60 protein-coding genes and 1 pseudogene (1 of these 61 only partly in view) are annotated in these 53563 nt (G+C 69.7%); 30 read left to right on the plus strand and 31 right to left on the minus strand.

The window, feature by feature from the left end; genetic code table 11:
• The coding region (locus tag STARVERO_RS19910; protein ID WP_159601036.1) for a lipid II flippase MurJ at positions 1-1373 on the minus strand (1373 nt) is incomplete at its 3' end.
• Positions 1374-1511: 138 nt separating this feature from the next.
• Here STARVERO_RS19910 and STARVERO_RS19915 point away from each other — a divergent pair.
• The gene (locus STARVERO_RS19915; protein WP_144341509.1) at positions 1512-2510 is read left to right on the plus strand and encodes an adenosine kinase; all 999 of its coding nucleotides are present in this window, start codon (positions 1512-1514) and stop codon (positions 2508-2510) included.
• Between the two features lie 102 nt (positions 2511-2612).
• Here the strand turns inward: STARVERO_RS19915 and STARVERO_RS19920 are convergent, their stop codons facing one another.
• The 5 genes from STARVERO_RS19920 to STARVERO_RS19940 all read right to left on the minus strand — a co-directional run bounded on the left by STARVERO_RS19920 (position 2613) and on the right by STARVERO_RS19940 (position 6489).
• Positions 2613-3344: a DUF2076 domain-containing protein gene (locus STARVERO_RS19920; RefSeq protein WP_159601038.1), complete on the minus strand. Its 732-nt coding sequence runs from the start codon at positions 3342-3344 to the stop codon at positions 2613-2615.
• A gap of 32 nt (positions 3345-3376) precedes the next feature.
• Positions 3377-4096, minus strand: a complete 720-nt coding sequence (locus STARVERO_RS19925) for a Bax inhibitor-1/YccA family protein (RefSeq protein ID WP_144341511.1) — start codon at positions 4094-4096, stop codon at positions 3377-3379.
• Positions 4097-4123: 27 nt separating this feature from the next.
• A complete protein-coding gene (locus tag STARVERO_RS19930) occupies positions 4124-4924 on the minus strand; it encodes an anti-sigma factor family protein (protein WP_144341512.1) in 801 nt (266 codons plus the stop codon).
• Positions 4908-5492, minus strand: coding sequence for a sigma-70 family RNA polymerase sigma factor (locus STARVERO_RS19935; RefSeq protein WP_159601040.1), 585 nt, complete (start codon positions 5490-5492; stop codon positions 4908-4910). The genes STARVERO_RS19930 and STARVERO_RS19935 overlap by 17 nt, the downstream gene beginning before the upstream one ends.
• A 544-nt stretch (positions 5493-6036) precedes the next feature.
• Positions 6037-6489: a hypothetical protein gene (locus tag STARVERO_RS19940; RefSeq protein WP_159601042.1), complete on the minus strand. Its 453-nt coding sequence runs from the start codon at positions 6487-6489 to the stop codon at positions 6037-6039.
• A gap of 146 nt (positions 6490-6635) precedes the next feature.
• On the opposite strand from STARVERO_RS19940, the gene STARVERO_RS19945 reads away from it, so the two are divergent.
• Together STARVERO_RS19945 and STARVERO_RS19950 are read left to right on the plus strand one after the other, a co-directional pair.
• On the plus strand, positions 6636-7838 hold the full coding sequence (locus tag STARVERO_RS19945) for a M20 aminoacylase family protein (protein ID WP_159601044.1): 1203 nt from the start codon (positions 6636-6638) through the stop codon (positions 7836-7838).
• A gap of 18 nt (positions 7839-7856) precedes the next feature.
• Positions 7857-9104, plus strand: coding sequence for an MFS transporter (locus STARVERO_RS19950; RefSeq protein WP_144341516.1), 1248 nt, complete (start codon positions 7857-7859; stop codon positions 9102-9104).
• 3 nt (positions 9105-9107) lie between these two features.
• Here the strand turns inward: STARVERO_RS19950 and STARVERO_RS19955 are convergent, their stop codons facing one another.
• Together STARVERO_RS19955 and tal are read right to left on the minus strand one after the other, a co-directional pair.
• The gene (locus tag STARVERO_RS19955; protein ID WP_159601046.1) at positions 9108-9866 is read right to left on the minus strand and encodes a sulfite exporter TauE/SafE family protein; all 759 of its coding nucleotides are present in this window, start codon (positions 9864-9866) and stop codon (positions 9108-9110) included.
• A 63-nt stretch (positions 9867-9929) separates the two neighbouring features.
• Positions 9930-10901: a transaldolase gene (gene tal / locus STARVERO_RS19960; protein WP_144341518.1), complete on the minus strand. Its 972-nt coding sequence runs from the start codon at positions 10899-10901 to the stop codon at positions 9930-9932.
• 219 nt (positions 10902-11120) lie between these two features.
• On the opposite strand from tal, the gene STARVERO_RS19965 reads away from it, so the two are divergent.
• The 5 genes from STARVERO_RS19965 to STARVERO_RS19985 all read left to right on the plus strand — a co-directional run bounded on the left by STARVERO_RS19965 (position 11121) and on the right by STARVERO_RS19985 (position 14416).
• Positions 11121-11963: a hypothetical protein gene (locus STARVERO_RS19965; protein ID WP_144341519.1), complete on the plus strand. Its 843-nt coding sequence runs from the start codon at positions 11121-11123 to the stop codon at positions 11961-11963.
• A 48-nt stretch (positions 11964-12011) separates the two neighbouring features.
• Positions 12012-12647: a chromate transporter gene (locus tag STARVERO_RS19970; RefSeq protein ID WP_159601048.1), complete on the plus strand. Its 636-nt coding sequence runs from the start codon at positions 12012-12014 to the stop codon at positions 12645-12647.
• Positions 12644-13168, plus strand: coding sequence for a chromate transporter (locus tag STARVERO_RS19975; protein WP_144341521.1), 525 nt, complete (start codon positions 12644-12646; stop codon positions 13166-13168). Before STARVERO_RS19970 ends, STARVERO_RS19975 begins: the two co-directional genes overlap by 4 nt.
• A 78-nt stretch (positions 13169-13246) precedes the next feature.
• Positions 13247-13588 (plus strand): hypothetical protein, encoded by a 342-nt coding sequence (locus STARVERO_RS19980; protein WP_159601050.1) that lies wholly within the window; start codon positions 13247-13249, stop codon positions 13586-13588.
• Positions 13589-13723: 135 nt separating this feature from the next.
• Positions 13724-14416, plus strand: coding sequence for a YoaK family protein (locus STARVERO_RS19985; RefSeq protein ID WP_159601052.1), 693 nt, complete (start codon positions 13724-13726; stop codon positions 14414-14416).
• A 37-nt stretch (positions 14417-14453) separates the two neighbouring features.
• On the opposite strand, the gene STARVERO_RS19990 is transcribed toward STARVERO_RS19985, so the two are convergent.
• Positions 14454-14792, minus strand: a complete 339-nt coding sequence (locus STARVERO_RS19990; RefSeq protein ID WP_159601054.1) for a hypothetical protein — start codon at positions 14790-14792, stop codon at positions 14454-14456.
• 144 nt (positions 14793-14936) lie between these two features.
• Positions 14937-15533 carry a DUF6101 family protein gene (locus tag STARVERO_RS19995; RefSeq protein ID WP_186291817.1) on the minus strand — a complete coding sequence of 199 codons (597 nt, stop codon included), beginning with the start codon at positions 15531-15533 and terminating at the stop codon, positions 14937-14939.
• Positions 15534-15750: 217 nt separating this feature from the next.
• On the opposite strand from STARVERO_RS19995, the gene STARVERO_RS20000 reads away from it, so the two are divergent.
• The 5 genes from STARVERO_RS20000 to lpxK are packed head-to-tail and all read left to right on the plus strand — an operon-like array spanning position 15751 to position 19946.
• Positions 15751-16572 (plus strand): 3'(2'),5'-bisphosphate nucleotidase CysQ, encoded by an 822-nt coding sequence (locus STARVERO_RS20000; RefSeq protein ID WP_159601056.1) that lies wholly within the window; start codon positions 15751-15753, stop codon positions 16570-16572.
• Between the two features lie 30 nt (positions 16573-16602).
• Positions 16603-16851, plus strand: coding sequence for a DUF4170 domain-containing protein (locus STARVERO_RS20005; protein WP_144341526.1), 249 nt, complete (start codon positions 16603-16605; stop codon positions 16849-16851).
• Positions 16852-16867: 16 nt separating this feature from the next.
• Positions 16868-17632, plus strand: a complete 765-nt coding sequence (locus tag STARVERO_RS20010) for a lysophospholipid acyltransferase family protein (RefSeq protein ID WP_422802159.1) — start codon at positions 16868-16870, stop codon at positions 17630-17632.
• An 8-nt stretch (positions 17633-17640) separates the two neighbouring features.
• Positions 17641-18936 carry a 3-deoxy-D-manno-octulosonic acid transferase gene (locus STARVERO_RS20015; protein WP_159601058.1) on the plus strand — a complete coding sequence of 432 codons (1296 nt, stop codon included), beginning with the start codon at positions 17641-17643 and terminating at the stop codon, positions 18934-18936.
• Between the two features lie 5 nt (positions 18937-18941).
• The gene (gene lpxK / locus STARVERO_RS20020) at positions 18942-19946 is read left to right on the plus strand and encodes a tetraacyldisaccharide 4'-kinase (protein ID WP_200837871.1); all 1005 of its coding nucleotides are present in this window, start codon (positions 18942-18944) and stop codon (positions 19944-19946) included.
• Positions 19947-19949: 3 nt separating this feature from the next.
• Here the strand turns inward: lpxK and STARVERO_RS20025 are convergent, their stop codons facing one another.
• Both STARVERO_RS20025 and xseA read right to left on the minus strand, forming a co-directional pair.
• Positions 19950-20174, minus strand: coding sequence for a DUF2093 domain-containing protein (locus STARVERO_RS20025; RefSeq protein WP_144341528.1), 225 nt, complete (start codon positions 20172-20174; stop codon positions 19950-19952).
• Positions 20175-20270: 96 nt separating this feature from the next.
• The gene (xseA, locus tag STARVERO_RS20030; protein WP_159601060.1) at positions 20271-21845 is read right to left on the minus strand and encodes an exodeoxyribonuclease VII large subunit; all 1575 of its coding nucleotides are present in this window, start codon (positions 21843-21845) and stop codon (positions 20271-20273) included.
• A 129-nt stretch (positions 21846-21974) separates the two neighbouring features.
• Here xseA and STARVERO_RS20035 point away from each other — a divergent pair, with 129 nt between their 5' ends.
• The 3 genes from STARVERO_RS20035 to STARVERO_RS20045 all read left to right on the plus strand — a co-directional run bounded on the left by STARVERO_RS20035 (position 21975) and on the right by STARVERO_RS20045 (position 25332).
• Positions 21975-22916 carry a glycine--tRNA ligase subunit alpha gene (locus STARVERO_RS20035; protein ID WP_159601062.1) on the plus strand — a complete coding sequence of 314 codons (942 nt, stop codon included), beginning with the start codon at positions 21975-21977 and terminating at the stop codon, positions 22914-22916.
• Between the two features lie 95 nt (positions 22917-23011).
• Positions 23012-25060 (plus strand): glycine--tRNA ligase subunit beta, encoded by a 2049-nt coding sequence (gene glyS / locus STARVERO_RS20040; RefSeq protein WP_159601064.1) that lies wholly within the window; start codon positions 23012-23014, stop codon positions 25058-25060.
• 119 nt (positions 25061-25179) lie between these two features.
• Entirely contained in the window at positions 25180-25332 is a 153-nt protein-coding gene (locus STARVERO_RS20045; RefSeq protein ID WP_422802178.1) for a DUF3096 domain-containing protein, read from the plus strand.
• A 68-nt stretch (positions 25333-25400) separates the two neighbouring features.
• On the opposite strand, the gene STARVERO_RS20050 is transcribed toward STARVERO_RS20045, so the two are convergent.
• Positions 25401-25799: a DoxX family protein gene (locus tag STARVERO_RS20050; protein WP_144341533.1), complete on the minus strand. Its 399-nt coding sequence runs from the start codon at positions 25797-25799 to the stop codon at positions 25401-25403.
• A 295-nt stretch (positions 25800-26094) separates the two neighbouring features.
• Here STARVERO_RS20050 and ppdK point away from each other — a divergent pair, with 295 nt between their 5' ends.
• A complete protein-coding gene (ppdK, locus tag STARVERO_RS20055; protein WP_159601068.1) occupies positions 26095-28773 on the plus strand; it encodes a pyruvate, phosphate dikinase in 2679 nt (892 codons plus the stop codon).
• Between the two features lie 116 nt (positions 28774-28889).
• Positions 28890-29180: a GIY-YIG nuclease family protein gene (locus STARVERO_RS20060; RefSeq protein ID WP_244616841.1), complete on the plus strand. Its 291-nt coding sequence runs from the start codon at positions 28890-28892 to the stop codon at positions 29178-29180.
• Positions 29181-29339: 159 nt separating this feature from the next.
• Here the strand turns inward: STARVERO_RS20060 and mutS are convergent, their stop codons facing one another.
• From mutS to STARVERO_RS20075, 3 genes are all read right to left on the minus strand, one after another.
• Entirely contained in the window at positions 29340-32099 is a 2760-nt protein-coding gene (mutS, locus tag STARVERO_RS20065) for a DNA mismatch repair protein MutS (RefSeq protein ID WP_422802179.1), read from the minus strand.
• Positions 32100-32214: 115 nt separating this feature from the next.
• Positions 32215-32694: an MmcB family DNA repair protein gene (locus STARVERO_RS20070; RefSeq protein WP_159601072.1), complete on the minus strand. Its 480-nt coding sequence runs from the start codon at positions 32692-32694 to the stop codon at positions 32215-32217.
• 68 nt (positions 32695-32762) lie between these two features.
• On the minus strand, positions 32763-34226 hold the full coding sequence (locus STARVERO_RS20075; RefSeq protein WP_159601074.1) for an MATE family efflux transporter: 1464 nt from the start codon (positions 34224-34226) through the stop codon (positions 32763-32765).
• A gap of 210 nt (positions 34227-34436) precedes the next feature.
• On the opposite strand from STARVERO_RS20075, the gene argB reads away from it, so the two are divergent.
• From argB to dapE, 4 genes are all read left to right on the plus strand, one after another.
• The gene (argB, locus tag STARVERO_RS20080; RefSeq protein WP_144341538.1) at positions 34437-35330 is read left to right on the plus strand and encodes an acetylglutamate kinase; all 894 of its coding nucleotides are present in this window, start codon (positions 34437-34439) and stop codon (positions 35328-35330) included.
• 8 nt (positions 35331-35338) lie between these two features.
• On the plus strand, positions 35339-36064 hold the full coding sequence (locus STARVERO_RS20085) for a pyrimidine 5'-nucleotidase (RefSeq protein ID WP_159601076.1): 726 nt from the start codon (positions 35339-35341) through the stop codon (positions 36062-36064).
• Positions 36065-36240: 176 nt separating this feature from the next.
• Entirely contained in the window at positions 36241-37083 is an 843-nt protein-coding gene (gene dapD, locus STARVERO_RS20090; protein WP_144341540.1) for a 2,3,4,5-tetrahydropyridine-2,6-dicarboxylate N-succinyltransferase, read from the plus strand.
• Positions 37084-37090: 7 nt separating this feature from the next.
• A complete protein-coding gene (dapE, locus tag STARVERO_RS20095; protein WP_200837937.1) occupies positions 37091-38278 on the plus strand; it encodes a succinyl-diaminopimelate desuccinylase in 1188 nt (395 codons plus the stop codon).
• A 1-nt stretch (position 38279) separates the two neighbouring features.
• On the opposite strand, the gene STARVERO_RS20100 is transcribed toward dapE, so the two are convergent.
• Positions 38280-38591, minus strand: coding sequence for a hypothetical protein (locus STARVERO_RS20100; RefSeq protein WP_159601080.1), 312 nt, complete (start codon positions 38589-38591; stop codon positions 38280-38282).
• 148 nt (positions 38592-38739) lie between these two features.
• Between STARVERO_RS20100 and STARVERO_RS20105 the strand changes: the two genes are divergently transcribed.
• The 3 genes from STARVERO_RS20105 to STARVERO_RS20115 all read left to right on the plus strand — a co-directional run bounded on the left by STARVERO_RS20105 (position 38740) and on the right by STARVERO_RS20115 (position 40123).
• The gene (locus tag STARVERO_RS20105; RefSeq protein WP_159601083.1) at positions 38740-39195 is read left to right on the plus strand and encodes an NUDIX hydrolase; all 456 of its coding nucleotides are present in this window, start codon (positions 38740-38742) and stop codon (positions 39193-39195) included.
• Positions 39196-39269: 74 nt separating this feature from the next.
• Positions 39270-39695: a TIGR02301 family protein gene (locus STARVERO_RS20110; RefSeq protein ID WP_422802160.1), complete on the plus strand. Its 426-nt coding sequence runs from the start codon at positions 39270-39272 to the stop codon at positions 39693-39695.
• Positions 39696-39850: 155 nt separating this feature from the next.
• Complete coding sequence (locus tag STARVERO_RS20115) at positions 39851-40123, plus strand: hypothetical protein (RefSeq protein ID WP_144341543.1); 273 nt, start codon at positions 39851-39853, stop codon at positions 40121-40123.
• An 18-nt stretch (positions 40124-40141) separates the two neighbouring features.
• On the opposite strand, the gene STARVERO_RS23750 is transcribed toward STARVERO_RS20115, so the two are convergent.
• The 11 genes and pseudogenes from STARVERO_RS23750 to STARVERO_RS20160 form a co-directional block, all read right to left on the minus strand.
• Positions 40142-40273 (minus strand): hypothetical protein, encoded by a 132-nt coding sequence (locus STARVERO_RS23750; protein WP_280178144.1) that lies wholly within the window; start codon positions 40271-40273, stop codon positions 40142-40144.
• Positions 40274-40361: 88 nt separating this feature from the next.
• A complete protein-coding gene (gene rpsU / locus STARVERO_RS20120; RefSeq protein WP_144341544.1) occupies positions 40362-40595 on the minus strand; it encodes a 30S ribosomal protein S21 in 234 nt (77 codons plus the stop codon).
• A 228-nt stretch (positions 40596-40823) separates the two neighbouring features.
• Positions 40824-41093, minus strand: coding sequence for a DUF1330 domain-containing protein (locus STARVERO_RS23585; protein WP_422802180.1), 270 nt, complete (start codon positions 41091-41093; stop codon positions 40824-40826).
• 48 nt (positions 41094-41141) lie between these two features.
• A pseudogene (locus STARVERO_RS23590) lies at positions 41142-41444 on the minus strand (DUF1330 domain-containing protein); the annotation flags it as partial.
• A gap of 38 nt (positions 41445-41482) precedes the next feature.
• The gene (gene pyrF, locus STARVERO_RS20130; RefSeq protein ID WP_144341546.1) at positions 41483-42193 is read right to left on the minus strand and encodes an orotidine-5'-phosphate decarboxylase; all 711 of its coding nucleotides are present in this window, start codon (positions 42191-42193) and stop codon (positions 41483-41485) included.
• 18 nt (positions 42194-42211) lie between these two features.
• Entirely contained in the window at positions 42212-42796 is a 585-nt protein-coding gene (locus STARVERO_RS20135) for an NADPH-dependent FMN reductase (RefSeq protein WP_144341547.1), read from the minus strand.
• A gap of 48 nt (positions 42797-42844) precedes the next feature.
• Entirely contained in the window at positions 42845-43480 is a 636-nt protein-coding gene (locus STARVERO_RS20140) for a class I SAM-dependent methyltransferase (protein WP_144341548.1), read from the minus strand.
• A gap of 142 nt (positions 43481-43622) precedes the next feature.
• Positions 43623-44777, minus strand: a complete 1155-nt coding sequence (gene dnaJ / locus STARVERO_RS20145) for a molecular chaperone DnaJ (protein ID WP_159601088.1) — start codon at positions 44775-44777, stop codon at positions 43623-43625.
• A 230-nt stretch (positions 44778-45007) separates the two neighbouring features.
• Positions 45008-46906: a molecular chaperone DnaK gene (gene dnaK / locus STARVERO_RS20150; RefSeq protein WP_144341550.1), complete on the minus strand. Its 1899-nt coding sequence runs from the start codon at positions 46904-46906 to the stop codon at positions 45008-45010.
• 239 nt (positions 46907-47145) lie between these two features.
• Positions 47146-48087: a sugar phosphate isomerase/epimerase family protein gene (locus STARVERO_RS20155; RefSeq protein WP_159601090.1), complete on the minus strand. Its 942-nt coding sequence runs from the start codon at positions 48085-48087 to the stop codon at positions 47146-47148.
• A 158-nt stretch (positions 48088-48245) separates the two neighbouring features.
• Entirely contained in the window at positions 48246-48632 is a 387-nt protein-coding gene (locus STARVERO_RS20160) for a VOC family protein (protein WP_159601092.1), read from the minus strand.
• Positions 48633-48809: 177 nt separating this feature from the next.
• Between STARVERO_RS20160 and STARVERO_RS20165 the strand changes: the two genes are divergently transcribed.
• The 3 genes from STARVERO_RS20165 to STARVERO_RS20175 are packed head-to-tail and all read left to right on the plus strand — an operon-like array spanning position 48810 to position 51533.
• Entirely contained in the window at positions 48810-49499 is a 690-nt protein-coding gene (locus STARVERO_RS20165; RefSeq protein WP_144341553.1) for a glutathione S-transferase family protein, read from the plus strand.
• Complete coding sequence (gene queG, locus STARVERO_RS20170) at positions 49475-50650, plus strand: tRNA epoxyqueuosine(34) reductase QueG (RefSeq protein WP_159601094.1); 1176 nt, start codon at positions 49475-49477, stop codon at positions 50648-50650. The genes STARVERO_RS20165 and queG overlap by 25 nt, the downstream gene beginning before the upstream one ends.
• A 10-nt stretch (positions 50651-50660) precedes the next feature.
• A complete protein-coding gene (locus STARVERO_RS20175) occupies positions 50661-51533 on the plus strand; it encodes an NAD-dependent epimerase/dehydratase family protein (protein WP_159601096.1) in 873 nt (290 codons plus the stop codon).
• Here the strand turns inward: STARVERO_RS20175 and STARVERO_RS20180 are convergent.
• The 3 genes from STARVERO_RS20180 to STARVERO_RS20190 all read right to left on the minus strand — a co-directional run bounded on the left by STARVERO_RS20180 (position 51473) and on the right by STARVERO_RS20190 (position 53083).
• Positions 51473-51874: a TetR/AcrR family transcriptional regulator C-terminal domain-containing protein gene (locus STARVERO_RS20180; protein WP_159601098.1), complete on the minus strand. Its 402-nt coding sequence runs from the start codon at positions 51872-51874 to the stop codon at positions 51473-51475. The two genes, STARVERO_RS20175 and STARVERO_RS20180, sit on opposite strands and share 61 nt — an antisense overlap.
• Positions 51875-52072: 198 nt before the next feature.
• Positions 52073-52474 carry a hypothetical protein gene (locus STARVERO_RS20185; RefSeq protein WP_159601100.1) on the minus strand — a complete coding sequence of 134 codons (402 nt, stop codon included), beginning with the start codon at positions 52472-52474 and terminating at the stop codon, positions 52073-52075.
• Between the two features lie 99 nt (positions 52475-52573).
• The gene (locus tag STARVERO_RS20190; protein ID WP_159601102.1) at positions 52574-53083 is read right to left on the minus strand and encodes a helix-turn-helix domain-containing protein; all 510 of its coding nucleotides are present in this window, start codon (positions 53081-53083) and stop codon (positions 52574-52576) included.
• Positions 53084-53285: 202 nt separating this feature from the next.
• On the opposite strand from STARVERO_RS20190, the gene STARVERO_RS23860 reads away from it, so the two are divergent.
• Both STARVERO_RS23860 and STARVERO_RS23755 read left to right on the plus strand, forming a co-directional pair.
• Entirely contained in the window at positions 53286-53558 is a 273-nt protein-coding gene (locus tag STARVERO_RS23860) for a helix-turn-helix domain-containing protein (RefSeq protein ID WP_159597810.1), read from the plus strand.
• Position 53559: 1 nt separating this feature from the next.
• Positions 53560-53563, plus strand: the 5' portion of a protein-coding gene (locus STARVERO_RS23755; RefSeq protein ID WP_280178145.1) for a hypothetical protein. It continues 128 nt past the right edge of the window; 4 of the gene's 132 nt are visible here — the first part of the coding sequence; it begins with the start codon at positions 53560-53562; the stop codon falls past the right edge of the window.

Consider the following 53563-nt stretch of genomic DNA (forward strand, 5'->3'; position numbering starts at 1 on the left):
CGGCCCGCCAGCGCGACGGCGAGGGCCATGGCGAGCGCGGCGAGCACGAGCCCGCGCAGGCGTCGGCGGCTGGACGGCGGGACGGGGATCAGCCCGCGCCGGCCGAGCCCGACGCCGAGTCCGGCGAGCGCGACGAGGCTGGAGGCGAGCACGCCGAGCGCCGGCCCCGCCATGCCCAGCGGGCCGACCGCGAGGAAGCCGACGACGGCGCCGACCGGCAGCGCCGCCAGGCTGGCGAGGGCAACGAGGCGGGAGAGCCCGCTGGCGAAGGCGACGGTGACGAGGATCTTCTCCAGCGCCTGTACCGGCAAGGTGAGGGCGAGCAGCGCCAGCGCGGCGGCGGTGAGCTCGCTCGCCTGCGGATCGAAGGCACCGCGCTGGAACAGCACGACGACGATGGGGTGGGCCAGCGCGGCGAGGCCCAGCGCCGCCGGCAGCGAGAGCGCCAGCGCCGCCTCCATGCCGTTCGCGCCGATCGTCCCCCGCTCGCGGGAGGCCAGTGCCGGCAGGAGCACCGCGCCGGCGCTGGCGCCGACGAGGCCGAGGGGCAGCTCGACGAGGCGGGTGGCGTAGAACAGCGCCGCCACGCCGCCGGCGATGCCCGAGGCGGCGGCGGCGGCGATGAGGAAGCGCAGCTGCGGCAGCGCGGCGGCGAGCAGCGGCGCGGCGGCGCCCGCGAGCATCGGCAGCGCCGCCTTCAGCTCGGCGCGCGTCACCGCGAGCCGGAAGAAGCCGCGCGGCACGGCGAGGAGGTTCAGCAGGAACTGCGTCAGCGCCCCCGCCACCGCGCCCGCCGCCAGCCAGGCGAGCGCCACCTCCACGCTCATGCCGTGCGCGCCGGAGAGATAGAGCAGCGCCAGCAGCACGAGCACCGCGACATTGGCGGCGGCCGGGGCGAAGGCCGGGCGGGCGAAGCGCCCCGCCGCGTTGGCGAAGGCGGCGAGCACGCCGGCGAGCAGGGCGAGCGGGATCGCGGCGATGGCGAGCCGGCCGGTAAGCACCGCGCCCCGCGCCCGCTCGCCGTCATCGGCAAAGCCGGGCGCCAGCAGCGCGACCACCTGCGGCATCAGCAGATAGAGCAGTGCGGCGAGCCCCAGCGCGGCCAGCGCGAAGACGAGCAGCGCCGCGCCGGCGAGCCGGGCACGGGCGGCGGGGTCGGGCTCGCCCGCCAGCCGCGGCAGCAGGGCGGCGTTGAGCGCGCCCTCGCCGAGCAGCCGCCGGGCGATCTGCGGCAGAGCGAGGCCGGCGACCGAAGCGTCCGCCACCACCCCGGTGCCGAACAGCGCCGCGACGCCGGCATCGCGCGCGAAGCCGAGCACCCGCGAGGCGAGGGTGAGGAGCGCGACGGTGGAGGCGTGGCGGATGAGGGCCATCGGCTAGCAATAGTCAGCCGGCGGGAGAAGGGAAAGCCGCCACGGGGCGGCGCGCGCAAGCGTTGCGGGGGAGCCCCCCGTCTGCTACCGCGAAACCGCCCGCCTCTTGTGAACGAACCATCCAGGGAAAGTCCGTCCATGACCGACCAGCAGCTCGACGTGATCGGCTTCGGCAACGCCATCGTCGACGTCCTCGCCCGTGCCGAGCCCGCCTTCCTCGACCGGCACGGCATGCGCAAGGGCGGCATGACCCTGATCGACGAGGAGCGCGCCGAGACGGTCTACGGCGCGATGGGGCCGGGCGTTGAAATCTCCGGCGGCTCGGCCGCCAACACCGTGGTCGGCGTCGCCGCGCTCGGCGGCCGCGCCGGCTTCGTCGGCAAGGTGCGCGACGACGAGCTCGGCGGCATCTTCGCCCATGACATCCGCGCCGCCGGCGTCGCCTATGCGACCCCCGCCGCCACCACCGGCCCGACCACGGCGCGCTGCCTCATCCTGGTGACGCCGGACGGCGAGCGCACCATGAACACCTATCTCGGTGCGGCGCAGGACCTCTCCCCCGCCGATGTGGACGAGAACCTCGTCGCCTCCGCCGCCGTCACCTATCTCGAAGGCTATCTGTGGGATCCTCCGGCGGCGAAGGACGCCTTCCTCAAGGCGGCCGGCATCGCCCACCGGGCGGGGCGCACCGTGTCGCTGACCCTTTCGGACGCCTTCTGCGTCGGGCGCTACCGCAGCGAGTTCCTCACCCTGATGCGCGAGGGCACGGTCGATCTCGTCTTCGCCAACGAGGCGGAGCTGATGTCGCTCTACGAGACCGATTTCGACGCCGCGCTCGCGCGGCTGCGCGGCGACGTGAAGCGCGCGGTCGTCACCCGCAGCGAGAAGGGCGCGCTGGCGGTGACGGCGGACGAGACCGCCGCGGTCCCGGCCTTCCCGGTGGCGAAGGTGGTGGACACGACCGGCGCGGGCGACCTGTTCGCCGCCGGCTACCTGCACGGCTTCGCCAAAGGCTTTCCGGCCGAGGATTGCCTGAAGCTCGGCGCGCTGTGCGCCTCCGAGATCATCGGCCATATCGGCGCCCGGCCCGAGCGCAAGCTGAAGGAGTTCGCGCAGGAGAACGGGCTCCGGGTCTGAGCCGCGCCGCGCGGATAAAAGAACAGGCCGGCGAGGGGGCGCCGGCCTGCGGAAGTTGAGCGGCGGACCTTTGGAACCTGCCGCTCCGGTTGGGCGGCGAGATCAGATGTCCTCGCCGCTGTCGAACCAGCCGCCACCGCCGAAGAAGCCGCCATCATCGGCGGCGGAGATGTCTTCCGCGCCGGTGTCCTGCGCGCCGTCATCCTGCGCGCCGGTGTCGGGCTCGGCTGCGGCGGGCTCGGCCGGCGCTTCCGCCGCCTTGGCCTCGCTGCCGCCGAACATGCCGGCGATGGCATTGCCGAGCAGCACGCCGCCCGCCACGCCCATCGCGGTCTGCGCCGCGCCGGCCAAGAAACCGCCGCCGCCGAAGCCGCCCGGGCGCCCGAAGGCGCCGGGCTGCGCGCCGGGAGCTGCCTGACCGGGGCCGCCGGCCGGCGCTCCCGACCGCCACGCCGGCGGCGCGTCGGCGGGAATGCCGGGATTGCCGCCATAAGGCGCGGCGGGGCGGCCCACCGACGGCACCGGGCTGCGCCGGGCCGGCGGCTGCTGGCCGGAGCCGAACAGGCTGCCGAACAGGCCGCCGCCGGAGGCGGGGCGGGCCTCCTGCGCCTGTTGCGCCTGCGCTTCCAGCTCCTGGATGCGGGCCTGCGCCTGCTGCAGCGCGTAGTCCTGCATCACGATGGTCTGCGCCATCAGATAGGGCGCGCCGGGCTGCTGGGCGATGCGCTGGGCGATGAAGCCCTCGGCTTCCGCGTCGCGCGGGCCGGTCTGGCGCTCGACCTCGCCGAGCTTGGCGAACAGGCCATCAATGGCCTGACGGTCCTGATCGTTCATGTCGGTCTCCTCCGCTCAACCGTTCCGGCCGCCTACTCCCGCTCGCCGGTGAAGTTGAGCAGCAGCTGGAAGATGTTGACGAAATTCAGATAGAGCGAGAACGCGCCGAAGACGGCGAGCTTCTGCTGCGACTCGGCGTCGAAATTGTCGGCGTACTGCTCCTTGATCGACTGGGTGTCCCACGCGGTCAGGCCGACGAAGACCAGGATGCCGACCACGGACACGATGAACTGCAGCATGGTCGAGCCGAGGAAGATGTTGACCAGGCTGGCGATCACCACGCCGATCAGGCCCATGATGAGGAAGGAGCCGAACTGCGAGAGGTCGCGCTTCGTCGTGTAGCCATAGAGGCTGGTGGCGCCGAACATCGCCGCCGCGATGAAGAAGGTGCGGGCGATCGAGGTGCCGGTGAAGACGAGGAAGATGGAGGCCATGGAAAGCCCCATCACGCCGCAGAAGGCCCAGAACATGGTCTGCGCGGTGCTGCCCGACATCGACTGGATGCGGAACGAGAAGAACAGCACGAAGGCGAGCGGCGCCAGCATCACCACCCACTTCAGCGGGGTGGAGAAGATCGGCACGTAGAGCGCCGGCGTGGTGCCGACGACGAAGGCGACGACGCCCGTCAGGACGAGGCCGAGCGCCATGTAGTTGTAGACGCGCAGCATGTGCCGGCGCAGGCCCTCGTCGAAGACGGCCTGGTCGACGGGCGCGGTGCGCGACCACTGGAAGCCGGGATTCGGCATGCTCATGTCAGTCTCCTGTGAGAAGCAAGTGGGTCAGTAGAGCGAGCGGACAAGCCGTGCGGCCGCCCGGTCGAGATCACGCGTGCCGGCCTGCGGGCCGCTGCGGGCGACGAGGGCGTAGGCCACCTCGCCCACCTGCCAGTAGGCGGCGGTAAGATCGTCCTTCGGCACGGTGGTGGCGGGCACGACATCGAAGCCGCCCGGCCGCACCGCGAAGAGCGACACCGTGCCGAGGTCCCCGGTGCGCACCGCCATCTCGACGCTGGGGCCGAAGGCGGAGGGGAAGACCTGCACGTCCTCCACCTTCCAGTCGTCCGGCAGCGCCGGCATGACGATGGCGGTGGCGGCGCGGATCTCGGCGGGGTCGTAATGGCTGGCGCCGGGCTGCGAGGGCATGGCGGCGCGCACCAGGGCCGTCTGGTGGGCGCGCAGCGCGTCCTCGACATAGGCCGGCGGCAGGCCGGAGGCGACGACGCGGCTGACGCCGAGATGGCCGAACTGGGCGTTGGCGAACCAGCCGGCGCCGACGAGCAGCGCCACCATGGCGGCGGCGCGCAGCCCGCGGAACCAGCGCTCGCGCGACAGCGCGCCCTCCAGCCGCCGGGCGGCTTCCGCCGTGGCCAGCCGGGCGCTTCCCGCCGAGGCGCGGCGGGGCGGCTCGGCGAGGGCGAGGCGCAGCTCGTCGCGGATGCGCAGATCCGCCATCACCCGCGACGCGGCCGCCGGATGGGCGCTGAGATGGGCCTCGACGTCGATGCGCCGCGCGACCGCGAGCTGGTCGTCGACATAGGCCTGCAGGTCGTCGTCGGAGACGGGGTCAACGGGTCGGGTCATCCGCACCTCCAACAATGCGCAAACGGGTGGGAGCCGCCGCTTCCGCGCCATCCTCGATGGCACGCAGCGTGGCGCGGGCGCGCGACAGGCGCGACATCAGCGTGCCCTGCGGGATGCCCAGCGTGGCCGCGGCCTCGGCATAGCCTAGCCCCTCTATGGCCACGAGGTGCAGCGCCGCGCGCTGTTCCTCCGGCAGGGCCATGAAGGCGTCGCGCACCTGGGCGAGGCGCAGGTGATGCTCCTGCGCGGGCGCGCTGACGGTTTCGGCGAGCGCTTGGCTTTCCGCCTCGCGCCGCGCCTCGGCGGTGCGCGAGCGGCGGCGGTCGACGAAGACGTTGTGCAGCACCGAGAGCAGCCAGCCGCGCAGGCCCTTGCCGCCGGCGCCGCGTTCCGTCTCGAAGCTGCCCCGCCGCTCATAGGCGCGCACCAGCGCGTCGTGGACGAGGTCCTCGGCGTCGGTGTCGTCCCGCGTCAGCGCGCGCGCGTAGCGGCGCATGACGGGGAGCTGCCCCATCACGTCGAACCTCGACGCCCTGCCGGACTGGCCGCTGGCCTGATCGCGCCCCATGACCCGTATACGGAGCCGCCCGGCTTCCTATTCCCGCCGCCGCGAAAAAATCCGCGAGGCACGGTCGGCGGAACAGGAGGCGGGCCCGTCCGTTCTCCCTTTCATCATCAGCTTACCGATGGTGCAGGAGCTTTTCGGCCGGGCCATGACGATATTTCGCGATCCCACGACCGGCCGCCATCACCCGCCGGGCCTCTGTCCGACGATGCCTGCAACAGCCGGCCGTGCGGGGAGACGGCTTCGTCGGCGAGTGCGCCCGTCGCGCCGCCTTTGACGTGGCAGGTACGGCGTCCTCCATCGTCCGGAACGGCCGGTGCCGGCCGGAGAAGGGGGAGATCCCGTCCGGCACCGGCCGACGCGCGCCTTACTCGGCGGCGTGCGGGTTCACCCGCGCCTCCGCCAGCCTGGTCAGCTTGGCGTCGGCGCTCATCTCTTCGTCGAGGTTCTTCAGCGGCCGAACGGATGGAAAACCGGCGGAGGCGGCGAACGTTCCCGAAACAGATTCATGCCTTTCGCTGCGGGTACGGCTTCACGTGCCTGCCGCTCACATTGACGGCTGTATGGGCGCGCTCGGCGGCAGGTCGATCGGCGTCGGAGCCGGCTCGTCCTGAGGCTCGTCGACGTCCGGCGTGATGCTCGGGTCGGGATCCGGCGGCGTGACCGGATCGTCGATCTCCGGGATGCGGCGATCGGGCGGCGGCTCGCGGGGCGGCGACTGGGGCTCGCGGCCGATGCCGGCCGCCAAGGCGCCGCCCGTCACGCTGCCGCCCGGCCGGGGCGGCGGCGGTGGCGCGGGCGGCGGATCGCTCACGTCCGGCGGCACCGGATCGCGCACGCCCGGCACGTCGGGGTCGCGGATCGGCGGCTGCACGGGATCGCGGATCGGCGCGGGGTCGGGCACCGGATTGACGTCGGGCGTGGGATTGACGTCGGGTATGGGAGGCACGCCGGGCGCGGGGGCGTCGGGCCTCTCGGGGGTCGACGGGTGCGGGGTCATGGAAAGCTCCTCCCGTTCGGGCGGCATCGGACTCAACGTGCCCCTGGGCGGCGGGTTCCGGTCCCGCTTTCCGCCGGGACCCTTGCCCGGCGCGGCCGGGCGCTATAAGCGGCTGCAGGGCACGGGCGAATGGAACGGTTTCCCGCATGCAGGACGGTTCGCACAGCATCGTTTCAAACGGCGTTCTGGCATTCCTCGCGGCGCAGGCGGCGGAGCTGACGCAATGGCGCCGCGCGCTGCACGCCATGCCCGAGACCGCCTTCGAGGAGCGCCGCACCTCGGCCTTCGTGGCGGAAAAGCTGGAGAGCTTCGGTCTTGCCGTGCACCGTGGCCTCGCCGGCACCGGCTTGGTGGCGACGCTGAAGGGGCGCGGGGGCGAGGGGCCCGCCATCGGGCTGCGCGCCGACATGGACGCGCTCGACATCCACGAGGCGACCAACCTTCCCTGGCGCTCGGATACGCCCGGCAAGATGCACGCCTGCGGGCATGACGGGCACATGACCATGCTGCTCGGCGCCGCGGGGCACCTCAGCCGGAACCCCGATTTCGCCGGCACCGTGCATTTCATCTTCCAGCCCGCCGAGGAGAACGAGGGCGGGGGCAAGGTGATGGTGGAGCAGGGGCTGTTCGACCTGTTCCCGATGCAGGCGGTCTATGGCCTGCACAATTGGCCCAACGCGCCCTTCGGCACCTTCCTCGGCCGGCCGGGGCCGATGTTCGCGGCCTTCGACATCTTCGAGGTGAAGGTGATCGGGCGCGGCGCGCATGCCGCCATGCCCCAGCGCGGCATCGACCCGGTGCTCGCGGCCTCGCTGATCGTCGCCCAGCTCCAGTCCGTCGTCGCCCGCTCGGTGAGCCCGCAGGAGGCGGCGGTGGTCACCGTCACCCAGATCCATGGCGGCGATACCTGGAACGTGATCCCGGACGAGGTGGTGCTGCGCGGCACGGCGCGCACCTTCACCGCGCAAGTGCGCGACCTCGTGGAGGAGCGCTTCCGCGCCATCGTCGAGGGCGTCTGCGCGGCGCAGGGCGCGAGGGCCGAGATCCGCTACGAGCGCCGCTACCCGGCGCTGGTCAACCACGGCGCGGAATTCGACGCGGCGCTGGCGGCGGCGCGCGCCACGGCCGGCGACCGGGTGATCGCCGATTTCGAGCCGATCATGGCGGCGGAGGACTTCGCCTACATGCTGGAGGCGGTGCCGGGCGCCTATCTCTGCCTCGCCAGCGGTCCCGGTCCGAACCTGCATAACGCCCAGTACGACTTCAACGACGAGCTGCTGCCCGTCGGCGCCAGCTACTGGGTCAATCTGGTCCATTCCCTGCTGCCGGTGGCCGATCCGGCGCCCTGAACCCAAGAGTCCCATAAAGTGACTGCCGCCGCTCCCGCTGCTCCGCTGCCGCCGCCGGGCGGACGCAGCCTGTTCATCACCGGGCTCGGCGTCGGGCAGGTGTGCTCCTGGGGCACGCTCTATTACAGCTTCCCGCAGATCGCGCAGGCGATGAGCGTCGATCTCGGCTGGTCGAAGGCCGAGCTCTACGGCGCCGCCACGCTGGGACTCGCGCTGGCGGGGCTCGTCGCCTATCCGGTCGGCGCGGCCATCGACCGCGGGCACGGCCGGGCGATCATGGCCGGCGGCTCGCTGCTGGCGGGGCTGCTCTTCCTGCTGTGGGCGCAGGTCGATGGCAAGGCGCTGTTCTATCTCGCGGTGGCCGGCATCGGCGCCATGCAGGCGGCGACGCTCTACGATCCCGCCTTCGCCGTCATCGCCCGCCGCGCCGGCCCCCTGCACGCCCGCGCCGGCATCACCGCGCTGACGCTGTGGGGCGGCTTCGCCTCGACCGTGTTCATCCCGCTGATCCAGCTCCTGCTCGACACGGTCGGCTGGCGCCACACGCTCATCGTGCTCGGCGCGATCAACATCCTGGTCTGCGCGAGCGTGAACGTCCTCACCATCGATGCCTCCCGCGATGCCGTCGCGCCGCGTAGCGCAGGCCGTGCCATGACGCCCGGCCGCTCGGTCATCGCGGGCGTGATCCGCCAGCCGGTGTTCTGGGCCCTCGCGATCGCCTTCACCGCCTATGCGGCGATGTTCTCCGGCTTCACCTTCCACGCCTATCCGCTGCTGGTGGAGCGCGGCTTCGACACCGCGACCGTGGTGAGCGCGCTGGCGCTGATCGGGCCGGCGCAGGTGGCCGGGCGGATCGCCGTCTCGGTGCTGGCGCCGCGCGCGCCGGTGCGGGTGGTCGGCTCGGTCATCGTCGCGGTGTTCCCGCTCGCCTTCCTGGCGCTGGAGCTGATGCCGCCGGCCTTCGTCTTCGTGGCGCTGTTCGGGCTCGCCTTCGGCTCGGTCAACGGCATCATGACCATCGTGCGCGGGCTGGTCGTGCCGGAGCTGCTGACCCGCCGGGCCTATGGCGCGGTGAACGGCGCGCTGGCGATGCCGGCGACGGTCTCGCGCGCCCTGGCGCCGGCCGGCATGGCGGCGCTGTGGACGGCGGCCGGCTCCTACGACGCCGTGCTCATGGCGGTGATCGCCGTCGCCCTCGTGATGGCCGTCGGCTTCTGGGCGGCCGCCCTGATGGCGAAGCCCTTCGAGGAAGCGGTCGAGGAATAGGGCTCAGAAGCCCGCCAGCTCGGCGGCGCCGTCATAGATCAGCTTGAGCGAGAGCAGGAACAGGGCCGCCACGATCAGCCGGTAGAACAGCGTTTCCGGCAGGCGCCGCGTCAGCCACACGCCGGCGAAGGTCGCGGCGATCGCCACCGGCAGCAGCAGGGCGGTGATCTTCAGATTGGCGGGGTTGAGCTGGCCGAGCGCCCAGTAGGGCACCAGCTTGATCGCGTTGATGGCGGCGAAGGCGATGGTGGTGGTGCCGGCATAGACCATCTTCGGCAGCTTCTGCGGCACCACATACATCTGGTAGGGCGGCGCGCCGGCATGGCTGACGAAGCTGGTGAAGCCCGACACCGCGCCCCAGAAGACGCCGCGCGGCACGTCCGCCGGACGCGCGGCCCGGCGCGCGCCGCCGAGCCAGTGCAGGGCGCAGAACAGCAGGCCGATGCCGCCGACGATCAGCATCACCATCGCGTCGGTGACGATGGAGGCGGTGGCCCAGCCGATGCCGATGCCGAGCGCGGCGGCGGGGATGAGGATGGCTAGGTTGCGCCCGGAGAATTCGCGCCGGTAGGCCCAGACCCCGAACATGTCGCTGACCACATAGACCGGCAGCAGGAGGCCGGCGGCCATCACCGGCGACATGAACAGCGCCATGGTCGGCACGGCGAGGCTGCCGATCATCGGCACGCCGCCCTTGCTCATGCCGACGAAGAACGCCGCCATGCCGGCGGCGAGCGCGAAGGCGAGGTCGGGAGCGATCATGGGAACGGCACGCGGAAGGTCGGGCGAGGAGGGCGGGCGCCCTCCTCTGTCGGGCCGCTTCTATCAGGCCGCCTGCGCGCCTTCCAGCCGCTTGGCGACGAGCCCGCGCAGGGTGCGCAGATCCTTGACGAAGAGGCGGATGCCTTCGGAGAGCTTCTCCGTCGCCATCTGGTCCTCGTTGAGGGCGAAGCGGAACGCCTTCTCGTCGAGGTCGAGCTTCGCCGGGGCGCCGGCGGTGTTCGCCGGGTCGAGCTTGCGCTCCAGCGCGCCCTCGTCGGCGGCGAGCTGGTCGAGCAGCGCCGGGCCGATGGTGAGCCGGTCGCAGCCCGCCAGCGCCTCGATCTCGCCGGTGTTGCGGAAGGAGGCGCCCATGACGACGGTGCTGATGCCGTGCTTCTTGTAGTAGGCGTAGATCTGCCGCACCGAGAGCACGCCGGGGTCGGTCTCGGCGGTGAACGGGCCTTCGCCCGCCTTCACGTGCCAGTCGAGGATGCGGCCGACGAAGGGCGAGATCAGGAAGGCGCCGGCATCCGCCGCCGCCGCCGCCTGCGCCAGCGAGAACAGCAGGGTGAGGTTGCAGTCGATGCCTTCCTTCTGCAGCACCTCGGCGGCGCGGATGCCCTCCCAGGTCGAGGCGACCTTGATGAGGATGCGCTCGCGTCCGACGCCGCGCGCCTCATAGGCCTCGATGAAGGAGCGGGCCTTGTGCAGCGTCGCCGCCGTGTCGAAGGACAGGTCGGCGTCGACCTCGGTGGAGACCCGGCCCGGCACGATGTGCGAGAGCTCGGCACCGAAGTTCAGCGCCAGCCGGTCGCAGGTGGCGGCGACCACCGCCTCGCGCGCGCCGCCCTGCCGGCGGCCCCAGTCGATCGCCTCGTCGACGAGCGCCGCATAGGCGGGCATCTCGGCCGCCTTGAGCAGCAGCGTCGGGTTGGTGGTGCAGTCCTGCGGCTTGAGACGACGCACCGTCTCGATGTCGCCGGTGTCGGCGACGACGACGGTCATGGCACGCAGTTGGTCGAGCTTGGAGGGCATGGTGCTGTCTCTCTTCTCGCGGCGGCGGACCTTCGGGAGGTCCCCGCCGCGGTGCGGATCGATGGTCGGCCCCGTTGGATCACATTTGGACCGCGTTCTTCAAGGGTGCCACGCCTCATGACGGGCATGTGACGCCAGCGGGCAATGACGCTTGTCGGCTTCCGCGGCCGGGCGTACATCTTGCGTTCGGCATGCGGTACGCAAGCGTCGAGACCTCCGATGGACGATATTCACTACCGCGAATACAAGATCCTGCTGCGTCCGGAGCGGTTCTTCGATCCGCACCAGTTCGAGGTCTACTGGCACAAGCTGTGCCTGATCGCGCCCGAGTTCAAGGTCGCCGCCACCACCAACAAGGACGGCTTCAAGCGGCAGGTCCGCGAGGTGCTGTTCTACGACACGCCGGATTACGCGCTCTACCGCAACGCCTTCATCCTGCGGAAGCGCACCTTCTACACCGATGGCTGGCCGGACCACGAGCACGAGCTGACGCTGAAGTTCCGCCACCCGGAGCTCAACGCCGCCGCCGAGGTCGACGTCACCCCGCGTCTGAGCGGGCGGGCCGACATCAAGTTCAAGGAAGAACTGCTGCCGCTGAAGGACAGCCTCGGCGGCATGCGCTCGCTCTACTCGCATAATTGCGTGCTGATGACGCCCGGCCTCGTGCTCGACGAGGGGCTGGGGCGCATCACCCAGGTGTTTCCCGAACTCGCCGACCACTGCCCGGCCGACAAGGCCTCGACGATCTCGCTGGTCAACAACCTGCCCGTCGAAGAGGTGCAGGTGAATGTCGGCTCGTTCGATTTCGGCCACGGCCTCATCGCCAAGGCGACCATCTCGGTCTGGCGCGACCGCACGACCGAGACCTCGATCATCGGCGAATTCGCCTTCCAGGCGAAGTTCGACCGCTACGACGATCTCCACATCAAGGCCCGTGCCCGTTCGGAAGAGTTCTTCAAGGCGGCGCAGACCCGCGCGCCGGAATGGGTGAAGCTCGGCGCCACCAAGACGGCGCTGGTCTATAATTTCGGCAAGCAGCTCGTGGCCAGCCACGAAGGCTGAGCCGCCTCTCGCGGATTCCTCTGGCGTCATTCTCGGACCGGCCTTCCCATGAGCACCCCAGCGCCGCCCGGTCCGGGTCCCGCCGCTTCCGGCACCTCGACGGCCTCCTATGCGGTCCCCCGCGACGTGCCGCTGTGGGAAATCTTCCTCACCTTCCTGTTCATCGGCGCGGTGAGCTTCGGCGGCGGCGTGGTGGCCTATCTGCGCGCCGAGCTGGTGCTGAAGAAGCACTGGCTCGACGAGGAGCATTTCCTCTCGGCCCTCGGCATCGCGCAGGCGCTGCCGGGGCTCAACGCCACCAATATGAGCATCATCGTCGGCGACCGGCTGCGCGGGGTGGCCGGCGCGATCATCGCCTTCCTCGGCATGACCCTGCCGGGCGGCACCATGGTGCTGGTGCTCGGCGTGCTCTACGCCTCCAACGCGCACAACCCCTATGTCAACGCGACGCTGATCGGCGTCGGCGCGGCGGCGGTGGGCATGCTCTCGGCGGTGACGCTGCAGATCGGCCGCAAGCAGCTCGGCAGCCTGATCGACATCACGATCATCGCGGTGACGGTGCTGATGGTGAGCGTCCTGCACATCTCGCTGCTCTGGGTGCTGCTCACCGTGGGGCCGGCCGCCGTGCTGATCTATCGGCCCCGCAGGCAGGATGGCGCCACCGGCCCGGAGCCGTCGGCATGAACGAGAACCTGTCCGTCCTCGGGGTCTTCGCGCTGCTCTCGGTGCTGGCGGTCGGCGGCGGCGCGGCCGTGCTGCCGGAGACCAAGGCGCTGGTGGTGGAGAGCCACCACTGGCTGACCGACGACCAGTTCCGCGACATTTACGGCCTCGGGCAGGTGGTGCCGGGTCCGAACATGCTGATGGTGATCGTCATCGGCTATCACGTCACCGGCTATATCGGGGCGCTGCTCGCCTTTCTCGGCTTCTTCGTGCCGGCGGGCCTCATCTCGTGGGGCGCCTCGCGTGTGTGGGACCATTTCGAGGGCTCGCCCTGGCGGCGTTCGCTGCAGCGGGGCATGGCGCCCATGGTGGTGGGCCTGATGGCGGCGGGCACCATCTCCATCGCCCGCACGGCGATCGACGGCGCGCTGACCATCGCCATCGCCATCGCGGTGTTCGCCGGCGTCTATTTCGTGAAGCGGGTCAATCCGGCGCTGCTGGTGCTCGGCGGCGGGCTCGTGGGGCTCGCTTTCCTGAGCTGAGCGGCCGGTATTGCGCTGGCGCAGGAAGGGACCCGTGCTATCCTTCCCGCGTTCGGTCACAACATCAGGGAGTGCGCCATGCGCAGCCTATCCGTGACGTTCGTTTCCTCCCGCCTTCGCAACATGATGCTCGGCGCCGTCCTGGCGCTGGGAACGATGCTCGCTACCGGTTCCGGCGGCACGGCGCAGGCCGGCGTCGCCATGCGGGCGCTGGGTTCGCCGGCGCTTTCCCTCCGGCAGGACGTGCCCCCGCTCGCGGAGAACGTGCGCTGGGTCTGCGGACCATGGCGCTGCGTCTGGCGCCCGAACTGGCGCTACTGGTACGTGCCGCCCTACGCCCGCGCCTGGGGGCCGCCCGTGCGACCCACATGCTACTGGAGCCGGCCCTGGGGCGGCGGCTGGGTCCATGTCTGCCCGTGAATCGGCTATTCCCGGGGCCGCGTGGCTTCGCGCCGCATGACCGGCGCCGCATGAGCGGTGTGCCGGTCTCATGGTGGAGAGGGCGCCCGACGGCGCCCTTTTCATGTCCGATCCGTTCCTAACCCACGGTCTCGCATGTCGTCTGCCGCTGCCTCCCCGTCCCGGTTCCGGCCGGTCCTCTTCGCCACCTTCGCGACGATGGTCGCCGGATTCGTCGACGCGGTCGGCTATGCCCATCTCGGCGGGCTGTTCCTGTCCTTCATGAGCGGCAACAGCACGCGCCTCGGCATCCAGATCGCCGGCGGCGAATGGCACCTCGTGCTGCTGACGGCCGGCGTGATCGCGGGTTTCGTCCTCGGCGCCGTCGTCGGCACGCTGGTGGCCGATGCCGCCGGCGAATGGAAGCTCGTCGCCGTGCTCGGCACGGAGGTCGCGCTGTTCGCCTTCGCGGTGGGCCTGACCGGAGCCGATGCGGGGCGGCTGTCGCTGCTGCCGGTGGCGGTGGCGATGGGCATGCAGAACAGCGTGCACCAGATCATCGCCGGCGCCGATATCGGCAAGAGCTTCGTCACCGGCGCGCTGTTCTCCTGCGGGCAGGCGCTGGCACGCAGCCTCGGCGGCCGGGCACGCCCTTCCGAAGTCCTCGCCTATGCCGGCTCCTGGGCGTCCTTCGTCGCGGGGGCGTGCATCGGCGCGCTGCTGCTGACGGCGGCGGGCCTGATTCCGGCGATGGCCGGCGCGTGCCTGCTGCTGGCCGGGCTGACGGCGACCGCCTTCCTCTTCCACGGCCATCTCGGCCCGGCGATCGCCCGGCAGGGCGGGGACTGATTCCCGCTACGCCGGATCTCGTTTGAGTTTCAGGCGCTTACTTGAGATTCAGGAGGGCGCGGGCCTTGGCGACCTGCGCCTTGCAGGCGGCCTCGTCGCCATTGGCGTCGGCCTGACGGGCGAGGTCGAGCGTCTGCTGAACCACTTCCGGTCGGGTTCCGTCGCCGAGCGCGGCTTCGCTCTGCGCGATCGATTCCGGGGTCGGTTCGTGGCTGAGCAGGGCGCCGGCACTCTCCGGCGCGCTCGGCCCGGCGGCGGCGAGGGCGTCGAGGAGCTTGTCGAGCGCGGCCTGCGTCTGTGTCACCGTCTCGGCGCAGGGGCCGGCGAGGGCGGCCGGCGTGGCGCCGAAAAGCAGCGCGGCGGCGAGGGGCAGCATAAACGGCTTCATCGAACGGACTCTCGAAATGTGGATGGCGGATTGGCGCCATCTCCGGTGCAACGCCAATCTAGCACCTGCCGCGCCGCATGGGAGTAAGGGCTTGGCCGAATGGCACGGGCAATCCGATGGGATCTCCCGGGATCAGTCCCGGGCGATCAGCTCGCGCTCGCCCCGATGCACGGTGAGGCCCCCGAGCGAGCTTCCTGCGGCACGGCGGCGATAGACGCTCGGCCGGCGGTGCTTCAGCGGCCCCCGGCGCGGGCGGCGCGCCTTGATCTCGGCCACGGTGAGGCGTCCGATCCGGGCATAGGCCGGCCGGCGCGTGCCGTCGGCCTCGGTGACCAGCATCGGCAGGCCGAGCGTCTCGCTCCAGCCGCGCCATTCCGCCACCACGTCGTCGATATGCGGCGCGCTGTAGAGCGTGACCGACAGGGCGGGGTCGGCATGCACCAGCACGATGGCGACGCCCTCGTCGTCGCCTTCCGGATCGAGCAGGGCCACCGCCAGCCCCTCGTAATCGGCGAGCGGCCGGTCGAGCTTCATCGGCACGCCGGCGACCCGTCGGCGCAGCACCACCCGGTCGAGGCCGAGCTCGATCAGGCGCACGCCCCTGTCGGCGCCCGGATCGAGCGACTGGAACACGAGCGGCCACGCCTCCGGCGCCGCGGGGCGCTCCAGCGCGACATAGGGACAGGTCGCCACCGGAGGCCAGGCCTCCGCCATCTGTGCTTTCGCCATCTGTTGACGCATCTCGCAACTCCCCGCCGATTTTCTGGCTCTGTGGCCTCGGTCGTGAAGGCACCTTAGTCGCCGGGTCTCCCGTATCGGCTTAAGGGACATGGTTGATCGTTTCTTGGCGGCCGGGAATGGCTCCTATGCTTGATGAAAGCTTGTTGGAAACGCTTGGAATGCCGATATCCCGTTTGCAATCATTCCCCCTCGCGCCTAATCCCCGATGATGGACGACACGCCGACCGCACACGCGCTCACCCCCGGCCCCGATCCTCTTGCCGACCCCGCCATCGCGGCGCGGCATCTGGCGGATGCGGTCGTGGCCGCCGGGGCGGTGGCGGTGGCGATGTTCCGCACCGGCGTGAAGTCCTGGTCCAAGCACAATGATTCCCCGGTCACCGAGGCCGATCTCGCGGTCGACGTGATGCTGCGCGAGCGGCTGAGCCTCATCGGCCCGGAATATGGCTGGCTTTCCGAGGAGACGGTGGACGAGCCCACCCGCCTGTCGCGCCGGCGGGTGTGGATCGTCGATCCCATCGACGGCACCCGCGCCTACATGGCCGGGCGTCCCGACTGGTGCGTCGAGGCCGCTCTGGTGGAGGACGGCCGGCCCATCGCCGGCGCGCTGTTCGCCCCGGTGACGGAGGAGCTCTTCGTCGCCGTGCAGGGCGGCGGCGCGACGCGCAACGGCCGCCCGATCCGCGTGTCCGAGATGCCGGAAATGGCCGGCGCGATCGTCGACGGCCCCGCGCCCTGGCTCAACCATATCGACAGCCGCGGGACGCTGCGCCGGGTCGATCGCATCCGCTCGCTGGCGCTTCGCCTCGCCCGCGTGGCGACCGGAGAGCTGGATGCGGCATTGGCGTCGCCCAACGGAAACGACTGGGACCTTGCCGCAGCGGACCTTTTAGTGCACGAAGCAGGCGGACGGCTGACCACGCTCGACGGCCGCCCGCTCACCTACAACGCGCCGGTGCCGCGGCATGGAGCGCTGGTTTCCGCCGGCAGCCTGCTGTACCCGACCCTCATGGTCGCGGCGCGCTGACGGAGCACCCGAGCGCAGGACGCAAGCGGCATGACCGAGACCCATTCCAGCCCCCAGCTTCTGCATCTCGTCTTCGGCGGCGAGCTGGAGGATATCAATGGCCTGACCTTCAAGGATCTGGGCGCGCTCGACATCGTCGGCATCTACCCGAACTATGCCAGCGCTCACGCCGCCTGGAAGGCGAAGGCGCAGCAGACCGTGGACAACGCGCATATGCGCTATTTCGTCGTGCACCTGCATCGCCTGCTGGACCCGGAAGCCAGCACCAAAACCAGCTGACCTCCGGCCTTTTCGCATGTGGCGTAGACTGCGCACCTCACCGACGGTTCGCACCGTGCTCGGACGCGGCATGGCGTCCTATCTGCGTTTCGTCTGGCGCACGCAGCGCGTGGTGATGGAACCGGCCAATCTCTACGAGCTGGCCGACGCGCAGCTGCCGATGATCCTGACCTTCTGGCACGGGCAGCACTTCCTCACGCCGTTCCTGGTCAAGCCGTACCACCGCGCGCGGGTGATGATCTCGCGCAGCGCCGATGCCGACGTGAACGCCATCGCCGCCGAGGCGCTCGGCATCGGCACGGTGCGTGGCTCCGGCGCGCAGGGCCGTGACTTCCGCACCAAGGGCGGTTTCAACGCCACGCTCGAGATGATCCGCCATCTCGGCGAGGGCACGAATGTCGCTATGACGGCCGACGTGCCGAAGATCTCGCGGGTCGCCGGCCTCGGCGTCGTCACCATCGCCAAGCATTCCGGCCGCCCGATCTACCCGGTGGCGATCGCCACCTCCCGCCGCGTGCTCGCCCGCAGCTGGGACCGCGCGGCGATCCACCTGCCCTTCGGCCGCGCCGCGGTGGTGGCCGGCGACGGCGTGCGGGTCGCGGCCGATGCCGGGCCGGAAGAGCTGGAAGCGGCGCGCCACGAGGTGCAGCGCCAGCTCGAGGTGGCGACCGCGCGGGCCGAAGAGCTGGTCGGCCGTCCGCCGTCCGCCCGCGCCGCCGGCGCGGCGGCCGCTTCCGCAGCGGCGGGGGCGATACCGTCGGCCGAACGGCGCAACGGCTAAGGCGGGCGATGGCCAAGGCGCGCTCCACCTTCCTCATCCGCCTCTATCGCGCGGCGACCTGGCTGGCGACGCCCTTCATCGGGCTGCTGCTGGCGCGCCGGGTGAAGCGCGGCAAGGAAGATCCCGCCCGGTTGCGCGAGCGCTATGGCCGGGCGAGCGCGGCCCGCCCGCGCGGCCCGCTGGTCTGGCTGCACGGCGCCAGCGTCGGCGAGATGATCGCGGTGCTGCCGCTGGTCGACCGGTTGCGCGCGCGGGGATTTCAGGTGCTGTTCACCTCCGGCACGCTGACCTCGGCGCGGCTCGCCCGCACGCGCCTGCCGCCGGACGTGCCGCACCAGTTCGTGCCGCTCGATTCGCCGCTGTTCCTGCGCCGCTTCCTCCGGCACTGGCGGCCGGACCTCGTGCTGCTGGTGGAATCCGAGCTCTGGCCGAACCTCATCGTCGAGGTGAATGCGCGCGGCACGCCGCTGGTGCTGGTCAATGCGCGCATGTCGCCCAAATCCTTCGCGAGCTGGCAGCGCATCGGTGGCAGCGTCGCCGCGCTGCTGTCGAGGGTGGACCTGTGCCTCGCCCAGGGGCCGGACGATGGCGAGCGGCTGAAGCAGCTCGGCGCGCCGCGCGTCGCCGTCACCGGCAACCTGAAATTCGACGCGCCGCCGCCGCCGGTGGACCTCGCCGCCTTCGACGCGCTGCGCACCGCTTCCGCCGGGCGCGAAGTGTTCGTCGCCGCCTCGACCCATCCGGGCGAGGAGGAGATCATCATCGAGGCGCACCAGCGGCTCGCTAAGGAACTGCCGGACCTCCTCACCATCATCGCGCCGCGCCATCCCGAGCGCGGCCGCGCGGTGGTGGAGCTGGCGACGGAGGCGAGCTGCCCGGCGGTGCTGCGCAGCGACGGCTACCTGCCGGACAGGGGCACCAGCCTCTACATCGCCGACACGATCGGCGAGCTCGGCCTGTTCTACCGGCTCGGCCCGGTCGCGCTGCTCGGTGGCTCGCTGGCGCGCAAGGGCGGGCAGAATCCGATCGAGCCGATCAAGCTCGACACCGCCATCCTGCATGGCCCGCACGTCACCAATTTCAGCGAGATCTATTCCCGCCTCGACGCGGAGGGGGGCGCGCTGGCGGTGACGGATGCGCGCTCGCTGGCCGCCAATGCCTTCATGCTCCTTGCCGACACCGCCTCCCGCCAGCGCATGATCGCGGCGGGGCAGGCGACGATCGAGAGTTTCGGTGGCGCGCTCGACCGTACCCTTGCGGCCATCGATCCCTATCTTGTGCAGATAAGGCTCGAGAGGCACTGACCGCGATGGAAGCGCCGGATTTCTGGTGGCGACGGGAGCGCAGCACGATGGCGAAGCTGCTGTCGCCGCTGGGTGCGCTGATCGGCGCGGCCACGCTGGCGCGCATGCGCCGGCCTGGCACCGAGGTCGGGCTGCCGGTCATCTGCGTCGGCAATCCCACGGTCGGCGGCGCCGGCAAGACGCCGACGGTGATCGAGATCGCCCGCCGGCTCACCATGCGCGGGCTCAAGCCGGCCGTGCTCTCGCGCGGCTATGGCGGGCGGCTCAAGGGGCCGATCCGGGTCGATCCGCTGCTGCACAGCGCCGACGATGTGGGCGACGAGCCGCTGCTGCACGCCCGCGCCGTTCCGACCTTCGTCGCCCGCGACCGGCAGGCGGGCGCGCAGGCGGCCGCGCAGGCCGGCGCCGACGTCCTGATCATGGATGACGGCTTCCAGAGCCCCGGCCTCGCCAAGGCGCTGTCCATCCTCGTGGTCGATGCCGGGGTCGGCGTCGGCAACGGTCTGTGCCTGCCGGCCGGGCCGCTGCGCGCGCCGCTGGCGCCGCAGCTCGAACAGGCGCAGGCGCTTCTGGTCATCGGCGAGGGCGCGCCGGGCGAGCGCGTGGCGCGCGACGGCTACGCCGCCGGCACTGTGGTGCTGCGCGGCCGCCTCGCCCCGGAGGCGCAGGCGGTGGCGCGGCTGTTCGGCAAGCGGGTGCTGGCCTATGCCGGCATCGGCCGGCCGGCGAAGTTCTTCGAGACGCTGCGCGCGCTCGGCGTGCTGCCGGCGATGACGCGCGCCTTCCCGGACCATCACGTCTACACGGCGGCGGAGGTGGAGGAGCTGCGGGCGCTGGCGGAGGACAACGACCTCCTGCTCGTCACCACGGAGAAGGATGCGACGCGGCTCGCCGGCAGCGAGATCGGCCAGCATCTGCTCGACGTATCGGACGTGCTGCCGGTGCGCATGGCGCTGGAGCCGCAGAGCGCCAAGGCGCTGGAGCGCATGCTCGCCGGGCTTGGCGGCTGAGGCTCAGCGCGGGCGCACGCGCTCCGGGTGGAGCCGCGCCAGCACCGCCTGCGGGGTCGCATAGGCTTCCTGGAGATCGACATTCCAGTAGCGCAGCTCGTCGAGCGGAATCGGCTCGCCGGTCACCGCACAGCGCACGAAGGTGCCCGGACGCACGACGCGGAAGTCGCCGTCGAGATAGCGGACCTCGGCTTCACCCGAGGCGGAGAAACGTTCGAAGCGGTTCATGGTCCCGCTCATCCTGCTTGATCGGTTGGTTGGACAATAAAGACCCGTACCCGCTCCCGGCAAGCCCGCACAAGGGCGATAGGAACGGCGGCGCGGTCAGTTGCCGAATAAGGTGGGTTGGGCATCCTCGTCCGGCAAGGGAGAGGAGCCCCGCGAGGAACCGCGCGCCCTTGGGGGCTTGCGGCCGGCGCGCGGCGGCGAGGAGGGGGCGTCGGGGCCGCTGCCTGTCGTCAGCACGGCGACGCGGCCGTCGCGGAATTCGATCTCCAGCGCGTCGCCGGCACCGAGGCCCGCCGCTTCGTGCACGGGTTCGCCGTCGGCGTTGCGCACCAGCGCGTAGCCGCGCGCGAGCACGCCCTTGTAGGAGAGGGCCTGCATGAGCTGCTCGACGGAGCGCAGCCGGCGCCGTCGTTCGTCCTGCGCCCGGCGCAGGCACGGGGCGAGGCGGGCGTGCAAGCCGTTCACCCGCTCGCGGGCGCGGTCGATCCGTTCGCGATGGGCGCTGGCATTGGCCCGCAGCGCGCTGGAGAGCCGCCCGGCGAACAGCTCGTAGCGCTCGCGCCGACGCTCCACCAGCACGGCGAGGCGCTGCGGCGCGAGGCGACCCTCGGCGCGGGTGAGCGCCAGCCGGTGCGCCGCCGCATTGGCCTTCAGCGCGCGCGGCAGGCGCTGGCCGGCGATGTCGACCCGCTGGCGGGGCACCGCGAGCAGCGTGTCGGCGCTCGGCAGCAGGCGCGCCAGCGACCTGAGGTCGACGGTGCGCCGGTCGAGGCCGCGCGCGAAGCTGGCCCGCAGCCGGGCGTGCAGCCCCGCCACCTCGGCGATCAGATCGGCGCGGACCGGCACCGCCATCTCGGCGGCGGCAGTGGGGGTGGGCGCGCGCACATCGGCGGCGAAGTCGATCAGCGTCACGTCGGTCTCGTGGCCGACGGCGGAGATGAGCGGGATCCCGCTTTCCGCCGCGGCCCGCACGACGCTTTCCTCGGAGAAGCCGAGCAGGTCTTCCAGCGAGCCGCCGCCGCGCGCGACAATCAGCACGTCCGGGCGCGGGATCGGCCCGCCGGGCGGGAGGTCGTTGAAGCCGCGTATGGCCGCGGTGACCTCCGCCCCGCAGGTGTCGCCCTGCACGCGCACCGGCCAGACCAGCACGTGGCGCGGGAAACGGTCGGACAGGCGGTGGAGGATGTCGCGGATCACCGCGCCGGTCGGCGAGGTGACGACGCCGATGACGCGCGGCAGGAAGGGCGGGCGGCGCTTGCGCTCGCCCGCGAACAGGCCCTCGGCGGCGAGCCGGCGCTTCCTCTCCTCCAGCATCGCCATGATCGCGCCGGCGCCGGCGAATTCGAGCTGCTCGATGACGATCTGGTAGGAGGACTTGCCGGGGAAGGTGGTGATGCGGCCGATGGCGACCACTTCCAGCCCTTCCTCGGGCCGCACCTTCAGCCGCGAGAACACGCCCTTCCACACCACGGCGTCGAGGCGGGCATTCTGGTCCTTCAGGCTGAAATAGGCATGGCCCGACGAGTGCGGGCCGCGATAGCCGGAAATCTCGCCGCGTACCCTGACATGGCCGAAGGCATCCTCCACCGTGCGCTTCAGCGCGCCGGAGAGTTCCGAGACGGTCCAGTCGGGGGCGTTGGAGGTCGGCGATTCGCCGCTCAGGTCGCTCATGCGCGATACTTAGTCGGTTTTGGCGAGGGCGGGAACCGAGGGACGGGTCCCTGACACGCCACCTTGATCGAATGCCTTGCGCAGCCTAGGTTGCGCCGCCTTTCCCAAGCCAACCGCCGGCCATTTCCGATGATCGATCCCGCCCTGCCGCCCCATATGCGCCCCGACAAGTCGTTCCAGGGGCTCATCCTCGCGCTCCATGCCTTCTGGGCGGACAAGGGCTGCGTCGTGCTCCAGCCCTACGACATGGAGGTCGGCGCCGGCACCTTCCATCCGGCGACCACGCTGCGGGCTCTCGGGCCGCTGTCGTGGAAGGCGGCCTATGTGCAGCCCTCGCGCCGCCCGAAGGACGGGCGCTACGGCGAGAATCCGAACCGGCTGCAGCACTATTACCAGTATCAGGTGATCCTGAAGCCTTCGCCCGCCAACCTGCAGGATCTCTACCTCGCCTCGCTGGAGGCCATCGGCATCGATCTGCGCCTCCACGATGTGCGCTTCGTCGAGGACGACTGGGAGAGCCCGACGCTCGGCGCCTGGGGGCTGGGCTGGGAGTGCTGGTGCGACGGCATGGAGGTCTCGCAGTTCACCTATTTCCAGCAGGTGGCCGGCTTCGAATGCGCGCCGGTCTCCGGCGAGCTGACCTACGGCCTCGAGCGCCTCGCCATGTATGTGCAGGGGGTCGAGAACGTCTACGACCTCAACTTCAACGGCCGCGAGGGGGCCGAGAAGGTCACCTATGGCGACGTGTTCCTGCAGGCCGAGCAGGAATATTCCCGGCACAATTTCGAGCACGCCGACACGCAGATGCTGTTCGATCAGTTCCGCATGGCCGAGAGCGCCGCGGCGAAGTACCTCGAAGCCGGCTGGAGCGACGACCGCAAGCGCCACCTGATGGCGCAGCCGGCCTATGACCAGTGCATCAAGGCGAGCCACGTCTTCAACCTGCTCGACGCGCGCGGCGTGATCTCCGTCACCGAGCGCCAGAGCTACATCCTGCGTGTGCGCGAGCTTGCCAAGGCCTGCGGCGCGGCGTGGCTCGCCACGGCCGCCGGAGGCACCCCGGCGACCTGAGCGCCGGCCGCCTGAGCGCGGCGCCCTCCCTTCGCGTGGTGCCGCATGCTAGAGCGGCCCCGCACCCGATGATCCCCGAACCAATCGACGTGGCCATGCCCGATCTTCTGCTCGAACTGTTCTGCGAAGAAATTCCCGCCCGCATGCAGGCCGGGGCCGCGGAGAATCTGAGGAAGCTCGTCACCGACGCGCTGGTCGATCGGGGGCTCGTCTATGAGGGCGCCAAGGCCTTCGTCACCCCGCGCCGGCTGGCGCTGGCGGTACATGGCCTGCCGGCCCACCAGCCGGACACCCACGAGGAGCGCAAGGGGCCGCGCGTCGGCGCGCCGGAGGCGGCGATCCAGGGCTTCCTCAAGGCGGCGGGCCTCGATACCATCGAGCAGGCGACCATCGAGAGCGACCCGAAGAAGGGCGAATTCTACGTCGCGCGCATCCACAAGCACGGCCGCACCACGCCGGAGGTGATCGCCGAGATCGTCCCGGAGATCATCCGCGCCTTCCCCTGGCCGAAGTCGATGCGCTGGGGCTCCGGCACGCTGCGCTGGGTCCGCCCGCTGCAATCCATCCTCTGCACCTTCGGGCCGGAGACCGAGGAGCCGGAGGTGGTCCGCTTCGAGGTCGACGGGCTGAAATCCGGCGACACCACGCGCGGCCACCGCTTCCTCTCGTCGGGCGAGATCCGGGTGCGCCGGCTGGACGACTGGATGACCAAGCTGGAAGCGGCCTTCGTCGTCGCCGACCGCGAGCGCCGCAAGGACATCATCCTCGCCGACGCCAAGGACCTCGCCCTCGCGCAGGGGCTGGAGCTGGTCGAGGACGAGGGGCTGCTCGACGAGATCGCCGGTCTCGTGGAATGGCCGGTGGTGCTGATGGGCTCGTTCGACGCGGGCTTTCTCGATGTGCCGGACGAGGTGATCCGCGCCACCATCCGCATCAACCAGAAATGCTTCGTGCTGAAGGACCCGAAGACCGGGCGCCTCGCCAACCGCTTCATCCTCGTCTCGAACCTCAAGGCGAGCGACGGCGGCAGGGCCATCGTCGCCGGCAATGAGCGCGTCATCCGCGCGCGCCTGTCGGACGCCAAGTTCTTCTGGGACACCGACCGCAGGACCAACGCTACCGTGCCGCTGGCCGAGCGGCTGGCGAAGTTCGGCAACGTCACCTTCCACGAGAAGCTCGGCTCGCAGTTCGAGCGCATCGAGCGCATCGCCGCGCTGGCCAAGGCGCTGGCGCCGCTCGTGGGTGCCTCTCCCGGGCTGGCCGAGCAGGCGGCGCTCTACGCCAAGAGCGACCTGCGCACGGAAGTCGTCGGCGAGTTCCCCGAGGTGCAGGGCCTGATGGGCAAGTACTACGCCCGCCTCGAGGGTCTGCCGGAAGAGATCGCCCTCGCGGCGGAGGAGCACTACAAGCCGCAGGGCCCGGGCGACCGCGTGCCGGCCGCGCCGGTCTCCGTCGCCGTGGCGCTGGCCGATAAGCTCGACACGCTCACCGGCTTCTGGTCCATCGACGAGAAGCCGACCGGCTCGAAGGACCCCTACGCGCTGCGCCGGGCGGCGCTGGGCGTGGTGCGCATCGTGCTCGACAACGGTCTCCGGCTGAAGCTGTCGGAATTCGTCGAGCCCGACCTCCTCGCCTTCTTCGCCGACCGCCTGAAGGTGCATCTGCGCGAACAGGGCGCCCGCCACGACCTCGTGGACGCGGTGTTTGCGCTTCCCGACCAGGACGACCTCCTGCTGGTCGTGAAGCGGGTCGAGGCGCTCGGGCGTTTCCTCAGCACGGATGACGGCCGCAACCTGCTCGCCGGCGCCAAGCGCGCGGCGAACATCCTGCGCATCGAAGAGAAGAAGGACGGCGTCTCCTATGATGGCGGCGTCGATCTGGTGCTGCTGCACGAGCCGGAGGAACGCGCTCTCGCCGAGGCGATCGCCGCGCTCGGCCCGAAGATCGAGACGGCGCTGGCGGCGGAGGATTTCGAGGGCGCGATGGCGCTGATGGCGGGCCTGCGCGCGCCGGTCGACGCCTTCTTCGAGAAGGTGACGGTGAACGCCGAGGACAAGGCGCTGCGCGCCAACCGGCTGCGCCTGCTCGCCGATATCCGCACGGCGACCCGCACCATCGCGGACTTCGACCGTATCGAGGGCTGAGCCCTTTCCGTCCCGGCTGCCGGGGCGGTACCATGAAGCTGTGCGGCGGATCGGCGCGGGAACCATCCCGCGGCCGGTCTGCTTAGGGCACTGCCGCTTCGTGGAGTGACAAGATGGACATGAACATCATCGCGGTCCAGCCGGTCGTCGCGCTGATCGCCGGCATCCTCATCCTGGTGATGCCGCGCCTGCTCAACTACATCGTCGCGATCTACCTGATCTTCATCGGCGTCATGGGCCTGCTCGGCCGCAGCGGCGGCATGCCGATGTAGCGGGCCCCGGTCGCCCAGGCAGGCGGATGCCCGGGACGTGCCCGGGCATCGTCTCGGCAGCAGGAGGACTATGCGTCGGTGGAGCCGCGCAGCGCATCGACGCTCCACGGGCCGGGGCCGGAAAAGGTGAGGTAGAAGAAGACGAAGCAGTACAGCGCCGCCAGCTCGCCGCCATTGAGGATCGGGAAGAAGCTCTGCGGCGCGTGGACCAGGAAATAGGCCACTGCCGTCATGCCGGACAGGATGAAGGCGGTCGCGCGGGAGAACAGCCCGATCAGCAGCAGCAGGCCGCCGACCAGCTCGATGATGCCGGCGATCCCCGGCGGGGTGGTCAGGTCCACGCCGGTCATCTGCGTGGCCGGGAAGCCGAGGATCTTCGTCGTGCCGTGCTGGAGCACCAGCAGGGCGGCGGCGATGCGCAGAAGGCTCAAGGCGTGGGGCGCCAGTCGGTTCAGTGTGCCAATCATGGAAAGTCCCTGGGCTGTAAGTGGGTTGCCGGCGGCAGGAGCCTGCCTGAACCGTCCGGCGGCGGCAATTGGCCGCCTTCCCCTACTATCGGTGCAGGGCACAAAGTTTATGATGCACTGCGAATGATGGATTGAAGGAAAGACCTCAAGACGCTAGATCATCTTCCGGGAAAAGGCGCGGAGTAAATGTCGTAATCCGGCCCAACCCTTTGTCGGTGCGTAATATTCAGCCATGGCTGAATTTCCATCACGGCGATGAGGCCGTCCCGGCTTCATCCCCAACGGGGCTTCCGAAATGACGAAATGGGTCTACACCTTCGGCGACGGCACTGCGGAAGGTGCGGCGGACATGCGCAACCTTCTCGGCGGCAAGGGCGCGAACCTCGCTGAAATGTCCAATCTCGGGCTCCCGGTCCCGCCGGGCTTTACCATCTCCACCGAGGTTTGCACCTATTACTATTCCCATGGCAATGCCTACCCGGATGAGTTGAAGGCGCAGGTCGACGCTGCGCTTCGCCATGTCGGCGCGCTCGCCGGCCGTACCTTCGGCGACCCCGCCAACCCGCTGCTCGTCTCGGTGCGTTCCGGCGCCCGGGCCTCGATGCCGGGCATGATGGACACCGTGCTCAATCTCGGCCTGAACGACGTCACCGTCGAGGCGCTCGCCGCGTCCTCCGGCGACGCCCGCTTCGCCTATGACAGCTATCGCCGCTTCATCCAGATGTACTCGAACGTGGTTCTGGACTTCCCGCATCATCACTTCGAGGAGGTGCTGGACGGCTACAAGGCCGACCACGGCCTCAACCTCGACACCGATCTCTCCGCCGACGACTGGAAGGAGATCGTCAAGCGCTACAAGGCGCTGGTCGAGCACGAGCTCGGCCGCCCCTTCCCGCAGGACCCGCACGACCAGCTCTGGGGCGCCATCGGCGCGGTGTTCGGCTCGTGGATGAACCAGCGCGCCATCGTCTATCGCCGGCTGCACACGATCCCCGAGAGCTGGGGCACGGCGGTGAACGTGCAGGCCATGGTGTTCGGCAATATGGGCGAGACCTCCGCCACCGGCGTCGCCTTCACCCGCAACCCGTCCACCGGCGAGAACGCGCTCTATGGCGAGTTCCTGATCAACGCCCAGGGCGAGGACGTGGTGGCGGGTATCCGCACGCCGCAGAACATCACCGAGGCCGCGCGCATCGAGGCCGGCTCCGACAAGCCGTCCATGGAAAAGGCGCTGCCGGAGGTGTTCACGGAGTTCCAGCGCACCGCGAACGTGCTGGAAGCGCATTACCGCGACATGCAGGACCTCGAATTCACCGTCGAGCGCGGCAAGCTGTGGATGCTGCAGACCCGCTCGGGCAAGCGCACCGCCAAGGCCTCGCTGCGCATCGCGGTGGAGCTCGCCAATGACGGCGTGATCACCCGCGAGGAGGCGATCGCCCGCGTCGATCCGGCGGCGCTCGACCAGCTCCTGCACCCGATGCTCGACCCCAAGGCCGAGAAGAAGGTGATCGGCACCGGGCTTCCGGCCTCGCCCGGCGCGGCGTCCGGCGAGATCGTGTTCTCGGCCGACGATGCCGAACTGCTGAAGTCGCAGGGCCGCAAGGTCATCCTCGTGCGCATCGAGACCTCGCCGGAGGACATCCACGGCATGCACGCCGCGCAAGGGATTCTCACCACGCGCGGCGGCATGACCTCGCACGCGGCGGTGGTGGCGCGCGGCATGGGCAAGCCCTGCGTCTGCGGCGCCGGCACGATCCGCGTCGACTATGCGGCGGGCACGCTGACCTCGGGCGGGGTGACGCTGAAGAAGGGCGAGATCCTCACCATCGACGGCGCCACCGGGCAGGTGATCGCCGGCGCGGTGCCGACCCTCCAGCCGGAACTGTCGGGCGAGTTCGCCACGCTGATGGGCTGGGCGGACGGCGTGCGCCGCCTCAAGGTGCGCGCCAATGCCGAGACCCCGCTCGATGCCCGCACCGCCAAGAACTTCGGCGCCGAGGGCATCGGCCTGTCGCGCACCGAGCACATGTTCTTCGACGGCGACCGCATCCGTTCCGTGCGCGAAATGATCCTCGCGGACGACGAGAAGGGCCGCCGCGCGGCGCTGGCCAAGCTGCTCGCCGCCCAGCGTGCGGACTTCCAGGAGCTGTTCGAGATCATGGACGGCCTGCCCGTCACGATCCGCCTGCTCGATCCGCCGCTGCACGAATTCCTGCCGCACACCGACGCGGAGATCGCGGAAGTGGCCGAGGGCCTTGGCGTCAGCGCCGCCAAGCTCGCGGCGCGCAAGCGCGAGTTCGACGAGTTCAACCCGATGCTCGGCTTCCGCGGCTGTCGTCTCGCCATCGCCTTCCCGGAGATCGCCGAGATGCAGGCGCGCGCCATCTTCGAGGCGGCGGTCGCCGCCGAGAAGACCACCGGCAAGCCGGTGGTGCCGGAGGTGATGGTGCCGCTGATCACCGGCAAGAAGGAGTTCGACCTCATCAAGGCCGACATCGACGCGGTGGCGAAGAAGGTCGAGGCCGAGACCGGCGCCAAGCTGAACTATCAGGTCGGCACCATGATCGAGCTGCCGCGCGCGGCGCTGAAGGCCGGCGAGATCGCCGAGACGGCGGAGTTCTTCTCCTACGGCACCAACGATCTCACCCAGACGACCTACGGCATCTCGCGCGACGACGCCGGCACCTTCCTCGGCACCTACATCGCCAAGGGCATCTTCGAGGTGGATCCGTTCGTCTCGATCGACACCGATGGCGTCGGCGAGCTGGTGAAGATCGCCACCGAGCGTGGCCGGGCGGTGCGCCCGAAGCTCAAGCTCGGCATCTGCGGCGAGCATGGCGGCGACCCGGCTTCCGTCGCCTTCTGCGAGGAAGTGGGCCTCGACTACGTGTCCTGCTCGCCCTTCCGCGTGCCGATCGCCCGCCTCGCGGCGGCGCAGGCCGCGCTCAGGACGCAGGTGGCAAGCCAGGCGTGAGCCGGTAGAGAGGCGTCATTTCGCCGGAGGTAAGGCCGGCCGGAATGACGCCCTGTCCGCGCCACACCGTCATGCCCGGGCTTGACCCGGGCATCCACGTCCCTGACGTTTCCCGCATGCGGGGCGGCTTCGTCTACATCCTCACCAACCGGCCGAACGGCGCCCTCTATGTCGGCGTAACCTCGGACATCGTCCGGCGCGTCTTCGAGCACCGCGAAGGTCTGGCCGACGGCTTCACCGCGCGATACGGCCTGAAAACCCTCGTTCATCTCGAACGCTTCGACGACATCGCGACCGCCATCCAGCGCGAGAAGACCGTTAAACACTGGTCGCGCGCATGGAAGGTCGCGCTTATCCTCAATGGCAACCCGGCGTGGCGCGACCTCTACGACGAGATCGCCCGCTGAGGCGTAAGCTGGATCCCCGGGTCAAGCCCGGGGATGACGTTACTTTGGGTTGGAATGCAGAGCGCAAACCCGGATCGCCACGGGAGCGCAAGATCACGGACGATGCTGCCCGTCATGCCCGGGCTTGACCCGGGCATCCACGCCCTACCGTGCTAGGGTTTACCCGCCCCGCGCCGCCGCCTTCAGCCGGTACAGCGCGTCGAGCGCCTCGCGCGGGGTCATCTCGTCGGGATCGAGGCCGTTCAGCGCGCTTTTCACCGCCTCCGCCGCCGGGTCGGCCTTGGCGGCTGGTTCCGGTGGTGGGGCACGGTTGAGGGCGGCGAAGAGCGGCAAATCGTCGAGGATGCGCTGGGCGGGCGCCGCGCGGTCGGCGCTTTCCAGCTCGGTCAGCACGGCGCGGGCGCGCTCCACCACCGCCGGCGGCAGGCCGGCGAGCTTGGCCACCTGGATGCCGTAGGAACGGTCCGCCGCCCCCGGCACCACCTCGTGCAGGAAGATCACCTCGCCTTCCCATTCCTTCACCTTCACCGTCGCGTTGACGAGGCGGCCGAGGCGCTGGGAGAGGGCGGTCAGCTCGTGGAAATGGGTGGCGAACAGGCCGCGGCAGCGGTTCACCTCGTGCAGGTGCTCGAGGCTCGCCCAGGCGATGGAGAGGCCGTCGAAGGTCGCGGTGCCGCGTCCGATCTCGTCGAGGATGACGAGCGAGCGCTCCGTCGCCTGGTTGAGGATGGCGGCGGTCTCGACCATCTCGACCATGAAGGTCGAGCGGCCGCGCGCGAGGTCGTCCGCTGCGCCCACCCGCGAGAAGAGGCGGTCGACGACACCGATCCGGGCGGCCCGCGCCGGCACGAAGGCGCCGGCCTGGGCGAGGATGGCGATCAGCGCGTTCTGGCGCAGGAAGGTCGACTTGCCCGCCATGTTCGGGCCGGTGACCAGCCAGATGCGCCCCGACTTCGCATTTTCCGGCGGCGAGAGTTCGCAGTCATTGGCCACGAACGGCCCGCCGTCGCGCCGCAGCGCCTGCTCGACCACCGGATGACGGCCGCCCTCGATGAGGAAGTCGAGCCCGTCATGCACGTCCGGGCGCACATGCGCTTCGTCCACGGCGAGCTTGGCGAGACCGGCGGTGACGTCGATCACGGCGAGCGCCTCGGCGCAGGCGCGGATGGCTTCCGAATGAGTGAGCACGGCGGCGGCGAGCTCGTCGAAGATGCGCTGCTCCAGGGCGAGCGCGCGCTCGCCGGCGCTGGCGATCTTGGCTTCCAGCTCGGCGAGCTCCGTCGAGGTGAAGCGCATCGCGCCCGCCATGGTCTGCCGGTGCACGAAGACGACATCGAAGGGCGGCTCGCGCAGCCGGTCGGCGTTCTGCTGGCTGACCTCGACATAATAGCCGAGCACCGCGTTGTGCCGGATCTTCAGCGCGCGGACGCCGGTCTCCTCGACATAGCGCCGCTCCAGCGCCGCGACCACGCGCCGGCTCTCGTCGCGCATGGCGCGCGTCGCGTCGAGCTCGTCGGAATAGCCGGGCCGGGTGAAGCCGCCGTCGCGGCGGTTGAGCGGCAAGTCGTCGTCCAGCGCGGCGGCGAGCGCGGCTGCCAGGGTCGGGTCGACACCGCCGAGCACCTCCGCCGCCCGCGCCAGTTCCTCGGGCGCGGGCGAGGCGGCGATGAGGGCGGCGATCGCGGCGCCCTCGGTCAGGCCGCGGCCGATGGCGGCGAGGTCGCGCGGGCCGGAACGGCCGAGCGCGACGCGCGAGAGGGCGCGGGCGAGGTCCGGCGCACCGGCGAGGCGCTCGCGCAGCTGCGCGCGTAGCGCCGTCTCGTCGACGAGGTGCTCCACCGCGTCGAGCCGTCCGGCGATGCGGGCGGCGTCCGTCAGCGGCTCGGCGAGGCGCCGGGCGAGCAGGCGCGCGCCGGCCGAGGTGACGGTGCGGTCGACCGAGGCGCACAGGCTCCCTGCCCGGTCGCCGGTGGTGGTGCGCAGGATTTCGAGGTTCGCCCGCGTCGCCGGGTCGATCACCATCGCATCGGCGGAGGATTCGCGCTGCGGCCGGCTCAAAGGCGGGCGGGCGCCGAGCTGGGTGCGCTCGATATAGGCGACGACGCCGGCGGCGGCGGTGAGCTCGGCGCGCGAGAAGGTGCCGAAGGAATCGAGCGTCGCCACCTGGAAGAAGCCGGCGATGCGCCGCTCGGCGGTCGAGCCGTCGAAGCTCTCCTTCGGCAGCGGCGTCACGGCCGGCAGGGCGCGCCAGAGCGGCCGGAAGGCCGGCTCGTCATAGATCGCGTCGGCGACCAGCAGCTCGGCCGGCTCGATGCGGGCGAGGTCGGCGGCAAGCCGCAGCGCGTCGGTCTCGGCGACGCGGAAGGAGCCGGTGGAGATGTCGGCGAAGGCGAGGGCATAGACATAACCGTCCTCGCCATCGCCGCCGCGCACCCGTGCCACGGCGGCGAGCACGTTCTCGCGCCGCGCGTCGAGCAGCGCGTCCTCGGTCAGCGTGCCCGGCGTGACCAGGCGGATGACGTCGCGCTTCACCACGCTCTTCGGGCCGCGCTTCTTCGCCTCGGCGGGGTCCTCGATCTGCTCGCAGACCGCCACGCGGTGGCCCGCCGCGATGAGCTTGTTGAGATATTCCTCGGCGCGCTCCACCGGCACGCCGCACATCGGGATGTCCTCGCCCTGATGCTTGCCGCGCTTGGTGAGCACGATGCCGAGGGTGCGCGAGGCGACCTCGGCGTCGTCGAAGAACAGCTCGTAGAAATCGCCCATCCGGTAGAACAGCAGACTGCCGGGATTGGCGGTCTTGATCTCGATGTATTGCGCCATCATCGGGGTGACGCGCTCGGCGTCGCCGGCCGCCTTGGCTGCGGCGCGCGCGGTGGTGGCCTCGCCGGGCTCGGTCTTGTTCACTGACGCATCCATGTGGGCGACGCTGGCAAGGCGGGGGCCGGGTTTCAAGCGTTGAGGCCGGTTATCCCCTCACTGTTTTGCCATGACGCGGTTTCCGTCGCCCGGATGGGCGATCCGGGGGAAAGCGTCAAAGCTCTATGCCGCGCAGCGCCTCGGGGTCCATCAGCCCCATCAGCCGACCGGCGGCGGCGCGGGCGAAGCGCAGGGTGAGCGCCTTGCGGGTGGCGCCCGGCATGGGGTGATGGGGCGCCTCGCGGATCAGCCCGGCGCCAAACGGGTCGGCGACAATGATGCCGGCGTCCTCGGGCAGGATGTCGAGCGGAAAATCCGGGCCGACGGCGAAGAACAGCCGGTCGCAATGGAGCCGGTAATCGGTCCATTTATGGTCGGTGCGGAAATCGATCACCGACGACTTGATCTCCACCACCCACACCTCGCCGCGCAGGTCGATGGCGGCGATGTCGGCGCGTCGCCCGGAGGCGAGCGAGAATTCCGGCACGCCGACCAGCCCGCGTGCCGCCAGATAGCGCATCGCCCCGCGCTGGATGGCGCGTGCGGTCTCCGACTGGCGGCCGTCGGGGGGCAGGACGAGGGCGGGTTCGCTCATGCGCGTACTCTATCCGTTCTCCTCACGGAGAGGGAAGTGGCATCGCGAAAAGCGGGGACGGCGAGGCCCTATCCGCGGCGGGGGTCGGCGGGAGCGGACTCGATCGCCGGCGCGTCCTCGCCACGGGAGAACGGCGGCAGCTCGGCGCCCGCGAGCTGGGGCGCGGGGGCGGGCGGGAGCGTGCCGGCATTGAGCCGCCGCACCACGGCGAAGGCGCTGAACAGCGCGGCCACGCCGAAGGCGACGGAGCCGAGCGCCTGCCCGGCGATGACCCCTTCCGCGCCGTAGAAGCGTCCGCCGAGCCAGACGAAGGGAATGGTGCCCAGCGTCGCCCGTCCCCAGTTGAACAGGGTGGAGAGCAGCGGCGCGCCGAGATTGTTGAAGGCGGCGTTGGCGACGAACAGCGCACCGAAGAACACATAGCTGCCCGCCGCGTAGAGGCAGAAGAACTCCACCAGCCCGACGCCCTCCGGCGACAGGCCGAAGACACTGGCGATCGGCCCGCGCGCCAGCGCCATGACGAGCCAGACCAGCAGCACATAGATGAGCGTCAGCTTGAGGCTGTCACGGATCGCCTGCCGCACCCGGTCGTAGCGCAGCGCGCCGACATTCTGGCCGATCACCGGGCCGATGGCGCCGGTGAGCGCGAAGAGCGGCCCGAAGGCGACCGGGATCAGCCGGCCGATCACCGCCCAGGCGGCCACCGCCGCGTCGCCATGCGGGGCGAGGGCATAGGTGACGTAGGCGTTGCCGACCGGGGTGGCGATGTTGGTGAGGATCGCCGGAACCGCAATGGCCGAGAGCGGCCCGAGATCCTGCAGGAGGCTGGCGAGGCTCGGCCGCTCGGCGAGGCGGTGGACCCGCACCACGGCATGCAGGCCGTAGGCGGCCATGACCACGCGCGCCAGCACCGAGGCGATGGCCGCGCCCTCGACACCGAGGCCGAGCACCAGGATCAGCAGCGGGTCGAGCACGGCGGTCGCGAGGCCGCCCGACAGCGTCACCCACATGGAGCGGCGCGCGTCGCCGATGCCGCGCAGCGTGCCGGAGGCGGCCATGCCGATGCCGAGCAGCGGGGTCGAGGGCAGCACGATGAGCAGGAAGTCGCGCGCCATCTCCAGCGTGCGTCCGCTGGCCCCGAGCAGCGCCAGCATGGGTGCGAGCACGGGCAGCATCACCGCGGCCATGACCGCCGTCGCCAGCGCCATATAGATGAAGGAGGAGGTGGAGAGCCGCCGGCCGGCCTCCATCCGCGCGCTGCCGACCGCCCGCGAGACCAGCGCCGAGCCCGCGATCATCACCCCGATGCCGACCGAGGTGGTGAAGAACATCACCGTGCCGGCATAGCCGATGGCGGCCGCCAGTTCCTCCTCGCCGAGGAGCGAGATGTAGAAGAGGTTGAGCAGGTCGACGACGAACACCGCCACCAGGCCGACCGAGCCGGCCGCCGTCATCACCGCGACGTGGCGCAGCGTGGAGCCTTCGACGAAGCGGGCCTCGATGGGGCGGGCGGAAGCGGAACGCGGGTTCATGCGGGAGCATATGGCACGTCGGCGTGCGCCCGGACAGGAGGTGCGGCGCAAGTCGGCCCTTGCACCGCTGCCCGCCATGGCGCGGACATGACCAGGAGATAGGGCGATGCGGCGATTGAGAAGCGTCATCGAAATCGGCTAGAAGGGCTCGCCCCAACCGGCCGCCACCGCGGCCCCGTCCGGTTTCCTGCCCGCGCGAACGGATCTGCCATGTCCGCTGAGATTATCGACGATCACACCAAGGCTCGCGTGCTGGTGCAGGCGCTGCCGCACATGCAGCGCTACGACGATGCCGTCATCGTGGTGAAGTATGGCGGTCATGCCATGGGCGACGAGCAGGTGGCGCGCGATTTCGCGCAGGATATCGTCCTGCTCGAGCAGTCCGGCGTGAACCCTGTGGTGGTGCATGGCGGCGGTCCGCAGATCGGCGCCATGCTGGCCAAGCTCGGCATCAAGTCCGAATTCGCCGCCGGCCTGCGCATCACCGACAAGGCCACCGTCGAGATCGTCGAGATGGTGCTGGCGGGCTCGATCAACAAATCGCTCGTCGGCTTCATCAACGAGGCCGGCGGCAAGGCGCTCGGCCTGTCCGGCAAGGACGGCAACATGGTCGTCGCCTCCAAGGTGACGCGCAGCGTCCGCGACCCGGATTCCAACATCGAGCAGGTGATCGATCTCGGCTTCGTCGGCGAGCCGGAGAAGGTGGACACGACCGTGCTCGACCAGATCCTCGGCCGCGAGCTGATCCCGGTGCTGGCGCCGGTCGCCACCGGCGAGGGCGGCGGCACGTTCAACGTCAACGCCGACACCTTCGCCGGCGCCATCGCCGGCGCGCTCGGCGCCAAGCGCCTGCTGCTGCTCACCGACGTGCCGGGCGTGCTCGACCGTGACAAGCAGCTGATCAAGGAGCTGACCATCGCTCAGGCGCGGGCACTCATCGCGGACGGCACCATCTCCGGCGGCATGATCCCGAAGGTGGAGACCTGCATCTACGCGCTGGAGCAGGGCGTGGAGGGCGTCGTCATCCTCGACGGCAAGGTGCCGCACGCCGTGCTGCTGGAACTGCTGACCGACCACGGCGCCGGCACGCTGATCCGGCCCTGAGGCGCACCATGTCCGACGGAAACCGCGTGATCGAGCCCGCTCCGGTCGACTTCTCGCATGTCGACACCTGGGTCTTCGATCTCGACAACACGCTCTATCCGCCGGGCCTCGATCTGTGGCGGCAGATCGACATGCGCATGCGCAGCTACATCGCCGACTATCTCGGCCTGTCGCTCGACGACGCCTTCGCGCTGCAGAAGGACTATTATCGCCGCTACGGCACCTCGCTGCGCGGGCTGATGATCGAGCACGGCATGGACCCGGACCCGTTCCTCGCCAATGCCCATGCCATCGACCTGACCTCGCTCGATCCGGCGCCGGAGCTGGGCGAGGCGCTGGGCTCGCTGCCCGGCCGCAAGCTGGTCTACACCAATGGCTCGCGCGGTCATGCCGAGCAGGTGCTGGCCAAGCTCGGCATCTCCGACCGCTTCGCCGACGTGCACGACATCGTGGCGGCGGAGTTCCATCCCAAGCCGCAGGAGACCGCCTATCGCGGCTTCCTCGCCCGGCACGACGTCGATCCCGGCCGCGCGGCGATGTTCGAGGATCTCGCGCGCAACCTCGAAGTCCCCCGCCAGCTCGGCATGCGCACCGTGCTGGTGGTGCCGCCGGGCCTCGCCGTGAGCCCGGCCGACCGCGAGGCGTGGGAGCACGAGGGCCGCGACGGCGATCATATCGACGTGGTGACGGACGACCTCACCGGCTTCCTGAACAGTCTCAGGGTCGGTTCCTAGGTTCGACGTCATGCCCGGGCTTGTCCCGGGCATCCACGCCTTGTTCTTTCCGATGAAGACATGGATGGCCGGGTCAAGCCCGGCCATGACGGTGCATGGGCGCGACGCGTTCAACAACGCCGTTGACAGAAGCCGCCCGCAACCGGACAAGACGCGCCGGACAGCGGGAGAGTGACATGTCGAGCCAGCTTCAGAGCACCATCGAGAACGCCTTCGAGAACCGTGCCGAGGTCAATTTCGAGACCGGCGGCGAGATTCGCCATGCGGTGAACGAGGCCCTCGCGCTGCTCGATGCCGGCAAGGCCCGCGTCGCCGAGCCGGATGCGTCCGGCAACTGGGTCGTCAACCAGTGGCTCAAGAAGGCGGTGCTGCTGTCCTTCCGTCTCAACGACATGACCGCCATTCCCGGCGCGCCGGGGGGTGCCCACTGGTGGGACAAGGTGCCTTCCAAGTTCGAGGGCTGGGGTGATGCCGAGTTCCGCGCCGCCGGCTTCCGCGCCGTGCCGGGCGCGATCGTGCGCCGCTCCGCCTATGTCGCGCCGAATGTCGTGCTGATGCCTTCCTTCGTGAATCTCGGTGCCCGCGTCGATTCCGGCAGCATGGTCGACACCTGGGCGACGGTCGGCTCCTGCGCGCAGATCGGCAAGAACGTTCATCTGTCGGGCGGCGTCGGCATTGGCGGCGTGCTGGAGCCGCTGCAGGCCGGCCCGGTGATCATCGAGGACGACTGCTTCATCGGCGCCCGTTCGGAGGTCGTCGAGGGCGTCATCGTCCGCAAGGGCTCGGTGCTTTCCATGGGCGTGTTCATCTCCGCCACGACCAAGATCGTCGACCGCGCGACCGGCGAGGTGTTCGTCGGCGAGGTCCCGGCCTATTCGGTGGTGGTGCCCGGCGCGCTGCCCGGCAAGCCGCTGCCGAACGGGCAGCCCGGCCCCTCGCTCTACTGCGCGGTGATCGTGAAGCGCGTGGACGAGCAGACCCGCTCCAAGACCTCGATCAACGATCTGCTCAGGGACTGATCCGATGATGGCGGCGAAGGCGGACCCGGTCGATATTCTCAGGACGCTGATCCGCTGTCCTTCGGTCACGCCGGAGGAGGGCGGGGCGCTGGCCTGTCTGGAAGCCCTGCTCGGCGCCGCCGGCTTCGTCGTCCATCGGGTGAAGCTCACCGGCCCCGACACGCCGGACGTGGAGAACCTCTACGCCCGTTTCGGCACCAAGGGGCCGAACCTGTGCTTCGCCGGCCATACCGACGTGGTGCCGCCGGGCGATCTGACCCATTGGCGCTTTCCGCCCTTCGAGGGCGCCATTCATGGCGGGTTGATCTATGGCCGCGGCGCGGTGGACATGAAGGGCGGCGTCGCCGCCTTCATCGCCGCCGGCCTCGACTTCGCAAACGCCCACGGCAAGGCCGGCGACGGCGCCCTGCCGGGCTCGATCTCCTTCCTCATCACCGGCGACGAGGAAGGTCCCGCCATCAACGGCACGGAAAAGCTGCTGCGCTGGCTCGCCGACCGCGACGAGCGCATCGACCATTGCGTGCTGGGCGAGCCATCGAGCCGCGCCACGCTCGGCGACATGGTGAAGATCGGCCGTCGCGGCTCGCTTTCCGGCACCCTGACGGTGCATGGCAAGCAGGGCCATGTCGGCTATCCGCATCTCGCCGAGAACCCGATCCCCGGCATGGTGAAGCTGCTGGCGGCGCTCACCGCCGAGCCGCTGGATTCCGGCACCGCGCATTTCCAAGCGTCGAATCTGGAGGTCGTCTCGGTCGACGTCGGCAATCCGGCCTTCAACGTCATTCCGGCCGAGGCGCGGGCCCGCTTCAACATCCGCTTCAACGATCTGTGGACGCCGGCCACGCTCTCGGCGGAGATCGAGCGGCGCCTGAACGCGGCAGCGGGCAACAGCGTGCGCTTCAGCCCTGCCTTCGAGGCGCGCTCCTCCGACAGCTTCCTCACCGCGCCGGGCGAGTTCGTCGATCTGGTGACGCAGTCCATCACCGCGACCACCGGCCGAACGCCCGAGCTGTCCACCACCGGCGGCACCTCCGACGCCCGCTTCATCAAGGATTACTGCCCGGTGGTCGAATTCGGCCTCGTCGGCACCACCATGCATGCGGTGGACGAATCGACGCCCGTCGACGAGGTCGAGGCGCTCACCCGCATCTATGCCGGTATCATCGAGCGCTATTTCGCCGCCTTCGGCCGCTGAGCTACTTGCTCCGCAGCGCCGGCGCGAGGGGATCCACGCGGGCCGAGCCCGAGATGCCGGTCGCATAGGCGTCGCTCTGGACGCCGCCGGTGATCTTCACGCAGGTGGACGTGCCGGCGACGCGGGCGAAGCCCGGGCCATGGCTGGCGCAGATCGGGTCCGGCCTGGTGTTGTCGGCACTCGCGCCCGGAGCCGGCGTGCCGGTCTGCGCACGGGCCGGGAGGCCGGCGGCCAGTGCGGTCGCGAGCGTGGCGGCAAGGGTCGCCCCAAGGAGCACCTGCCGCATGCCGGCGGGCGACATCGTCTTCCGCATCCTTGCCTCCCGCGTTCCGCATCGCTCGCCGATGCCGGAAAATCTCCGATCCGATTGCGGCCCCAATCGGGCGCTGTCAACGGGCGGCCGCGACGAAATCCGGTAGGATGGCGTCGATTCGTCCCCCACCTTTCCCTGGAGGCACGCCATGTCGCACGCCGTATCGACGGTGGTCCGGCCGGTTCTCGCCGCGAGCACCGCGGTCTTCCGCAACGGACAGGTCCTGCTGGCACGCCGCGGCCAGAAGCCTTCGCCCGGCTTGTGGAGCCTGCCGGGCGGCCGGGTGGAGCCGGGGGAGACGCTCGCCGCCGCCGCCGCGCGCGAGGTGATGGAGGAGGTCGGCGTCTCCTGCGAGATCCTCGGCGTCGCCGGAGCGCTGGACGTCATCCAGCACGATCCGGCCGGGGCGCTGGCGGCGCATTTCGTGGTGGTCGGCCACGCGGCACGCTGGGTGTCCGGTGAGCCGGCAACCGGCCCGGAGGCCGCGGAGGTCAGCTGGTTCGATCCGCAGGCGCTGCCGGACGCCACGACGCCCGGTCTTCAGGGCATCGTCGATGCGGCATGGCTCGTCGCGCTTGCCGCCGAGGGGCCGGAGGCGTTGTGACCTGGGCCTTGACGCCCGCGCCCACGCGGCGCACCACAGCGGCCATGACGCCTGCGACTACGACACACGCCGCTATGAGGGGCCCCGTCATCCGTAAACGGGTGTCCGTCCTCGTGCTGATGCTCGGCCTCGTCATGGGCGGGCCGCTGCCGGGTCTGGTGGCGCCGGCGGCCGCGCAGACGACGCAAGGCGGCGCGCCGCCCTATGAGGGGGATCTCCTGCGCCTCGCCGAGATCCTCGGCGCGCTGCATTATCTTCGTCCCCTGTGCGGTGCGGCGGAAGCCACGCGCTGGCGCGACGAGATGCAGGGGCTGGTCGACGTGGAAGCGCCCTCCGGCGACCGGCGCGGCCAGCTCATCGCCGCCTTCAACAATGGCTATGAGAGTTACCGGCAGGTCTACCGGAGCTGTACGCCTTCCGCCGAACTGGCGAGCCAGCGTTATCTGGAGACCGGCGCCAAGCTTTCGCGGGACATCGCGGCGCGCTACGGCAGCAACTGAGCGGGCGGCTTTGCTGCCACAGTCCTTTATGATTGTGCCGCCCTGTCGCATTTTTGCCGCGGCATATTAACCGTCCTTCAATTCTTGGGGGGAACGGCCCGCGCAACGTGCTAGGGTGCTTTTGGAGCGTGTCGCTCGCACGCGGAGGATCCGTCTTGTCCCAGCTTCCGGAAACGCACGACATCGATGGCAAGGCCGATCAGGCCCATGAGGATGAGCGCCACGCGGCGCTTGCCTATCTCGATGAGGCGTGGAACGAGGCGGTCTATGACGGCCTCGACGAGGACTGCCTCGCGCAGGCGGCGCTGTTCACCGCCATTCGCTCGATGGTCGCCACCTATGGCGAGGAAGCCGCCGCGAGCTTCGCCGAGCGCCTCGCCGGGCGCATCCGGGCCGGTGAATACACGGTGCCGTTCAACCGGCAGTGAGGGCTTGGGTGTGGGGCGTCAGCGGCGCTCCAGCGTGAAGATGTCGAGCCCGCCGATATCGGTTTCGATCCGGCTCCAGCCGCATTTCATATAATAGGGCGCGTTCGTCGCGCCCGCGCCGGGATCGTTTGCGATCAGCCCTAACGACAAAAAGCGCAGCGACCTCCGTCACTGCGCCTTGCGTCATGTCGATGGCCCCGCGCCGTTGCGCGGACGGGCCCGAAGGCCCGAACCGGCCTCAGCGGCCAGCCGGCTTCGGCTTGGACGGCAGAAGACCCTCGCGCTGGGCGCGCTTGCGAGCCAGCTTGCGGGCGCGACGGATGGCCTCGGCCTCCTCGCGGGCGCGCTTCTCGGACGGCTTCTCGTAGTGACCGCGCAGCTTCATCTCGCGGAAAATGCCTTCGCGCTGCATCTTCTTCTTCAGCGCCTTCAGAGCCTGATCGACGTTGTTGTCCCGAACGAGAACCTGCACGTGTCTTCCTCTTCGTGCTTCGCTTTCGCGTATACGTTGAATTCCGGCGATCGGCGCGGGCGTCTCACGAGGCTCGCGGGGCAGCGGGCAGCCGATCAAGGTGTGCGCACATAGCAGGACTCCTCCGGCTTGTCCACAGCCCGCCGCGATTCACCCGTCCCCGAGGAAGCCCGGTTGCTGGCCCTGTTATCGCTTCCGGCTTCGCCGGGTTCCCTACTGCCCGCCGGGTCAGGCGCCGTGGATGGCGATGACCTCGGCTACGGCGGCCTTGGTGCGGAAGGACAGCGCCTGCTGGTATTCCGGCGAATGGTAGCAGGCGAGGGCGGTCGCGTAGTCCTTGAAGGCGACGAGCACGTTGCGCAAGCGCGCGGTGCCGTGCACGGCCTCGTGCTGTCCGCCGCGCACCAGGAACCAGCCCTGATACTTCTCGATGGCGGCGGCATCGGCCGCCACATAGGACTTGTAGGTCTCGAGGTCGTGCACGTCGATGCGCATCACCCAATAGGCCGTGCCGGGGCCTTCGGCCGGGCCGGAGATGACGCTCGCGGCCGGCTGGGCGCCCTCATAACCTTCGATCACCAGATGTTCGCCTTCCGAGGAGGCGACGCGGTGGGTGTAGGCTGCCTGATATTCCGGCGAATTGTAGCAGGCGAGAGCGGTGGCATAGTCCTTGAATTCGACCACGACGTTGCGCGAGCGCGCCACGCCTTCCAGATCGGCAAGCTCACCGCCGCGCACGAGGAAGCGCCCGCCAAAGGACGCGATCGCCGGCTCGGCGCCTTGCAGATACGGCTTGTAGCCGTCGGCATCGGTCACATCGAGACGGCTGATCCAGTAGCCCTTGGCCATTGTGCTTCTCTCCTTGCAGTGTTCGGGAAAAGGCAGGTTCAGGCGACCGCGCGGGCGATCTCGGCCTGGACCGCCCGGGCACTTGCGCCGGGGTCGGGCGAGGCGACGATGGGCCGGCCGACCACCAGATAGTCGGCCCCGGCGCGGATCGCGGCGAAGGGCGTGGCGACGCGCTTCTGGTCGCCGGTGGCGGCGCCGTCGGGCCGTACGCCGGGGGTGACGATCACGCCCTTGGCCCCCAGCGCGGTGCGCACGGAGGCTGCATCGGTCGGGGCGCAGACGATGCCGTCGACGCCGATCTCGCGCGCCTGCGCGACGCGGGAGGCGACCGTGGCGGCGACACCGCCCGCATAGCCGGCCTCGGCGAGGTCGGCCTCGTCATAGGAGGTCAGCACGGTGACGGCGAGGATGCGCAGCGGGCTGGCGCCCTTGCCTTCCATGGCCGCGCGCATGGTCTGCGGATAGGCGTGCACGGTGGCGAAGCTGGCGCCGAGCGCCGCGAGGCTGGCGACGCCGCGCGCCACCGTGTTGCCGATGTCGTGCAGCTTGAAGTCGATGAACACCTTCTTGCCGTCGGCGACCAACTCGCGCGCGAGGCCGAGGCCGCCGGCAAAACCCAGCTCATAGCCGATCTTGTAGAAGGTCGCCGCGTCGCCGATGCGGGCGATGATGCTTTCCGCCGTGCTGACCGACGGCAGGTCGAGGGCAATGATGAGCCGGTCTCGCGGATCGGGAAAAGTCGCGCTCATGGCAGATGTCTCCGCGGCTCAGGCGCGCAGACCCGCCCGCAGCGCCGCCTGCTCGATAAGCGTTGACATCACCGCGCGCAACCTTTCCTGCGCGCGGGCGTCCTTCAGGTCGCCGCTTTCGGCGAAGGCGCCCGCCGCGCCGGCGACCATCACCTGCTCCGCCAGCACGAGGCAGCCGAGGCCGAGCGCCAGCGTCTGGCGCAGCATCATCGAGGCGCGATAGCCGCCGAGGCCGCCCGGAGAGGAGGAGCCGATGGCGTAGACCGGACCCTTGAAGGCGTCGCCTTCGCCGCCCTGCACGCGGCTCGCCCAGTCGATGGCGTTCTTGAGCAGCGGCGGCAGGCCGGCATTGTATTCGGGGGTCGCGATGAACACGCCGTCGGCCTGTGCGAGCTGGTCGCGCAACTGCTTCGCCGCCGCCGGCACACCCTGCGCGGCTTCCAGGTCGCCGTCATAGATCGGCATCGGATAGTCGGCGAGGGAAAGCAGGACCGGCTCGCATTCCATCAGCGCCAGTTCCTTCGCCGCGAGGGCGGCAAGGCTGGCCGAGAAGGAGCCGGTGCGGATCGAACCGGCAAAGACGACGATACGCGGAGCGCGCATGGGAGTTCCTTCCGACGGCGTTGGGAGGCGATGGCCGGGCGGGCCGCGTCAGCCGGCGGCCGCGCTCAACTCGCGGGCCGGAGCGTGAGCCTCGTGTGCACGATAGACCCAAACCCGCGCCGGCGGGAGATTGGCCCACACGCGCGGGCTCACATGCGCCTCGAAGCGCGCCGGCGTCAGCGGCACGGGCGAGACCACGGCGTAGGTGAACTGGATGAAGGGCGCGCGCGGCCGCATCAGCCCGAAGGCCTGCTCGAGCAGGTCGAAACGCTCCGGCGCAGGCCGGGTGAACAGCGGCAGGCTGGAGACCACCGCCACGGCCGGCTTGTCGAGGCCGCCGTCCAGCGTGCTCGTCATGTCGTAGGCATCGCCGCGAATGACGGTCACGCCGGGGAAGCGCATGCGCAGCAGCGAGCAGAATTCGGGATTGTATTCGATCAACGTCAGGCGCTCGGGCGCCACGCCCCGCTTGATGAGCGCCGCCGTCACCGGCCCGGTGCCCGGACCGAGCTCGATCACCGGACCGTCCTCGCGCGGGTCGACATAGTTCGCCATGGTGCGGGCGAGGGCCCGGCCCGACGGCGAGACGGCCCCGGTTCGAAGCGGATTCTGCAGCCAGGACTGGAGGAAGCGAACCTCGTCGGGACGCTTTTTCGACGTCGAACAGGCGGAGCGATGCAGCATGCGACTTCTATTCCGGTGAGCAGTTGCGGGGCCGCGGTCGGACACAGGCAGGCGTGACGGTAATGAGTCGATGGCAACACTAGAGAGCTTGGCGCTCCGTGTTAAGGCCCCCGGATGACGCAGTGATTACGTTCGCACGGGCTTAATCGGCGTCGCCGGCAAAAAAGTCCTTCACCTTGGCAAAGAAGCCACTCGATTCGGGGTGCGTGTCCTTCGAGCATTCGGTGTCGAATTCGGCCAGCAATTCACGCTGACGTCGCGTCAGGTTCTGCGGCGTCTCGACGACGACCTGCACATACATGTCGCCGCGGTTGCGGGTACGCAGAACCGGCATTCCCTTACCGCTGAGGCGGAAGCGCTTGCCCGACTGCGTGCCTTCCGGGATCTTCACCTTGGTGGTCTCGCCGTCGATGGTCGGCACCTCGCAGGCGCCGCCTAGCGCGGCGGTGACCATCGAGATCGGCGCGCGGCAGAACAGGTCCGCCCCGTCGCGCTGGAAGAAGTCGTGCGGCGCGATGGACAGGAAGATGTAGAGGTCGCCCGGCGGCCCGCCGCGCACGCCGGCCTCGCCCTCATTGCCGAGGCGGATGCGCGTGCCGTCCTCGACGCCGGCCGGGATGGCGACCTGAAGCGTGCGCTCCTTGGTGGTGCGTCCCGCGCCCGCGCAGGCCGGGCAGGGATCCTCGATCACCTGGCCGCGTCCCTGGCAGGAGGGGCAGGTGCGCTCCAGAGTGAAGAAGCCCTGCGCCTGGCGGATGCGCCCGCTCCCCGAGCAGGTGCGGCAGGTGGTCGGCTGGGTACCGGGCTTGGCGCCGGTGCCCGAGCAGGTCTCGCAGGTGATGGAGGTGGGCAGGCGGATGGTGGCGTCCTTGCCGGAGAACGCCTCCTCCAGCGTGATTTCCATGTTGTAGCGCAGGTCCGCCCCGCGCTCGCGGCCGCCGCTGCGGCCACCGCCGCGCCGTCCGCCGCCGCCGCCGCCGGCCATGCCGAACAGGTCGTCGAAGATGTCGGAGAAGGTCGAGGCGAAGTCCGCGCCGAAGCCGGGCCCGCCCGGTCCGCCGCCCATGCCGCCGTCGAAGGCCGCGTGGCCGAAGCGGTCATAGGCCGCCCGCTTCTGCGGGTCCTTCAGGCAGTCATAGGCCTCGCTGATTTCCTTGAAGCGGACCTCGGCCTCGTCATTGCCGGGGTTCTTGTCCGGATGCCACTTCATGGCGAGCTTGCGGTACGAACTCTTCAGTTCGCCGTCATTGCAGGTCCGGGTGACTTCGAGGATTTCGTAATAGTCGCGTTTGGACATGGGTCGATATGCCGTCGCTTCCTTTGCCGCCGCGATCTGCCGCCACCGGCAGGCGGGCGGCGGCACGGGTCAGAACCGGCACGCAGGAAAGCTGCCGGAAAACGCACCCGCCCTGTTCGCACCGGCGGGAGCTTCCGTCGCGCCTTGGCGCGAAACACACGGCAGATCGCGCTGCCGTACAGAAATCCGCCCCCGGAACGGATTCCGGGGGCGGGATTGTCGCGGACCGGTCAGGCCGACTTCTTCTTGTCGTCGTCGACCTCGGTGAACTCGGCGTCCACCACGTCGTCCTTCGGCGCGGCACCGGCGTCGCCCTCGCCGCCCTGCTGGGAGGCGTACATCGCCTCGCCGAGCTTGAGGGAGGCCTGCGCCAGGGCGTTGGTCTTGGCGGCGATCGCCTCGGCGTCGTCACCCTCGATGGCGGTCTTGAGCTCGGCGAGAGCGGTCTCGATCGCGCCCTTCTCGGCCGCGCCGACCTTGTCGCCATGCTCGGCGAGCGCCTTCTCGGTCGAATGCACCAGCGCCTCGGCGTGGTTCTTCGCCTCGACGACGGCCCGGCGCTTCTTGTCTTCCTCGGCGTGGGCCTCGGCGTCCTTCACCATCTTGTCGATGTCGCTGTCGGAAAGGCCACCGGAAGCCTGGATGCGGATCTGCTGCTCCTTGCCGGTGCCCTTGTCCTTGGCCGACACGTTGACGAGGCCGTTGGCGTCGATGTCGAAGGCGACCTCGATCTGCGGCACGCCGCGCGGCGCCGGGGGAATGCCGACGAGATCGAACTGGCCGAGGATCTTGTTGTCCGCGGCCATCTCGCGCTCGCCCTGGAAGACGCGGATCGTCACCGCGGTCTGGCCGTCCTCGGCGGTCGAGAAGGTCTGGCTCTTCTTCGTCGGGATGGTGGTGTTGCGGTCGATCAGGCGCGTGAACACGCCGCCCAGCGTCTCGATGCCGAGCGAGAGCGGGGTCACGTCGAGCAGCAGCACGTCCTTGACGTCGCCCTGGAGCACGCCCGCCTGGATCGCGGCGCCGATGGCGACCACCTCATCCGGGTTGACGCCCTTGTGGGGCTCCTTGCCGAAGAACTGCTTCACCACTTCCTGGACCTTGGGCATGCGGGTCATGCCGCCGACGAGGACGACCTCGTCGATCTGCCCGGCCGAGAGGCCCGCATCCTTGAGCGCCTTCTTGCAGGGCTCGACGGTGCGCTGGATCAGGTCGTCCACCAGCGCCTCGAACTTGGCGCGGGTGAGCTTCATGGTGAGGTGCTTCGGGCCCGAGGCATCCGCCGTGATGAAGGGCAGGTTGATCTCGGTCTGCGTCGCGGAGGACAGCTCGATCTTGGCCTTCTCGGCGGCCTCCTTCAGCCGCTGGAGGGCGAGCTTGTCGTTGCGCAGGTCGATGCCCTGCTCCTTCTTGAACTCGTCGGCGAGATAGCTGACGAGCCGCATGTCGAAGTCTTCGCCGCCGAGGAAGGTGTCGCCATTGGTGGACTTCACCTCGAACACGCCGTCGCCGATCTCCAGCACCGACACGTCGAAGGTGCCGCCGCCGAGGTCGTAGACCGCGATGGTGCCGGCCGACTTCTTGTCGAGGCCGTAGGCGAGCGCGGCCGCGGTCGGCTCGTTGATGATGCGCAGCACCTCAAGGCCGGCGATGCGGCCAGCATCCTTGGTGGCCTGGCGCTGGGCGTCGTTGAAGTAGGCGGGGACGGTGATGACGGCCTGCGTCACCTTCGAGCCCAGATACGACTCCGCGGTCTCCTTCATCTTCTGCAGCGTGAAGGCGGAAATCTGCGAGGGCGAATATTTCTTGCCGTCCGCCTCGACCCAGGCGTCGCCATTGTCGGCGCGCACGATCTGGTAGGGGACAAGCTTCTTGTCCTTCTCGACCATCGGGTCGTCATAGCGGCGGCCGATGAGGCGCTTCACCGCGAAGAAGGTGCGCTCGGGATTGGTGACCGCCTGGCGCTTGGCCGGCTGGCCGACGAGGCGTTCGCCATCCTCGGTGAAGGCGACGATGGAGGGCGTGGTGCGCGCGCCTTCCGCGTTCTCGATCACCTTGGGGCTGCTGCCTTCCATGACGGCGACGCAGCTATTGGTCGTACCGAGGTCGATGCCGATGACTTTAGACATATTGTTTCTCCTTCCGGCAGGCCGGCCGGACCTTCTCGAAGCGTCCACCGAGAAATGATGGGGTCTTGCCCCGCCATTCCCCCGAACCGGCCCCCAAACAATAGGGTACGGCGCTCAGCGCACCGTTCGAGGCCGATATAGGGGGCTGCCGTTTCCGCCGCAAGAAGGTGCACGCGCCTAAAAGCGGCGTCGCGCGCGGCGCGGCTCTTACGAAGCGTCCGTGACGCCTGCCCGGGGTGTCAGGCGGCGGTTGCCAGACCCGGCTGGAAACGGGTGGCCAGCGCCTGCAGAACCGGGATCTGGTCCTTCAGCTCGCGCCAGTGGGCCTGGTTGAGTTCCAGAATGGCGACGGCGCCGGGTTCGGGCCGCACGGCCTGGATGACCGCGTCCCAGTCGATCGAGCCCCAGCCAATCGGCAGGTGCAGGTCGCCCTCGCCAAAGGCGACCGCCTCGGCCGGATGGTAGATCCAGATGTCGCCGGGGCGGCCCTCATTCGGGCGGCCGAAGGAATCGTGCAGGTGGAAATGCGCCACATGCGGCGCCAGCGCCGCCATTTCGGCGATGGGGTCGAGCCGTGCATCCGTGCAGCGAATATAGGCGTGGCTGACGTCGAGCGTCGCCTTCACCGAGGGATGGTCGATCGCCGCGAGCTCGCCGGCGAGCTTGGACGGGGTGGCCGTCTCGCGGGCATGGATGAAGCGGAAGATGTTCTCGACGCACAGCGTCACGCCGAGCGAGGCGGCGTGGTCCCCGGCGCGGGCGAGGGCGTCGCGCTGGCGCGAATAGGCGACCTCGATGTCGTCTTCCGGATGGCGGACAAAACCGGTGTGCACCACCAGATGGCGGGCGCCGATGGCCGCGGCGATCTCGATGTTCGCGGCCAGCACCTTCTCGTGGCGCGGCAGGCGGTCCGGCAGGTCCATCAGGTTGATGGCGAGTGCGCCATGTGCCGAATAGCCGAGCTCCCGGCCGGCGAGGGCGCGCTGGAGGTCCTTGAGCCGCGTGTCGAGGACCCGTCCCTCGACGATGAGGTGCCACGCATAGATCGGCAGCTCCACCACATCGACACCCAGCGCCTCCGCCTCGTCGAGCCCGATACCGACATCGTCGAATTCGGGGCTGCCTTCCTTGATCGAGTAGCCGGAGGCGCGGACGGCGGGTGCGGGGATGTGAAGCTGCATCGTGCGTATCTTCCCTTGGGTAAGAGGGGCGGGAGGACAGAAGCGCCCGCGAAGCACCGGGCCGCTTCTTAGGCCGGTTTTATGGCATACGCGTTACAGTTCGACCGAATCTCCAATAGAAACGGGCGGTTAGCAGGTATGCTCCGGCGGCGTGCCGGTCACATTCGCGGCGTGATCCAGCCGGCGACGGCGCTGACCGAATCGCGCACGATGCCGATGCGCCCGACCCCCAGCACCTCGAAGACCGGCCGCAGAACGGTGCCGCCAGCGCTCTCCACCGCGCCCACACGGGCATCGACGTCGTCGACCGCGATGTAGGAGAACCAGTGGTCGGGGATGCCGTCGAATTCCGGTCCTGCGAGCACGAAGATGCCCCCCACGCGTGTATCGCCCATCTTGATGATGCAGTACGCGCTGCCGTCCTCGATCGGCATCGGCTCGTAGCTCCAGCCCAGCGTGGTTGCGTAGAACGTCTTGGCCGCCTCGATATTCCGGGTGTTGAGTTCGTTCCAGACGAAGATCCCGTGGGCCGGCTGACTGTCCATGGCGCGTCCCCTCGTTAACGAGTTGGTTACGATAGCGCGAAATTCCGCCCGCATGGCGGTGCCTGGCGGCTGCGTCACCTGCCATGTTCACGCCGCTATGGCTTGCGATGTGGCGTGAACCCTTCTAGACCGATCTTCAGGCGCCGCCGGGCGGCGCGCCGCAAACCCTCCCGGACAATGCAGCTCTATCACCATCCCTTCTGCGCCCATTCGCGCCTCGTCCGTCTCGCCCTCGGCGAGATGGGGATCGAGCCCGAGCTGATCGAGGAACGGGTCTGGGAACGCCGACCCGACTTCCTGATGCTCGATCCCGCCGGCGCCACCCCGGTGCTGGTCGACGATGACGGTCTCGTCGTTCCGGGGGCCGACACGATCACCGAATATCTCGACGAGATGGCTGGCGCGGCGTTGGGCGACCGGCGGCTGCTTCCGGTGGACAGCGCGGCGCGGGTCGAGGTCCGCCGGCTTGCCGCCTGGTTCAACCACAAGTTCTTCGCCGAGGTCTCCGAGCCGCTGGTCCGCGAGAAGGTCTACAAGCGCTACATGCCGCGCGAGCTCGGCGGCGGGCCGCCGGACATGGCGACCATCCGCGCCGCGCGCGCCAATATCCGCTATCATCTGCAGTATATCGGCTGGTTGCTGAAGGCGCGGAACTGGCTCGCCGGCGACCGCATGTCCTATGCGGACCTCGCCGCGGCGGCGCATATTTCCAGCGTCGACTATCTGGGCGACGTGCCGTGGGAAGAGGATGAGGGAGCGAAGATCTGGTACGCGCGCATCAAGTCGCGTCCGGCCTTCCGGCCGCTGCTCGCGCTGACGATGGCGGGCATGCCGCCGGCGCCGTGCTACGCGGATCTCGATTTCTGACGCCTCGATCTCCGTCCCCGGAGGCCGCCAAGGCTCTGCTTTTCGCGCTTGCCCGCGACGAAGGCTTCGACGCGATGGGCATTGCGCGTGCCGATGCCATCCCCCATGCCGGTCCGCGCCTTCGTCAATGGATCGCCGACGGCGCCCATGGCGACATGGACTGGATGCCCGAGACCGCCGAACGCCGCGCCGCGCCGGACGGGCTGTGGCCGGAGGTCGCCTCCATCCTCATGCTCGGGCTCAATTACGGTCCTGACGAGGATCCACGGGCGGTGCTGGCCCAGCGCACGCGCGGCGCCATCTCGGTCTATGCGCGCGGCGACGATTATCACGAGCTGATCAAGGGTAAGCTCAAGCGCATCGCCTCGCGCTTCGTGCCGCGCGCGGGCGGGCCGGAGCGCGTGCAGGTCAAGGTGTTCGTCGATACCGCGCCGCTGATGGAGAAGCCGCTGGCGGCGGCGGCGGGGCTCGGCTGGCAGGGCAAGCACACCAATCTCGTCTCGCGCGAGAAGGGGGCGTGGCTCTTCCTCGGCGCCATCGCCACCGATCTCGCCTTGCCGCCGGACGCACCTGAAAGCGACCATTGCGGTTCCTGCCGCGCCTGCCTCGACGCCTGTCCGACCGACGCCTTCCCGGCTCCCTACCGGATCGACGCCCGGCGCTGCGTTTCCTACCTCACCATCGAGCATCGCGGGCCGATCCCGCATGAATTGCGGCCGTTGATCGGCAACCGCATCTATGGCTGCGACGATTGCCTCGCCGCCTGCCCGTGGAACAAGTTCGCGGCGCTCGGCCACGAGGCCCGGCTCGCGGCGCGCGACGAGAACCGCGCCCCCGCGCTCGCCGATCTCGCCCGGCTCGACGACGCGGCCTTCCGCGCGCGCTTCACCAAGAGCCCGATCAAGCGCACGGGGCGCCCGCGCTTCCTGCGCAACGTGCTGATCGCCATCGGCAATTCGGGAGATGCCGCGCTGGCGCCGGAGGCCGAGCGGCTGTTGGCGGACGAGCATCCGCTGGTGCGCGGCGCGGCCGTGTGGGCGCTGTCGCGGCTGCTGGCCCCGGCCGCCTTCGCACGGTTGCGCGCCGCCCATGACGGCGAGACCAATCCGGATGTGAGGGAGGAATGGCAGCACGCCATTCCGGTGTCGTGAGGGCGTAACGGTGAAGACGCTGCTCTGTCTTGGCTACGGTTATTGCGCCCGGCGCTTCGTCGCCTTGCACGGGGCCGCCTTCGGGCGCCGCATCGGCACCAGCCGCGACGGGGCGCCCTGCACCGGCATGGAGATGGTCCGGTTCGACGGCATGCCCTCGCCGGCGCTGATCGACGCCGTGCGATCGGCCGACATCGTGCTCGCCTCCGCGGCGCCGGGCGACGACGGCGACCCGTTTCTCGGTCCGCTCGGAGCCGCGCTGGAGCAGTCCGGGCGCAAGGGCGCGCTGGTCTATCTCTCGACCATCGGGGTCTATGGCGATTCCGGTGGGGCCTGGATCGACGAGGAGGCGCCGCTGCGGGCGACCGCACCGCGGGCGCGCCGGCGCATCGATGCCGAGGCGCAATGGCGTGCCACCGGGCGCGCGGCCGGACGACCGGCAGCGATCCTGCGGTTGGGTGGCATCTACGGGCCGGGGCGCAACGCGCTGCTCGACGTCGCCGCCGGCACGGCCCGCTGCATCGAACGCGACGGGCAGATGTTCAATCGCATCCATGTCGACGACATCGCCGCCACGATCCTCGCCGCCGCGGCGCAGGGTTTCGATGGTGTTGTGAATGTCGTCGACGACGAGCCCTCGGCATCCTGCGCGCCGGTGCGTTTTGCGGCCGAACTGCTGGGGGCGCCGGCTCCCGAGGCCGAACCGTTCGAGAGGGCGGCGACCCACATGTCGGCGATGGCGCAGTCGTTCTGGGCGGATAATCGCCGGGTGCGCAATGCCCGCCTGCACGCGCTCATCGGCGGCGTGCTGCTCTACCCGACCTATCGGGAGGGATTGGCGGCGCTTTTCGGCGCGGCTTCCGCGGAAACGGCTGGGCGCTGAGCATCCGGGAGCTCAGCCGGCAGGGTGGCCTCCACGACATCCGTGCTGCGCCGCCGGCGGGCGAAAGCGCTGAGGAACGAATCGACCGCGTGGTTGACGACCCGCTCGATGCTCGCCGCATCCGGCTGGGTCTCGTCGCCGAAGATCATCGGCATGACCAGCATGGCGTGACAGCCGATCATGAACTGCCAGGCGGCCAGCTCGACGTCGTTGATGGCCAGTTCGCCCCGCGCATCCTTGATGCTGAGCCATTCCGTCAGCCGGCTGACCCCGGCCTCCTGGCCGGCCTGCACATAGGCGCGGCCGATCTCCGGCAGTTTCTCGGCGACGCCGATGACCATGCGGACGGTGCGGATATGGCCGGGTGTTACGCGAAGGATCGGGTGTCAGTACCGGACCTAGGCGGGATTAGCCGGGATCAGCCGGGAAAGCGCGGTCCTGCAAGGGTTTTGGCGGCATCGGGCAGGAATGACCGCGCGAAGGATCAGATGTCAGCGATCTGCGGCGCCCAGAGCGGCGCGAAGGATCACATGTCAGCGCTAGGGATGAAGATAGCGCTTCGAGGGAAGCCGCAGTTCGCGTTCACAGGCGCCCATGTTCGTCGTCCACTGGCGGGCGTCATGATCGAGCGCGGAGAGCTTGCGGGCAGAATGGGTCATTGAAAGGCTCACGAGCAGCCCCTGCATCGCGTTCCCGGCCATCTTGCATTCGAACGAGGCACCCGAACCTAGGAGGGCGTCCAGTTGCGGCTGGTAGGTTGCATGGATGCGCCGAAGTTCATTCTGGTCGCCGGCCTGAACAGCAAGAAAGACCGTCTTCTCCGTACGCTGAAGCACCTTCACCATGTCCTTCACGCTGGCCGCTGTGGCGGTGCCTGAGGAGACGGCAAGCGCAGCGAGCACCATAAAGAGGAGTATTCGGTGCTTCGTCGATCGGTTCATTTCGCCGCGTCCATGGGTATGTAGGTATTCTGTCCATCTGTGCGCACGAACATAATACCGTTACTGCATCGTGGTCATCTGCCCGGCTCCATACCAGCCTCAGGCCGAGCGTTTGCCTGAGCCAGGCTGTTCGGCGATCAGATCCTTTCGCAGTTGAGCGCCAGTTAGCTTCACCATCGTGAATCGCTCCTCAGGATCATCCGTCGCATCGACAATTACCTTGTACTTTTCAGCACTTAAGCGGCCAAGGTCGACCATCGAAAGTGGCCTACCAGCATCACTGTAGGCCCTCGCCACCATATCCGTGACACGCCCGAGCAGTTCCTCGTCCGGGGAGAAGTGCGCCCAGGGCTCTGGCTTCCCCGATGCGGCCCGCACGCCGGTCAATAGCCACGTCAAGTCGCAGCCCATCGCCATGAGTTTTCGAAGCACTGAGACCTTCGGAGCGGACCGTCCGGCCTCGTATTCCTGATAGGTGCGGAACCCGGCGCCGACCTGCTTAGCCATGGCCTTCTGATCCAACGGCACTGATTCGCGGAACTGCTTGAGCCGTTCGCCTAGCGCGGCGTCCTCCGGTGTCTCTTCGCGAACAGAATCCACCATGTTCATTCGCCACTTCGCAAAGGCGAATTGATCATTCGCACCAAGCGCTTACGCTGAAAACGGCGCCCGTCGGCGCGCGCTCGCTTTGCGAAGCGCTGATAGTGGCGTTGACACGCGCCATTTTCAGCGCATTCTCGTTGCCATGGCAGTAGCGAACGCAACGATAGACATCCCAAAAAATCCCGCCGTGAGGCGGGCGTGGATCCACATGCAGCTCAAGCTGTCCGGGTCTTCCTGGGCGTCTCTCTCGGCAGAAATCGGCGTGTCCCGTCAGGCGATTCAAGCGACCGCCGCAGGTGTCCCTTCGCTGCCCATCGAAAACGCTTTGGCGTCGAAGCTCGGCGTAACGCCCCAAGCCCTGTTCCCAGAGCATTGGACGTCAGCCGGAGCCCGAATCCCCAAACAGCGCACCGAACTACACAGGGCGAAGAATAGCCGATCGCCCTCGCCCTGCCATGTCGAAAAGCGCGAGGTCGCCTGACATGC

The sequence above is a fragment of the Starkeya nomas genome (assembly GCF_902703545.1).
Taxonomy (GTDB): domain Bacteria; phylum Pseudomonadota; class Alphaproteobacteria; order Rhizobiales; family Xanthobacteraceae; genus Ancylobacter; species Ancylobacter moscoviensis.

Coding starts and splice junctions, on each gene's coding strand:
- STARVERO_RS19915 (WP_144341509.1), top strand. CDS start 1,512: ATGACCGACCAGCAGCTCGACGTGATCGGCTTCGGCAACGCCATCGTC.
- STARVERO_RS19920 (WP_159601038.1), bottom strand. CDS start 3,344: ATGAACGATCAGGACCGTCAGGCCATTGATGGCCTGTTCGCCAAGCTC.
- STARVERO_RS19925 (WP_144341511.1), bottom strand. CDS start 4,096: ATGAGCATGCCGAATCCCGGCTTCCAGTGGTCGCGCACCGCGCCCGTC.
- STARVERO_RS19930 (WP_144341512.1), bottom strand. CDS start 4,924: ATGACCCGACCCGTTGACCCCGTCTCCGACGACGACCTGCAGGCCTAT.
- STARVERO_RS19935 (WP_159601040.1), bottom strand. CDS start 5,492: ATGGGGCGCGATCAGGCCAGCGGCCAGTCCGGCAGGGCGTCGAGGTTC.
- STARVERO_RS19940 (WP_159601042.1), bottom strand. CDS start 6,489: ATGACCCCGCACCCGTCGACCCCCGAGAGGCCCGACGCCCCCGCGCCC.
- STARVERO_RS19945 (WP_159601044.1), top strand. CDS start 6,636: ATGCAGGACGGTTCGCACAGCATCGTTTCAAACGGCGTTCTGGCATTC.
- STARVERO_RS19955 (WP_159601046.1), bottom strand. CDS start 9,866: ATGATCGCTCCCGACCTCGCCTTCGCGCTCGCCGCCGGCATGGCGGCG.
- tal (WP_144341518.1), bottom strand. CDS start 10,901: ATGCCCTCCAAGCTCGACCAACTGCGTGCCATGACCGTCGTCGTCGCC.
- STARVERO_RS19965 (WP_144341519.1), top strand. CDS start 11,121: ATGGACGATATTCACTACCGCGAATACAAGATCCTGCTGCGTCCGGAG.
- STARVERO_RS19970 (WP_159601048.1), top strand. CDS start 12,012: ATGAGCACCCCAGCGCCGCCCGGTCCGGGTCCCGCCGCTTCCGGCACC.
- STARVERO_RS19975 (WP_144341521.1), top strand. CDS start 12,644: ATGAACGAGAACCTGTCCGTCCTCGGGGTCTTCGCGCTGCTCTCGGTG.
- STARVERO_RS19980 (WP_159601050.1), top strand. CDS start 13,247: ATGCGCAGCCTATCCGTGACGTTCGTTTCCTCCCGCCTTCGCAACATG.
- STARVERO_RS19985 (WP_159601052.1), top strand. CDS start 13,724: ATGTCGTCTGCCGCTGCCTCCCCGTCCCGGTTCCGGCCGGTCCTCTTC.
- STARVERO_RS19990 (WP_159601054.1), bottom strand. CDS start 14,792: ATGCTGCCCCTCGCCGCCGCGCTGCTTTTCGGCGCCACGCCGGCCGCC.
- STARVERO_RS19995 (WP_186291817.1), bottom strand. CDS start 15,533: ATGGCGAAAGCACAGATGGCGGAGGCCTGGCCTCCGGTGGCGACCTGT.
- STARVERO_RS20000 (WP_159601056.1), top strand. CDS start 15,751: ATGATGGACGACACGCCGACCGCACACGCGCTCACCCCCGGCCCCGAT.
- STARVERO_RS20005 (WP_144341526.1), top strand. CDS start 16,603: ATGACCGAGACCCATTCCAGCCCCCAGCTTCTGCATCTCGTCTTCGGC.
- STARVERO_RS20010 (WP_422802159.1), top strand. CDS start 16,868: ATGTGGCGTAGACTGCGCACCTCACCGACGGTTCGCACCGTGCTCGGA.
- STARVERO_RS20015 (WP_159601058.1), top strand. CDS start 17,641: ATGGCCAAGGCGCGCTCCACCTTCCTCATCCGCCTCTATCGCGCGGCG.
- lpxK (WP_200837871.1), top strand. CDS start 18,942: ATGGAAGCGCCGGATTTCTGGTGGCGACGGGAGCGCAGCACGATGGCG.
- STARVERO_RS20025 (WP_144341528.1), bottom strand. CDS start 20,174: ATGAACCGCTTCGAACGTTTCTCCGCCTCGGGTGAAGCCGAGGTCCGC.
- xseA (WP_159601060.1), bottom strand. CDS start 21,845: ATGAGCGACCTGAGCGGCGAATCGCCGACCTCCAACGCCCCCGACTGG.
- STARVERO_RS20035 (WP_159601062.1), top strand. CDS start 21,975: ATGATCGATCCCGCCCTGCCGCCCCATATGCGCCCCGACAAGTCGTTC.
- glyS (WP_159601064.1), top strand. CDS start 23,012: ATGCCCGATCTTCTGCTCGAACTGTTCTGCGAAGAAATTCCCGCCCGC.
- STARVERO_RS20045 (WP_422802178.1), top strand. CDS start 25,180: ATGAACATCATCGCGGTCCAGCCGGTCGTCGCGCTGATCGCCGGCATC.
- STARVERO_RS20050 (WP_144341533.1), bottom strand. CDS start 25,799: ATGATTGGCACACTGAACCGACTGGCGCCCCACGCCTTGAGCCTTCTG.
- ppdK (WP_159601068.1), top strand. CDS start 26,095: ATGACGAAATGGGTCTACACCTTCGGCGACGGCACTGCGGAAGGTGCG.
- STARVERO_RS20060 (WP_244616841.1), top strand. CDS start 28,890: ATGCGGGGCGGCTTCGTCTACATCCTCACCAACCGGCCGAACGGCGCC.
- mutS (WP_422802179.1), bottom strand. CDS start 32,099: ATGGATGCGTCAGTGAACAAGACCGAGCCCGGCGAGGCCACCACCGCG.
- STARVERO_RS20070 (WP_159601072.1), bottom strand. CDS start 32,694: ATGAGCGAACCCGCCCTCGTCCTGCCCCCCGACGGCCGCCAGTCGGAG.
- STARVERO_RS20075 (WP_159601074.1), bottom strand. CDS start 34,226: ATGAACCCGCGTTCCGCTTCCGCCCGCCCCATCGAGGCCCGCTTCGTC.
- argB (WP_144341538.1), top strand. CDS start 34,437: ATGTCCGCTGAGATTATCGACGATCACACCAAGGCTCGCGTGCTGGTG.
- STARVERO_RS20085 (WP_159601076.1), top strand. CDS start 35,339: ATGTCCGACGGAAACCGCGTGATCGAGCCCGCTCCGGTCGACTTCTCG.
- dapD (WP_144341540.1), top strand. CDS start 36,241: ATGTCGAGCCAGCTTCAGAGCACCATCGAGAACGCCTTCGAGAACCGT.
- dapE (WP_200837937.1), top strand. CDS start 37,091: ATGGCGGCGAAGGCGGACCCGGTCGATATTCTCAGGACGCTGATCCGC.
- STARVERO_RS20100 (WP_159601080.1), bottom strand. CDS start 38,591: ATGCGGAAGACGATGTCGCCCGCCGGCATGCGGCAGGTGCTCCTTGGG.
- STARVERO_RS20105 (WP_159601083.1), top strand. CDS start 38,740: ATGTCGCACGCCGTATCGACGGTGGTCCGGCCGGTTCTCGCCGCGAGC.
- STARVERO_RS20110 (WP_422802160.1), top strand. CDS start 39,270: ATGAGGGGCCCCGTCATCCGTAAACGGGTGTCCGTCCTCGTGCTGATG.
- pyrF (WP_144341546.1), bottom strand. CDS start 42,193: ATGAGCGCGACTTTTCCCGATCCGCGAGACCGGCTCATCATTGCCCTC.
- STARVERO_RS20135 (WP_144341547.1), bottom strand. CDS start 42,796: ATGCGCGCTCCGCGTATCGTCGTCTTTGCCGGTTCGATCCGCACCGGC.
- STARVERO_RS20140 (WP_144341548.1), bottom strand. CDS start 43,480: ATGCTGCATCGCTCCGCCTGTTCGACGTCGAAAAAGCGTCCCGACGAG.
- dnaJ (WP_159601088.1), bottom strand. CDS start 44,777: ATGTCCAAACGCGACTATTACGAAATCCTCGAAGTCACCCGGACCTGC.
- dnaK (WP_144341550.1), bottom strand. CDS start 46,906: ATGTCTAAAGTCATCGGCATCGACCTCGGTACGACCAATAGCTGCGTC.
- STARVERO_RS20155 (WP_159601090.1), bottom strand. CDS start 48,087: ATGCAGCTTCACATCCCCGCACCCGCCGTCCGCGCCTCCGGCTACTCG.
- STARVERO_RS20160 (WP_159601092.1), bottom strand. CDS start 48,632: ATGGACAGTCAGCCGGCCCACGGGATCTTCGTCTGGAACGAACTCAAC.
- STARVERO_RS20165 (WP_144341553.1), top strand. CDS start 48,810: ATGCAGCTCTATCACCATCCCTTCTGCGCCCATTCGCGCCTCGTCCGT.
- STARVERO_RS20180 (WP_159601098.1), bottom strand. CDS start 51,874: ATGGTCATCGGCGTCGCCGAGAAACTGCCGGAGATCGGCCGCGCCTAT.
- STARVERO_RS20185 (WP_159601100.1), bottom strand. CDS start 52,474: ATGAACCGATCGACGAAGCACCGAATACTCCTCTTTATGGTGCTCGCT.
- STARVERO_RS20190 (WP_159601102.1), bottom strand. CDS start 53,083: ATGAACATGGTGGATTCTGTTCGCGAAGAGACACCGGAGGACGCCGCG.
- STARVERO_RS23860 (WP_159597810.1), top strand. CDS start 53,286: ATGCAGCTCAAGCTGTCCGGGTCTTCCTGGGCGTCTCTCTCGGCAGAA.